59 protein-coding genes, 1 tRNA gene and 1 pseudogene (2 of these 61 running past the window's edge) are annotated in these 57,671 nt (G+C 44.0%); 40 read left to right on the plus strand and 21 right to left on the minus strand.

Features of this window, described 5'->3' with window-relative positions; genetic code table 11:
- The 4 genes from cysE to EL341_RS16205 all read right to left on the minus strand — a co-directional run.
- On the minus strand, nt 1-452 hold the 5' portion of the coding sequence (cysE, locus tag EL341_RS16190; RefSeq protein WP_047782264.1) for a serine O-acetyltransferase. Its footprint begins 367 nt before the window's first position; only the first 452 of its 819 coding nucleotides appear in the window; it begins with the start codon at nt 450-452; the stop codon falls past the left edge of the window.
- A gap of 58 nt (nt 453-510) precedes the next feature.
- Nucleotides 511-1,524 carry an NAD(P)H-dependent glycerol-3-phosphate dehydrogenase gene (gene gpsA, locus EL341_RS16195; RefSeq protein ID WP_074824121.1) on the minus strand — a complete coding sequence of 338 codons (1,014 nt, stop codon included), beginning with the start codon at nt 1,522-1,524 and terminating at the stop codon, nt 511-513.
- Entirely contained in the window at nt 1,524-2,000 is a 477-nt protein-coding gene (secB, locus tag EL341_RS16200; protein ID WP_047782266.1) for a protein-export chaperone SecB, read from the minus strand. Before secB ends, gpsA begins: the two co-directional genes overlap by 1 nt.
- 109 nt (nt 2,001-2,109) lie before the next feature.
- Nucleotides 2,110-2,541 (minus strand): rhodanese-like domain-containing protein, encoded by a 432-nt coding sequence (locus EL341_RS16205; RefSeq protein ID WP_047782267.1) that lies wholly within the window; start codon nt 2,539-2,541, stop codon nt 2,110-2,112.
- A gap of 333 nt (nt 2,542-2,874) precedes the next feature.
- On the opposite strand from EL341_RS16205, the gene gpmM reads away from it, so the two are divergent.
- From gpmM to EL341_RS16255, 10 genes are all read left to right on the plus strand, one after another.
- Entirely contained in the window at nt 2,875-4,419 is a 1,545-nt protein-coding gene (gene gpmM / locus EL341_RS16210; RefSeq protein ID WP_074824120.1) for a 2,3-bisphosphoglycerate-independent phosphoglycerate mutase, read from the plus strand.
- Nucleotides 4,420-4,428: 9 nt separating this feature from the next.
- Complete coding sequence (envC, locus tag EL341_RS16215) at nt 4,429-5,760, plus strand: murein hydrolase activator EnvC (RefSeq protein ID WP_047782269.1); 1,332 nt, start codon at nt 4,429-4,431, stop codon at nt 5,758-5,760.
- A gap of 2 nt (nt 5,761-5,762) precedes the next feature.
- Complete coding sequence (locus tag EL341_RS16220) at nt 5,763-6,746, plus strand: divergent polysaccharide deacetylase family protein (RefSeq protein WP_373876099.1); 984 nt, start codon at nt 5,763-5,765, stop codon at nt 6,744-6,746.
- Nucleotides 6,747-6,839: 93 nt separating this feature from the next.
- Nucleotides 6,840-7,604, plus strand: a complete 765-nt coding sequence (locus EL341_RS16225) for a glycosyltransferase family 2 protein (RefSeq protein WP_074824117.1) — start codon at nt 6,840-6,842, stop codon at nt 7,602-7,604.
- Nucleotides 7,605-7,736: 132 nt separating this feature from the next.
- Complete coding sequence (gene rfaD / locus EL341_RS16230) at nt 7,737-8,672, plus strand: ADP-glyceromanno-heptose 6-epimerase (protein ID WP_074824144.1); 936 nt, start codon at nt 7,737-7,739, stop codon at nt 8,670-8,672.
- 108 nt (nt 8,673-8,780) lie between these two features.
- A complete protein-coding gene (gene rfaF, locus EL341_RS16235) occupies nt 8,781-9,830 on the plus strand; it encodes an ADP-heptose--LPS heptosyltransferase RfaF (protein WP_074824116.1) in 1,050 nt (349 codons plus the stop codon).
- Nucleotides 9,830-10,792, plus strand: coding sequence for a lipopolysaccharide heptosyltransferase RfaC (gene rfaC, locus EL341_RS16240; RefSeq protein ID WP_074824113.1), 963 nt, complete (start codon nt 9,830-9,832; stop codon nt 10,790-10,792). The genes rfaF and rfaC overlap by 1 nt, the downstream gene beginning before the upstream one ends.
- Nucleotides 10,792-11,967, plus strand: a complete 1,176-nt coding sequence (locus tag EL341_RS16245) for a glycosyltransferase (protein WP_126468167.1) — start codon at nt 10,792-10,794, stop codon at nt 11,965-11,967. The genes rfaC and EL341_RS16245 overlap by 1 nt, the downstream gene beginning before the upstream one ends.
- A 115-nt stretch (nt 11,968-12,082) precedes the next feature.
- Entirely contained in the window at nt 12,083-13,249 is a 1,167-nt protein-coding gene (locus EL341_RS16250; protein ID WP_074824108.1) for a glycosyltransferase, read from the plus strand.
- Nucleotides 13,250-13,299: 50 nt separating this feature from the next.
- The gene (locus EL341_RS16255; RefSeq protein WP_164720473.1) at nt 13,300-14,520 is read left to right on the plus strand and encodes an O-antigen ligase family protein; all 1,221 of its coding nucleotides are present in this window, start codon (nt 13,300-13,302) and stop codon (nt 14,518-14,520) included.
- 61 nt (nt 14,521-14,581) lie between these two features.
- Here EL341_RS16255 and EL341_RS16260 read toward each other — a convergent pair whose 3' ends face one another.
- A complete protein-coding gene (locus EL341_RS16260; protein WP_074824140.1) occupies nt 14,582-15,538 on the minus strand; it encodes a polysaccharide deacetylase family protein in 957 nt (318 codons plus the stop codon).
- Between the two features lie 199 nt (nt 15,539-15,737).
- On the opposite strand from EL341_RS16260, the gene EL341_RS16265 reads away from it, so the two are divergent.
- Genes EL341_RS16265 through coaD form a run of 5 tightly spaced genes read left to right on the plus strand, consistent with a single transcriptional unit; the run spans nt 15,738 to nt 20,578 of the window.
- Nucleotides 15,738-16,868, plus strand: coding sequence for a glycosyltransferase family 4 protein (locus EL341_RS16265; RefSeq protein WP_047782276.1), 1,131 nt, complete (start codon nt 15,738-15,740; stop codon nt 16,866-16,868).
- A complete protein-coding gene (locus EL341_RS16270; protein ID WP_074824104.1) occupies nt 16,869-17,966 on the plus strand; it encodes a glycosyltransferase in 1,098 nt (365 codons plus the stop codon).
- Between the two features lie 54 nt (nt 17,967-18,020).
- Nucleotides 18,021-19,298: a lipid IV(A) 3-deoxy-D-manno-octulosonic acid transferase gene (gene waaA / locus EL341_RS16275; protein ID WP_074824103.1), complete on the plus strand. Its 1,278-nt coding sequence runs from the start codon at nt 18,021-18,023 to the stop codon at nt 19,296-19,298.
- 3 nt (nt 19,299-19,301) lie between these two features.
- On the plus strand, nt 19,302-20,078 hold the full coding sequence (locus tag EL341_RS16280; RefSeq protein ID WP_074824100.1) for a glycosyltransferase family 2 protein: 777 nt from the start codon (nt 19,302-19,304) through the stop codon (nt 20,076-20,078).
- Nucleotides 20,075-20,578 (plus strand): pantetheine-phosphate adenylyltransferase, encoded by a 504-nt coding sequence (gene coaD / locus EL341_RS16285; protein WP_047782280.1) that lies wholly within the window; start codon nt 20,075-20,077, stop codon nt 20,576-20,578. Before EL341_RS16280 ends, coaD begins: the two co-directional genes overlap by 4 nt.
- Nucleotide 20,579: 1 nt before the next feature.
- Here coaD and mutM read toward each other — a convergent pair whose 3' ends face one another.
- From mutM to radC, 4 genes are all read right to left on the minus strand, one after another.
- Nucleotides 20,580-21,389, minus strand: coding sequence for a bifunctional DNA-formamidopyrimidine glycosylase/DNA-(apurinic or apyrimidinic site) lyase (gene mutM / locus EL341_RS16290; RefSeq protein ID WP_074824097.1), 810 nt, complete (start codon nt 21,387-21,389; stop codon nt 20,580-20,582).
- A gap of 164 nt (nt 21,390-21,553) precedes the next feature.
- Entirely contained in the window at nt 21,554-21,721 is a 168-nt protein-coding gene (gene rpmG / locus EL341_RS16295) for a 50S ribosomal protein L33 (protein WP_029093261.1), read from the minus strand.
- 11 nt (nt 21,722-21,732) lie between these two features.
- On the minus strand, nt 21,733-21,969 hold the full coding sequence (gene rpmB, locus EL341_RS16300) for a 50S ribosomal protein L28 (RefSeq protein WP_029093262.1): 237 nt from the start codon (nt 21,967-21,969) through the stop codon (nt 21,733-21,735).
- Nucleotides 21,970-22,210: 241 nt separating this feature from the next.
- Complete coding sequence (gene radC, locus EL341_RS16305) at nt 22,211-22,894, minus strand: RadC family protein (protein ID WP_074824096.1); 684 nt, start codon at nt 22,892-22,894, stop codon at nt 22,211-22,213.
- A 416-nt stretch (nt 22,895-23,310) separates the two neighbouring features.
- Between radC and coaBC the strand changes: the two genes are divergently transcribed.
- The 3 genes from coaBC (at nt 23,311) to slmA (ending at nt 25,655) form a co-directional block, all read left to right on the plus strand.
- Nucleotides 23,311-24,519: a bifunctional phosphopantothenoylcysteine decarboxylase/phosphopantothenate--cysteine ligase CoaBC gene (gene coaBC / locus EL341_RS16310; protein ID WP_074824093.1), complete on the plus strand. Its 1,209-nt coding sequence runs from the start codon at nt 23,311-23,313 to the stop codon at nt 24,517-24,519.
- A complete protein-coding gene (gene dut, locus EL341_RS16315; protein ID WP_047782284.1) occupies nt 24,503-24,961 on the plus strand; it encodes a dUTP diphosphatase in 459 nt (152 codons plus the stop codon). The genes coaBC and dut overlap by 17 nt, the downstream gene beginning before the upstream one ends.
- A 100-nt stretch (nt 24,962-25,061) precedes the next feature.
- Nucleotides 25,062-25,655: a nucleoid occlusion factor SlmA gene (gene slmA, locus EL341_RS16320; protein WP_047782285.1), complete on the plus strand. Its 594-nt coding sequence runs from the start codon at nt 25,062-25,064 to the stop codon at nt 25,653-25,655.
- 108 nt (nt 25,656-25,763) lie between these two features.
- Here the strand turns inward: slmA and EL341_RS16325 are convergent, their stop codons facing one another.
- From EL341_RS16325 to EL341_RS16340, 5 genes are all read right to left on the minus strand, one after another.
- Nucleotides 25,764-27,383 carry a fumarate hydratase gene (locus EL341_RS16325; RefSeq protein WP_047782286.1) on the minus strand — a complete coding sequence of 540 codons (1,620 nt, stop codon included), beginning with the start codon at nt 27,381-27,383 and terminating at the stop codon, nt 25,764-25,766.
- Nucleotides 27,384-27,672: 289 nt separating this feature from the next.
- Complete coding sequence (locus tag EL341_RS16330; RefSeq protein ID WP_074824090.1) at nt 27,673-29,013, minus strand: anaerobic C4-dicarboxylate transporter; 1,341 nt, start codon at nt 29,011-29,013, stop codon at nt 27,673-27,675.
- Between the two features lie 601 nt (nt 29,014-29,614).
- Nucleotides 29,615-29,746, minus strand: a complete 132-nt coding sequence (locus EL341_RS17735; protein ID WP_258554920.1) for a hypothetical protein — start codon at nt 29,744-29,746, stop codon at nt 29,615-29,617.
- Between the two features lie 128 nt (nt 29,747-29,874).
- Entirely contained in the window at nt 29,875-30,366 is a 492-nt protein-coding gene (locus tag EL341_RS16335) for a GNAT family N-acetyltransferase (RefSeq protein ID WP_074824087.1), read from the minus strand.
- A gap of 45 nt (nt 30,367-30,411) precedes the next feature.
- Nucleotides 30,412-31,245 carry an MBL fold metallo-hydrolase gene (locus EL341_RS16340; RefSeq protein WP_047782289.1) on the minus strand — a complete coding sequence of 278 codons (834 nt, stop codon included), beginning with the start codon at nt 31,243-31,245 and terminating at the stop codon, nt 30,412-30,414.
- 302 nt (nt 31,246-31,547) lie between these two features.
- On the opposite strand from EL341_RS16340, the gene EL341_RS16345 reads away from it, so the two are divergent.
- The 4 genes from EL341_RS16345 to EL341_RS16360 all read left to right on the plus strand — a co-directional run bounded on the left by EL341_RS16345 (nt 31,548) and on the right by EL341_RS16360 (nt 34,460).
- Nucleotides 31,548-32,222: an SMI1/KNR4 family protein gene (locus tag EL341_RS16345; RefSeq protein ID WP_126468168.1), complete on the plus strand. Its 675-nt coding sequence runs from the start codon at nt 31,548-31,550 to the stop codon at nt 32,220-32,222.
- 47 nt (nt 32,223-32,269) lie between these two features.
- Nucleotides 32,270-32,689: a hypothetical protein gene (locus EL341_RS16350; protein ID WP_074824082.1), complete on the plus strand. Its 420-nt coding sequence runs from the start codon at nt 32,270-32,272 to the stop codon at nt 32,687-32,689.
- Nucleotides 32,690-33,193: 504 nt separating this feature from the next.
- Nucleotides 33,194-34,228, plus strand: coding sequence for a YeeE/YedE family protein (locus EL341_RS16355; RefSeq protein ID WP_074824079.1), 1,035 nt, complete (start codon nt 33,194-33,196; stop codon nt 34,226-34,228).
- Nucleotides 34,229-34,232: 4 nt separating this feature from the next.
- Complete coding sequence (locus tag EL341_RS16360) at nt 34,233-34,460, plus strand: sulfurtransferase TusA family protein (protein ID WP_047782292.1); 228 nt, start codon at nt 34,233-34,235, stop codon at nt 34,458-34,460.
- Between the two features lie 185 nt (nt 34,461-34,645).
- Here the strand turns inward: EL341_RS16360 and EL341_RS16365 are convergent, their stop codons facing one another.
- The 4 genes from EL341_RS16365 to EL341_RS17630 all read right to left on the minus strand — a co-directional run bounded on the left by EL341_RS16365 (nt 34,646) and on the right by EL341_RS17630 (nt 38,474).
- Nucleotides 34,646-36,040, minus strand: coding sequence for a c-type cytochrome (locus EL341_RS16365; RefSeq protein ID WP_126468169.1), 1,395 nt, complete (start codon nt 36,038-36,040; stop codon nt 34,646-34,648).
- 2 nt (nt 36,041-36,042) lie between these two features.
- The gene (locus EL341_RS16370) at nt 36,043-37,632 is read right to left on the minus strand and encodes a GMC family oxidoreductase (protein ID WP_126468170.1); all 1,590 of its coding nucleotides are present in this window, start codon (nt 37,630-37,632) and stop codon (nt 36,043-36,045) included.
- Between the two features lie 26 nt (nt 37,633-37,658).
- A complete protein-coding gene (locus tag EL341_RS16375; protein WP_232036576.1) occupies nt 37,659-38,156 on the minus strand; it encodes a sorbitol dehydrogenase family protein in 498 nt (165 codons plus the stop codon).
- Nucleotides 38,157-38,379: 223 nt separating this feature from the next.
- Nucleotides 38,380-38,474 (minus strand) — tRNA-Sec (locus EL341_RS17630).
- Between the two features lie 273 nt (nt 38,475-38,747).
- Between EL341_RS17630 and EL341_RS17675 the strand changes: the two are divergent.
- From EL341_RS17675 to ykgO, 3 genes and pseudogenes are all read left to right on the plus strand, one after another.
- Nucleotides 38,748-39,071, plus strand: a pseudogene (locus tag EL341_RS17675) (PsiF family protein); the annotation flags it as partial.
- A complete protein-coding gene (locus tag EL341_RS17680) occupies nt 39,057-39,380 on the plus strand; it encodes a PsiF family protein (RefSeq protein ID WP_047782820.1) in 324 nt (107 codons plus the stop codon). The pseudogene EL341_RS17675 and the gene EL341_RS17680, both read left to right, overlap by 15 nt.
- Before the next feature lie 174 nt (nt 39,381-39,554).
- Nucleotides 39,555-39,698 carry a type B 50S ribosomal protein L36 gene (gene ykgO, locus EL341_RS16385; RefSeq protein ID WP_047782296.1) on the plus strand — a complete coding sequence of 48 codons (144 nt, stop codon included), beginning with the start codon at nt 39,555-39,557 and terminating at the stop codon, nt 39,696-39,698.
- Between the two features lie 248 nt (nt 39,699-39,946).
- On the opposite strand, the gene selB is transcribed toward ykgO, so the two are convergent.
- Complete coding sequence (selB, locus tag EL341_RS16390; RefSeq protein ID WP_074824070.1) at nt 39,947-41,827, minus strand: selenocysteine-specific translation elongation factor; 1,881 nt, start codon at nt 41,825-41,827, stop codon at nt 39,947-39,949.
- Nucleotides 41,824-43,215 carry an L-seryl-tRNA(Sec) selenium transferase gene (selA, locus tag EL341_RS16395; protein WP_074824067.1) on the minus strand — a complete coding sequence of 464 codons (1,392 nt, stop codon included), beginning with the start codon at nt 43,213-43,215 and terminating at the stop codon, nt 41,824-41,826. The genes selB and selA overlap by 4 nt, the downstream gene beginning before the upstream one ends.
- An 882-nt stretch (nt 43,216-44,097) precedes the next feature.
- Between selA and EL341_RS16400 the strand changes: the two genes are divergently transcribed.
- The 14 genes from EL341_RS16400 to EL341_RS16465 all read left to right on the plus strand — a co-directional run bounded on the left by EL341_RS16400 (nt 44,098) and on the right by EL341_RS16465 (nt 57,326).
- Nucleotides 44,098-44,616, plus strand: a complete 519-nt coding sequence (locus EL341_RS16400) for a fimbrial protein (RefSeq protein ID WP_074824064.1) — start codon at nt 44,098-44,100, stop codon at nt 44,614-44,616.
- Nucleotides 44,617-44,679: 63 nt separating this feature from the next.
- Nucleotides 44,680-47,055, plus strand: a complete 2,376-nt coding sequence (pefC, locus tag EL341_RS16405) for a PefC/AfrB family outer membrane usher protein (protein WP_074824061.1) — start codon at nt 44,680-44,682, stop codon at nt 47,053-47,055.
- Nucleotides 47,048-47,719, plus strand: coding sequence for a fimbrial chaperone (locus EL341_RS16410; protein WP_074824057.1), 672 nt, complete (start codon nt 47,048-47,050; stop codon nt 47,717-47,719). Before pefC (EL341_RS16405) ends, EL341_RS16410 begins: the two co-directional genes overlap by 8 nt.
- 10 nt (nt 47,720-47,729) lie before the next feature.
- Entirely contained in the window at nt 47,730-48,743 is a 1,014-nt protein-coding gene (locus EL341_RS16415) for a fimbrial protein (RefSeq protein WP_074824054.1), read from the plus strand.
- Nucleotides 48,744-48,755: 12 nt separating this feature from the next.
- Nucleotides 48,756-49,289, plus strand: a complete 534-nt coding sequence (locus EL341_RS16420) for a spore coat protein U domain-containing protein (protein ID WP_074824052.1) — start codon at nt 48,756-48,758, stop codon at nt 49,287-49,289.
- A gap of 13 nt (nt 49,290-49,302) precedes the next feature.
- Nucleotides 49,303-49,851 (plus strand): type 1 fimbrial protein, encoded by a 549-nt coding sequence (locus tag EL341_RS16425; RefSeq protein ID WP_114987225.1) that lies wholly within the window; start codon nt 49,303-49,305, stop codon nt 49,849-49,851.
- 14 nt (nt 49,852-49,865) lie between these two features.
- Complete coding sequence (locus tag EL341_RS16430) at nt 49,866-50,399, plus strand: fimbrial protein (RefSeq protein WP_074824139.1); 534 nt, start codon at nt 49,866-49,868, stop codon at nt 50,397-50,399.
- A gap of 602 nt (nt 50,400-51,001) precedes the next feature.
- Nucleotides 51,002-51,520 (plus strand): fimbrial protein, encoded by a 519-nt coding sequence (locus EL341_RS16435; protein ID WP_074824045.1) that lies wholly within the window; start codon nt 51,002-51,004, stop codon nt 51,518-51,520.
- 73 nt (nt 51,521-51,593) lie between these two features.
- Nucleotides 51,594-53,981 (plus strand): PefC/AfrB family outer membrane usher protein, encoded by a 2,388-nt coding sequence (pefC, locus tag EL341_RS16440; protein WP_074824041.1) that lies wholly within the window; start codon nt 51,594-51,596, stop codon nt 53,979-53,981.
- Nucleotides 53,974-54,645: a fimbrial chaperone gene (locus tag EL341_RS16445; RefSeq protein ID WP_074824033.1), complete on the plus strand. Its 672-nt coding sequence runs from the start codon at nt 53,974-53,976 to the stop codon at nt 54,643-54,645. Before pefC (EL341_RS16440) ends, EL341_RS16445 begins: the two co-directional genes overlap by 8 nt.
- A 9-nt stretch (nt 54,646-54,654) precedes the next feature.
- Complete coding sequence (locus tag EL341_RS16450) at nt 54,655-55,653, plus strand: fimbrial protein (RefSeq protein ID WP_074824027.1); 999 nt, start codon at nt 54,655-54,657, stop codon at nt 55,651-55,653.
- Between the two features lie 17 nt (nt 55,654-55,670).
- A complete protein-coding gene (locus EL341_RS16455) occupies nt 55,671-56,204 on the plus strand; it encodes a spore coat protein U domain-containing protein (RefSeq protein ID WP_074824023.1) in 534 nt (177 codons plus the stop codon).
- A gap of 13 nt (nt 56,205-56,217) precedes the next feature.
- Nucleotides 56,218-56,766 (plus strand): type 1 fimbrial protein, encoded by a 549-nt coding sequence (locus EL341_RS16460; protein ID WP_074824020.1) that lies wholly within the window; start codon nt 56,218-56,220, stop codon nt 56,764-56,766.
- 14 nt (nt 56,767-56,780) lie between these two features.
- Nucleotides 56,781-57,326: a fimbrial protein gene (locus EL341_RS16465; protein WP_074824136.1), complete on the plus strand. Its 546-nt coding sequence runs from the start codon at nt 56,781-56,783 to the stop codon at nt 57,324-57,326.
- Here EL341_RS16465 and EL341_RS17635 read toward each other — a convergent pair.
- A complete protein-coding gene (locus EL341_RS17635; protein ID WP_164720474.1) occupies nt 57,317-57,466 on the minus strand; it encodes a hypothetical protein in 150 nt (49 codons plus the stop codon). The genes EL341_RS16465 and EL341_RS17635 overlap by 10 nt on opposite strands.
- A gap of 107 nt (nt 57,467-57,573) precedes the next feature.
- Between EL341_RS17635 and EL341_RS16470 the strand changes: the two genes are divergently transcribed.
- Nucleotides 57,574-57,671 carry the 5' end (the start) of an ABC transporter substrate-binding protein gene (locus EL341_RS16470; RefSeq protein ID WP_373994792.1) on the plus strand. Its footprint extends 976 nt past the window's final position, so only the first 98 of its 1,074 coding nucleotides appear in the window; its start codon is at nt 57,574-57,576; its stop codon lies off the right edge, out of view.

Here is a 57,671-nt window from a genome sequence, read left to right on the forward strand (position 1 = left end):
TAGCCAATGCGCGCAGCAGGGTGGATATCAACACCGAATACTACCGAAACCTGATTTTGCAGATAGAGTGCCAAAGCCTTGCGATTTTGCTGCCAGAGCCAGTGCCCAATACGGTAGGCCTGTAGCGCATGGAAGCCTTTAAGGTAGAGAAGAGGAGTTGAATACTTATCAACGGCGGGGTCCCGCTGACGAACCGCCAGAATATCCCGTGCGGCTGATTCAATAATATTATTATCAGACTGAATCGCTGCCTCAATAATTTCTCGAACAGAAATCGCTGGCATCGTTGCGCTAGCCAGCTTATTGGCCAAGATATAGCTTAAGGCGTTGCCCAGAAACTCATGATTCAAAAGCGTTGAATGGAAAAAACTGGCAAGGATGGGTTCGCAATCAACTAACTTACGCGCCTCAGTTTTAATTTCATTCCAAACTTGCATTGACTCTGATGACATTTCCCGGCTCCTGATTACACCTCAAATACAAACCAATTAATTGAGCAGTGATGGCCTACTAAACTGTAATTTTCTCTTCCTTACTGGTCCGACTGAGCAGCGCAATCGCAGCCTCCCGAGCATCCTTACCACCGTACAACACCTGATAAATTTGTTCAGTAATCGGCATCTCAACACCGCAGCGTTGAGCCAGTATCCAGACTTCTTTCGTATTACGGTAGCCTTCAACCACCTGACCTATCAGAGATTGCGCTTCCTCAACACTTTTTCCTTCACCCAACATGATACCAAAGCGACGATTTCGTGATTGGTTGTCGGTACAGGTCAACACTAAGTCCCCTAATCCAGCCATTCCCATAAATGTCGCGGCTTCAGCGCCTAATGCGGCACCCAGACGACTCATCTCTGCCAGACCTCGGGTAATCAGGGCAGTTCGGGCATTAGCGCCGAAACCAATACCGTCAGACATACCAGCACCAATAGCAATGACGTTTTTAACCGCACCACCCAATTGGACACCAATAAAATCAGGATTACTGTAAACCCGAAAGCTCTTACCACAGTGCAGCAATTTTTGGAGATCGGCAGTAAATGTTGGATCTGATGACGCTACCGCAATCGCCGTAGGTAGCCCTGCCGCCAGCTCTTTAGCAAAAGTCGGCCCAGAAATAACAGCGAGTGGAATATCATTACCTAAAGCTTCTCTGGCCACGTCAGCCAATAACCGCCCGGTTTCTGCTTCTAATCCTTTGGTTGCCCAAACGATACGCGCGTTAGCCTGTAAAAAGGGCTTAATCTGACGAAGTACATCACCAAACACATGACTGGGAACCACAACCAGAATATCGCGGCTGGCGCTGATCGCCCGCTGTAGATCGGTTTCTAGCTGTAAATTATCCGGGAAGGAAACATCCGGAAGAAAGGCCTGATTTTTTCTGTCTTGCTGTAACAGGGCAATATGTTGCGGATCGTGCCCCCACAACACAACAGAGTGGCCATTACGAGCTAACGTAATGGCTAACGCGGTGCCGTATGAACCGGCACCGATCACAGTCATATCGACCTGACTCATTAAGCATCCTGACGTGGTGCTACAGCACCTTGTTCAGCTTCAGCCTGTTGTTGCAGATAGTTCATAAACAAGGCATCAAAGTTAACCGGAGCCAAGTTTAATTGAGGAAACGTTCCACGAGAAACCAAGCTAGTTACGCACTCACGAGCATAAGGGAATAAAATATTCGGGCAGTATGCACCCAGGCAATGCGCCATTTGAGACTCATCAAGACCAGTAACGTTAAAAATACCGGCCTGTTGTACTTCACACAAAAATGCGGTGTCTTCACCCAGCATAGACGTTACGGTAACGCGAAGAACAACCTCATAGACGCCATCAGCCAGTTGGCTGGAAGCCGTATCTAAATCCAGCTTAACTTCTGGTTCCCATTCTTTCTGGAAAATAACTGGCGCGCCCGGCGCTTCAAATGAAACGTCTTTGGTATAAATACGTTGGATCTGAAAAGCCATTTCTGAGTTGCTTTGTTCTGACATATGAAAATTACCTTTAAGTTAAATGTCCTTTGTAATGCTGTAATAACGCAAAAATCGGGAATCATGATAAAAACAGGAAAACGCCAACAGGCGGCCATCCCACGGATAATTACTTACCGCGAACCAACGGCAGATTCTCACCGCTCCAACCTGACAAACCGTTTTTCAACGTGTAAACCTGAGCAAAACCTTCCTTGATTAGCACTTCCGCCGGCTCTTTTGAGCTGGTGCCGTTAGCGCAGAGTACGACAACCGGACGATCTTTATGTTTATCTAAAACGGCAAGCGTGCCATTTTTGATGTCTGTTGGCGTTAAGTTGATCGCCCCAACAATGTGCCCTTTACGGAATTCATCAATGGTGCGGGTATCAACAACAACAGCATCCTCAGAGTTAATCAGTCGGGTTAAATCCGAATTACTGATGTCTTTAATTTTAGATGTCGCTGCTTTCAATGTAGTAAAAATCACGGCGATCAATAGGCCAACCCAGGCAAAACTAAGTACCGGATGGTTACTGACAAATTGCATTGCTTGTTCCATGGAGGATAACAACTCCCGCTGTTTGGGATTAATAATTAAGGTTAAGGAGTATACCTGCGCCCAGTGTCAATTACAGCCCAAATACTGACAACAGTGCAGAAAATACGGCATGTCTCTAAAATTTTATCAAGAGTTTGGGTTTGTATATATTGAAAAATAGCAAAAACATGTATCAATGTCTGATTTTTACGCTTATTTTTTCTGATTGTAGTAAAATCGGGCACAGCAATGATACCTATAGCACCTATCGTTACCTCTAATTTTGCAATGTGGTATAAAAACGGCGTCAGGTATAAATACAGCAGATTTCAATGTTATTTACGAGGTTATTGAATGTCGAGCACAAAAAAACCCATGGTTCTGGTCATCCTTGATGGTTATGGTTATCGAGAAGAACAACAGGATAACGCCATTATCAACGCCCAAAAGCCGGTTATGGACAATCTCTGGAAAAATTATCCGCATACCTTAATTGCCGCTTCCGGCTTGGATGTTGGTTTACCTGATGGTCAAATGGGTAACTCTGAAGTAGGCCACGTTAACCTTGGAGCAGGACGTATTGTCTATCAGGATTTAACTCGTCTGGATAAAGAAATTAAAGACGGTGACTTCTTCACAAATACAGTGTTAACCGCTGCCGTTGATAAGGCTGTGGCTACTGGTAAAGCAGTTCATATTATGGGCCTGATGTCACCAGGTGGCGTTCACAGTCACGAAGACCATATTCTTGCGATGATTGACCTGGCAAATAAACGCGGAGCCAAAGCAATTTATCTTCATGCGTTTTTAGATGGTCGTGACACCCCGCCCCGTAGTGCGGAATCAACACTGAAACGATTCACTGATAAGTTTGCCCAGTTAGGTACTGGTCGTATCGCCTCCATCATTGGCCGTTACTATGCCATGGATCGCGACAATCGCTGGGATCGTGTACAGCTTGCTTACGACTTACTTACCGATGCTAAAGGTGAATTCACCACAGCAGATGCCGTATCTGGATTACAGAACGCCTACGCTCGCGATGAAAATGATGAATTCGTTAAGCCAACCGTGATTCAAAAAGCGGGTGAGCCTTCTGCTGCAATGCAAGATGGTGATGCATTAATTTTCATGAACTTCCGCGCCGATCGGGCCCGTCAGATTACTCGTACGTTTATTAACCCTGATTTTGACGGATTTAAACGTAATCGTGTGATTAAATTCAGCGAGTTCGTGATGTTGACCGAATATGCCGCCGATATTAAAGCTGTCTGTGCTTATCCACCAGAGTCACTTAGCAATACTTTTGGCGAATGGTTGATGAAACATGACAAAACTCAATTGCGTATTTCCGAAACCGAAAAATATGCACACGTCACTTTCTTCTATAATGGTGGTGTAGAAGATCCGTTTACTGGCGAAGAACGTATTCTGATCAATTCACCTAAAGTAGCAACTTACGATCTCCAGCCTGAAATGAGTTCAGCTGAACTGACTGAAAAACTGGTTACGGCTATCGAAAGCGGTAAGTATGACGCCATCATCTGTAACTATCCAAATGGTGATATGGTTGGTCATACTGGCGTATATGAAGCAGCGATTAAAGCCGTTGAAACGCTGGATGCCTGCGTAGGCAAAGTGGTTGAGGCAGTAGAAAAAGTCGGCGGTCAATTACTGGTAACTGCTGACCATGGTAATGCAGAACAAATGCGCGATCCGGCAACGGGTCAGGCCCATACAGCCCATACCAGTTTACCAGTGCCGTTAATTTACGTCGGTAAACAAGCTCAGGTCGTTGAAGGTGGTAAGTTATCTGACTTGGCACCTACCATGCTAAGCCTGATGGGAATGGAAATTCCAAAAGAGATGACTGGTAAGCCACTATTCATCGTGGAATAATCCCCTTCTATGAAGGGAAAAAAGTTTTTTCACTATCCACAAGCCATTAGGGGGTCGATCGTGCGGATACCAAAGCAGTACTCTGCGCAAACTATATCGACCCATCGTTTTGGCCTGTCTCTGATTTGTGCTGGCATACTCTGTGCCAGCACTTTTCTCTATTCTTATCCAGCCCATTCAGATGATAACAAACAGCAACTCAACACCGTGCTGCAAGATATTGCTGAAAAAGAAAAAAATGTTAAGCAACAACAGAAGCAACGGGAAACATTGCAAGCTCAGCTACAAGAGCAAGAAAAAACCATTGCACAATCTAGCCTGGCACTGCGTCAAACACAGGGCGCCTTAACCACAATCAGTGGTGAGATAGGTTCCATTAACGGCAATATTAAGCGGCTACAGAAACAGCAAAATACGCAACAGGATTATTTAGCTCAACAGCTAGAAGCCGCATTTCGATTAGGTAAGAGCTCTGAGTTACAGTTAATTTTACAGGGAGAAGAAAGTCAGCGTAGCGAAAGAATTCTCGCCTACTATGGCTATCTCAATGAGTCCCGTCAAAAAACGATTAATCAGTTACAAGAAACCCAAACAGATCTTGCCCTTGAGAAAAATAAGCTACAGCAAAAACAAACTGAACAAAAAAACCTGTTGGGCCAACAAAAAAATTCTCAGGAAAAATTAGAGTCGGCTCGTCAAGCGCGCAAAAAAACGCTCGGAGAGTTGGATATCTCCATTCAGGCCGATCAGCAAAAATTGGCTGAACTCAAGAAAAACGAAACCCGACTGAGAGATCAAATCGCCAAAGCTGAGCGTGAGGCCAAAGCCAGAGCGGCACGCGAGCAGCGTGAAGCCGAAAAATTGTTAGCTAAACAGCAACAAGCTAAGAAATCAGGCTCAGTATATAAACCTACCGAAGAAGAACGCTCCCTGATGGCACGTACCGGTGGGCTTGGTCGCCCAGCAGGACAAGCAATATGGCCAGTCAGAGGCGCCATCAGTCACCGCTTCGGTGAAGCTCTTCAAGGTGAACTACGCTGGAAAGGTATGGTTATTAACGCAACAGAGGGCAGCGAAGTGCATGCCATTGCCGATGGTCGCGTTCTCCTAGCCGACTGGCTACAAGGTTATGGTCTGGTTGTCGTCGTTGAGCATGGTAAAAGCGATATGAGCCTGTATGGCTATAATCAAAGCGCACTGGTCAGCGTTGGCAGTCAGGTAAAAGCAGGCCAGCCAATCGCGTTAGTTGGCACCAGTGGAGGTCAGGGTGAGCCATCCCTGTACTTTGAAATTCGCCGTCAAGGTCAAGCAGTTAATCCACAACCATGGCTTGGAAAATAGTAGTGACCTATTTAAAACGCTTATCCATTATTCTATGCGGTCTGACTTGCTTTAGCGCCAGCGTTACTGCGGCGCCAGCTCGGCTAGCCATCGTTATTGATGACTTTGGTTATCGTAAGCATAATGAAGAGCAGGTCCTGCAAATGCCAGCGGCTATTTCGGTTGCTGTCTTACCCAACGCCCCACTTTCCCGAGAAATGGCTCTGAAAGCCTATCAGCAGGGACATGAAATATTGATCCATATGCCGATGGCTCCACTCAGCAAACAACCCTTGGAGCGTGACACGCTGCAACCGACAATGGGTCAGGAAGAGATCCGTCGCATTATCGCTCAAGCCATACATAACGTTCCTCATGCCAAAGGCATGAATAATCATATGGGTAGCGCCATGACATCAGATCTGGCAGCGATGCAATTGGTTATGAAAACCCTTAGCCATTATCAACTCTACTTTTTAGATAGTATGACCATTGGCAGCAGTAAATCAACTCAAGCAGCAGCAGGTACTTCAGTTCAAGTAGTAAAACGAAAGGTTTTTCTGGATGACGATCAAAACGAAGCGGCCGTACGCAAGCAATTTAATCTTGCGGTAAAAATGGCACAAAAAAATGGTTCAGCGATTGCCATTGGCCACCCTCATCCCAGTACGATTCATGTTCTACAACAAATGCTCCCCCAACTACCTCCGGATGTTGTTTTAGTGCCAGTGAGTGCATTGTTACCTGACGCACCACATGTGTCCTACCCACCACGCAATCCACTTGAACCGGATACAGAAAAAAAATCGACCGCGTTCCATATTAATCTAGCCTCTCGCTGCCCTTCCCTCGAATCCATGAATAAAATAAACCCTCAAGCAGCCTATAAAACCTTAAAATATACCTTGGGCTCATCTCCTGCTATCTGGTCAGGCTATTCATATCTGACTTACTGCAGCATTTCATCACAAACAGCGTCGACCCCGGTCAATGCCAAACAGCCGTAATGAGATAGATATAACGCAATAAGTCATGGTTAATTGAACAAAAATAGTGGCTACGTTACTATTTATCACTTCGAGTCCAATGGTGGTCAGGTTATGTTTCCTTTATCAGTATGTGTACTAACATTTAATTCAGCGCGGTTATTAAAAGATGTTCTCACACCGCTAGCAGAAATTGCCGATGAATTGATTATTGTAGATTCAGGAAGCAGTGATGAAACCCTTGAAATATGTCAGGAATTTGGCATTAAACCGGTATATCGCGCCTACACCACCCACGGCGAGCAAATGAACTATGCGATCTCACAGGTAAGCAACCAGTGGGTTCTCTGCATGGACAGTGATGAAATACTCGACCCAAAAACGGTAGAAGAGATCAAAAAAATCAAATCCGGAGCCATGCCGGACCCCCATATGGCTTTTCGTATTTCTCGCCACTGGTTTGTACTCGGACAAGAAGTGCATAATATCTATCCGGTAACTTCACCTGACTACCCCGTCAGATTATTTAACCGGGAATGTGTTGGCTTCAATAACCAACCGGTTGATGATGCCGCGGAAGGCTACAGCAATACGGCAGTGATTGCGGGTTTTGTTAAACACGATACCTTCTTTTCTATTCACGAAGTGTTTAACAAACTCAATGGTTACACTACCCGACTGGTTAAATACAAGCACGTGAAGCCCTCTCTGGCTCGCGGCATGTTCAGCGCATTCGGTTCTTTCTGGAAGTGGTATATCTTTAAAAATGGCTGGAAAGATGGAAAAGTGGGTGTTGTTACAGGAACCTATGCCGTTGCTTACAGCTTTATGAAATACCTAAAAGCCTGGTACCAGAACGACGCCAGCCCCAAAAAATAATTCTCCGATGTTTCCGGACAATTAACCAGATTCAGCCTTGTGGTAATCTAATGGCAAGGTACAACTATCACATTGACGATGTTACCTTTGGCGGCATCAGATAAATATTCATATTGGAAAAATGGTGAACCCATGATTATTGTAACTGGCGGCGCAGGACTTATCGGCAGCAACATTATTAGAGCATTAAACAAAACCGGATATCAGGATATTTTAGTTGTTGATAACCTAAAAGATGGAACAAAATTCGCCAATCTGGTGGATTTAGAAATTGCTGATTATATTGATAAAGAAGACTTTATCGCCCATATTCTGGCTGGTGACGATCTGGGTGATATTGACGCAGTATTCCATCAGGGTGCCTGCTCTGCCACTACCGAGTGGGATGGAAAATATATGATGGACAATAACTATCAGTACTCAAAAGATGTCCTACATTATTGTCTGGATCGTCAAATCCCATTCCTCTATGCCTCATCTGCCGCGACCTACGGTGGCCGCAGCGATAACTTTATTGAAGAACGTCAGTTTGAACAGCCACTAAACGTTTATGGCTACTCAAAATTCCTGTTTGATCAATATGTTCGCCAGATATTGCCACAGGCTGAATCTCAAATTTGCGGATTCCGTTATTTTAACGTGTATGGCCCAGGTGAAAATCATAAGGGCAGTATGGCCAGCGTCGCTTTCCATCTCAATAACCAAATCAACAAAGGTGAAAATCCAAAGCTGTTCTCTGGCAGTGAAGGATTTAAACGAGACTTTATCTACGTTGGCGATGTCGCCGATATGAACCTGTGGTTCTGGAAGCATGGCACCTCCGGAATTTTTAACTGTGGAACAGGCCGTGCAGAATCCTTCCAGGCCGTTGCTGATGCGGTATTAGCCTTCCATAAAACGGGACATGTAGAATATATTCCATTCCCCGAACACCTGAAGGGTCGTTATCAATCCTATACTCAGGCAGACCTGACTAAGTTAAAAGCCACTGGCTACGATTTGCCATTCAAAACGGTTGCTGAAGGAGTTGCAGAATATATGGCTTGGTTAAACAAAGATCGAGCATAGCGCTCAGTCCAAGTCTGAACGCCTTGAAAGCCCTGGGTAAAAAACCCGGGCTTTTATTTTAACCACATGAAGAAGGTATTACGGCCGAACAACCGGAGCAAAACGAGCATGAAAACGTTAATTATCGGACCATCTTGGGTTGGTGATATGATGATGTCACAAAGCCTTTATCGTACATTAAAGGCGGAAAATCCGGCGGTAGAAATAGACGTTATGGCTCCGGCTTGGTGTCGCCCTCTGTTAGCCAGAATGCCCGAAGTCAATCAAGCACTACCCATGCCTTTGGGCCATGGCAGTCTGGCTATTGGCCAACGTTACCAGTTGGGAAAACAACTGCGGGCTGAAAAATACCAACATGGCATTGTATTACCTAATTCGTTTAAATCAGCTTTGGTACCTTTCTTTGCCAATATACCAAAACGTACCGGCTGGCGCGGGGAAATGCGCTACGGTTTACTGAATGATTTACGCGTTTTAGATAAGTCAGCATTTCCGTTGATGGTTCAACGCTATGTGGCTCTGGCCTATGATAAGCAAAAAATCCAGAGTGCACTGGATATCCCACAGCCGATCCTTTGGCCTCAATTAAGCGTGACACAAAGCGAGATTACTGAAACAACCCACCGTTTTAACTTAAACTCAGACCGCTTAACGATTGGATTCTGTCCCGGTGCTGAATTTGGCCCAGCCAAACGCTGGCCGCACTACCACTATGCCGAGTTAGCCAAGAATCTGATTGAACAAGGATATCAAATTGCCCTGTTTGGCTCAGCCAAAGATCGTCAGGCCGGGGATGACATCACCCACACTCTGCCAACAGAAATGCAGGCATATTGTCATAACTTAGCGGGTAGTACTGAGCTGGAACAAGCTGTCATTCTTATTGCCAGCTGCGCCGCCGTTATCAGCAATGACTCAGGTCTGATGCATATTGCCGCAGCATTGAATAAACCCTTAATCGCTTTATATGGTCCCAGCAGCCCTGACTTTACACCACCGCTGTCTAACGATGCCAAAGTCATTCGTTTGATCACTGGTTACCATAAAGTCCGTAAAGGCGACGCTCAGCAAGGTTATCACCAAAGCTTAATCGATATTCAACCTGAGCGTGTTTTGAATGAACTCAATCTTCTGTTGGCCAGTAAAGGAATCAAATAATGCGGGTATTGATTGTTAAAACATCCTCAATGGGGGATGTATTACATACGCTACCTTCCCTGACCGATGCCCAAAAATGCTTTCCGGATATTCAGTTTGACTGGGTAGTCGAAGAAGGTTTCTCACAAATACCCGGCTGGCATAGCGCCGTCGATCGGGTCATACCCGTAGCGATCCGCCGCTGGAGAAAATCTTGGTTCCATACCGAGACTCGTAAAGAGAGAGCCGCTTTTATTGCCCAATTGCAGGAGCGCCATTACGATGCCGTGATCGATGCACAAGGTCTAATCAAAAGTGCTTTCCTGATTACCCGTAAAGCAAATGGCATCAAACATGGTCAGGATCGCCACTGCGCCAGAGAGCCCCTAGCCAGCTGGTTCTATGATGTAAAACATAGCATCCCCAAAAACCAACATGCTGTGGAACGCACCAGAGAATTATTTGCACTTAGCCTTGGCTATCCTAAACCTGAGCAAAAAGGCGATTATGCAATTGCCCGCCATTTTCTTAACACGCATTCTAAAGATAACGCCTCATATGTGGTTTTTTTACATGCCACAACCCGTGATGAAAAACATTGGCCAGAGCAACACTGGCGTGAGCTAATCTCACAATTGGCAAATACTGGCTTAACAATCAAACTCCCCTGGGGCGCTCCTCATGAACACGAAAGAGCAATTCGTTTAGCTAAAGGCTTTCAACATGTTGAGGTTTTGCCTAAACTATCCCTCAATGATGTGGCAAAAGTCCTCGCCGAAGCAAAAGCTGTCGTCTCGGTAGATACCGGATTAAGCCATCTCACTGCAGCCTTAGATCGTCCAAATATCACGCTATATGGTCCGACTGATCCAGGACTCATTGGTGGATATGGCGAGAATCAGGTTCAGATATGCGCTAATGACAAAAATTTATTGTCCGTACAAGCTTCATCAGTCAAGGATGAACTAGAAAGGTTTATATAATGAAGACGCTACACGTAATTAACTTAGGCAAGCTTGGCGGCGTTGAGCGTCTGTTCCTCGAGTATATCAACAGCGAAGAGGCAAAGAATGATGAGATTCTTTGTATCGGACATCATATTGGCGAAGAAATTTTTACCCAACTAAAAAATAGAAATATCAACTTTGCCAACCGCGTTTGCTCCGGTTTTACTGGACCAAAACTGAAGTACCCATCGTTTATCAGAAAATATATCCTGAAAAAAAAGATAGAACAGGCTAACGCTGATTTAGTTATTGTCTGGGATCTGGTTCCTAGCCTACCAGGCAAGCCATCAAAAGGTAAAATCATCTACTACGATCACGGCTGCTCATGGCGCTACAAACATAATGAAAAAACCCTACGTTTTTTCGCCATGCTAGACGGTTGTTTATCAGCATCTCATGCATCCAAACGCGTCCTACAATTAAGATTTAACCTGCCTTGCCCAATCGAAGTGGTTGTAGACCGGATCATAACACCGAAGAATATTGATAAATCACCAAAAGCCATTGGCGATTGCATCAAAATTGGTACAGCCTCACGACTGGTTGGTCTCAAAGGCGTCAGCGTTGCAATACTAATGATCGATGAACTGGTTAAACGCGGCCATAACGTTAAGTTTTATATTGCAGGAAAGGGACCCAGCAGAAGTGCGCTGGAAGAACTGGTAGCCAAACTAGGCTTAGAAAATTATATTGAGTTTCAGGGATTTCGTCAGGATTTATCCGAATTTTTTAACGATATTAATATTTATATGAGTACCCCAATTACCGAGCCATTTGGACTATCCTGTATGGAGGCTCTTTATTATGGCGTTCCGGTTATTTTCCCCATGATTGACGGCCAACCCGAAGTGATAAAAGACCAATATTGTGGAATTGGCATTGTTCCCAATATTAATCCTTTACAACATTTAAATGAAACCGGAATTAACGTCGATTTCCCCCATAAAATTTACGACCCAATAAATGACTGTTTAGCTGATGCTTTGGTTTTATCCCATATTGAATGCGCTAACGCAGTTGAAAAAATCGTAAATCATGATTACCAAAACTATCGGGAAAATGCCTTGGAATACGTTAGTAAAACCTTTCAGTATGAAAGGTTTAAGACTGAATTAAATACGGCCTTATCAACTATTCTGAACAGGAAATAAATATGAACCTATCATTTTTCCCAAGCAGCATAGTACTAACCGCTATAGTCCATAGTACTAACATGAGATACTCGGCTATAGATAACTCTTTCATTACCAATTCGTCGGATCTGAAATGAAACGCTTACATATCATCAATTTAGATGGATTAGCTGGTACCGAACGAATGTTAATTCAGTTTATTAACAGTAATATGCATGATGGGGATGAGGACAAAATACTCAATATAAATAATGAGATTAGTCATCAACTTACAGGACATTTACCCAAGGAAAAAATTATTTTTCCTTATCGGGTGTTTCAAAATAACACGCTGAAGCATCTATCCTTTATTCGTAAATATCTGTTAAGACGCGCTATAGAAAAAGAGAATCCAGACTTGATTATTATCTGGGATCTTATTCCAAACTGGGACAAAAAACCGTCCTGCGGTAAGATCATTTATTACGATCATGGTAACTCATGGTATTTTACTAAAAATGCTAAAACCTTAAACTTTTTTTCTATGGTTGATGGTTGTATTTCTGCATCCTTTGCATCCCAAAGAATGCTGCAGCTTAAATTTAATTTGAAGTGCCCGATTGAAACAGTTTCAAATAATATTCCTCATCCCCATAAAATAAAAATACCCAAAGATATCTCTGCCAAACAGATTACATTAGGCACTGCATCGCGGCTGGAGCCGATTAAGGCCGTTGGCGTCTCGATCCTCACCACTATGGAGCTTAATAATCGAGGAATCGATACCAAGCTTTATATCGCCGGACACGGTTCACAAGAAGAAAGCCTAAAAAAACTGGTAAAAAAACTAAATCTGGTAGATAAAGTGATATTTTTAGGGTTCCAAAAAGATCTCTCCGACTTCTATCAAAATATAGATTTCTATATTAGCAGTCCAATTACTGAGGCGTTTGGTTTATCCTGTATGGAAGCCCTTTATAACGGTATTCCAGTGATATTTCCGATGATTGATGGTCAGCCTGAAGTAATCAAACATGAATATTCAGGCCTTGGTTATATGCCAACAATGACCCTTGATGAGTACAGTGAGTTAACCGGTCTGAAAGTTAACTACACTCATCAAGGATACAGTCCTTTAGAAGATAAGCTGGTTGAGCTAAAAGTACCTTCCTATATTGATTATGCTGATGGTATAGAAAAAATCATCAATAAGGAAAAGTACTCAACATATAGCTATAATGCACAGCAATATATTCAGAATGAATGTGACTATAAAAAATTTAATATTACCTTGAAAGAAAAGTTATTATCTTTCTTATAAAAACCATCAGATTAAAAATAATGAGAACTAGTGTAAATATGAAAATAAATATGAGTATGGAAAAAATTAATAATTACTTATTAAATCTATGTTTTTTCCTTATTATGTTGTCAATATCAATTACACTAATTGATGTAAAGATAGCCAGAGTATCATTTTTCGTTGCTTGCTATATTAGCGTGTTTGGCGTGTTGATTGATAAAAAAAACTATAAAAAATTCGTCAAAATACTCCCTATCCCATTGTTAATTCTTGGATTAAGTAAAATAATTTGGTTCTACTATTTCTATAATAATGCCCCAGATATAAATTTAAATACCAATTATATACAAGCAGGTAAAAGAATTATTTTCTGCTCCATTATTATCGCATATTTATTAGCAAACTTAAGAAACACAAATCTCAATAAGAAAATAATTGTTTTTTCTGTAATTCTTTCATTTATTTTTAGTACCATTTTCGCTATTTATCAAATAAAAATAGGCCTTCCTAGAGTAGAATTAAATACCCAAGCAACAGGGGCGGCTTATATGTATTCATGTATAACATTACTACTAATTAGCTATTGTTTGATATCAGCAAAAAAAACCATATCATATATTATTTTATCTATTATATTCCTTATTTCATTTTTTATTATAATCCAGACAGGTACTCGCACAGCTATAATCTTCCATCCCATATTGTTTCTTATATTAGTTTTTTATGCCAGTGGTCGAAAAGTAAGATTGATATTATCTCTATCTTCCATAATGATAACTATAGCTGTCGGTCTATTTTTTAAAACTGAAATAATAGAGAAAATTAATACTACAAATAATGAAATAGCAATATATGAAAATAGTAGAGGAAATGAAGGTTCATCTTTAGGTGCCCGTTTCTCTATGTGGAATGCGGGGATGTATTCTTTTTACCAAAGTCCTATGGGTGCCTCACTAGAACAACGTTATAGCCAAATGAAGTCATATACAGAAAAAGAAAACAAAGATAGAGCCGCTCTAATATTTGCTAATATACATCTTCATAATGAAATCGTTGACACTCTATCATTACAAGGAATATTAGGAGCAATTATTGTTATCTTCTTTTATATTTCAATGTTAGTAAAATCGTTCAGGGAAAAGAATCCAATGCTACTTTCAGTTATATTATGTTTAATAGCATATGGATTAACTGAAGTTATCTTTGTCAGTCGGGAAATGTCTATTCTGTTTAGCCTAATGATACTTTCAGCCCTCCTTCTGAATAGAAAAGAAAAAATAGAAGAGTAATTATATTATTTTCTACTGAAGAGCCTTATTTACATTAAAAAATAAGGCTCTTCAACAAACACTACTCCAAATTAGTCCGATAAAACTCCCCCATCGTCATCCCTTGAGTACGTTGGCTTAGCCACTCAAATAACTCTTCAAGATCGCGATAAAGTTGTTCAATAGACGCATCATCTTTAAACGTTGGACTTCCACCCGGCATAAACTCTGAAGAATGAAGCATAAACTCAACATAATTTTTGCCTTCATCAAGACATTGCTGAGCAACAAACTTCATCTCTTCCACATTATTACCTTTCGGACGTAACCAACGAGTAGACGGTGGGCGTTTTTTACCCCGTAATCTATCGTAGAACTGTTTAAATGAATTATGTAGCGAGCCATATTTCAATCGGGTACTCATTGGTATCTGTAGCAAACTGGAAGTACCCACTTTCGAGATATCATTAAGATCCATAAAATAAGCCGCATCAGGAAAATGACTATAGTTCGTTCCGCCTTTCCCTTTCGGATCGCCTTTAACACCGCTCCAGTCAACATAAGGTGTAACAGAACAGTCAACCAAATAGCCAAACTCATGTAGCAACTGGGCATATTGTTCATTAAACGCCCAGCGCCCAGCCCGATGGCTCACCATCTTTACGCCAAAAGTGCTTTCCAATAAGTCTGTCATAACGATTATTTTTTCCCGCATCATATCAACCGGGTACTCAATCAGATAAGGCTTATAGCGATCGTCATCATCAGTCAGTGGATGAAGTGGAGGGCTATTCCATGCGTGCAAATGCATGCCAACTTCGCCCTGATTATCTGCAATCACCTCTTTGGCAAAAGAGACATAGCCAGGCGACATGGCCATCTCATAGTTAGTCAGGTAAGTAGGCTTAAAACCATATTTCTCACACAGTCGCTGAAATCGCCCAAGAAAATTAGCATTCTGTGTAGAGATCTCTTTGGTATTTACCCAAAGGTTATCACCCTCGGTGTCAATGGAAATAAGGAAAGCCGGCTTCTGCACCATAAAACGCTCATCTTCTCGCTAATATAATAAACTGCCTCATGCTACTCATACTCGCCCACAGGTGCAAATTAAGTCTGTAGCAATTGATTGGCTTAAGGTGCAGTTTATCGCCGTTACTACACCTAAAACCGCCTCATTATGGTTATAATGGAGTTAATTGCTGGCCGCAGGCTACTTTCTCAAGGAATACCCGGTTATGAATCCAATTCGTCTTGCTATTGTTCGGCAAAAATACCGCCCGGATGGCGGTGCTGAACGCTTTATCTCCCGCGCACTGGAAGCATTGAAAGGTCACAACCTTTCACTAAACGTGATTACCCGTGAATGGCAGGGAGAGCAAGATCCTGATTGGCATATTTTCCCCTGCAACCCTACAAAATGGGGGCGCATCAGCCGAGAAAAAGGCTTTGCCCATGCAGCAAGGCAAATCTGGCAGCAAGAAAAATTTGATTTGGTACAAAGTCATGAACGCATTCCCGGCTGCGATATTTACCGCGCAGGGGACGGTGTCCATCGTCGTTGGCTATTACAGCGAGCGCGTATTCTGCCAGTCTGGCGTCAAAAGTTGCTGTTTAACGACAGATATCACCGTTATGTGATGAACGCTGAACGAGAGATGTATGGTGCTCCGGAACTGCGAGCCGTTATCTGTAATGCTGAAATGATAAAACGGGAAATCATGGAAGATTTTGGCGTTCCTGAATCTAAAATCAATGTGATTTATAATGCCATTGATAGCCAACGGTTTATGCCGGGCAATGAACAAATCCGTCAACAAATCAGAGCCCAGCTTAATATCGCCCATGATGCATCCTGCCTTATTTATGTTGGATCAGGTTTTGAACGTAAAGGATTAGCGTCAGCTATCAAAGCCTTAGCGCCAACTTCTCGCCACTTAATGGTGATCGGCAAAGACAAAGACGAAAAACGTTATAAAAATCTGGCTATGGGTTTAGGTTGTCAAAACCGCGTTCATTTTCTCGGTGTACAAAACAATGTACTGCCCTATTATCAGGCAGCTGATGGCTTACTCTTACCAACGCTCTATGACCCCTTCCCCAATGTCATTCTTGAAGCGATGGCCTGCGGTTTGCCAGTGATTACCAGCCATACCTGCGGCGGCGCTGAATTTATTGAGCAGGGAATAAGTGGCTTTGTTTGTGATGCGTTGAATACCAACGCATTGACCGTAGCAATTAATGAGTTACCTCAGCAGGCCTTAGGTTCTTCGATGGGACAGGTTGCCAGAGAAAGAGTCAAACCTCAGGATGCCACTCGACTTTCCCAACAGTTAGTCACTCTTTATCAACGTCTGATGAGTATTTAAATGAGAATTCTATTTGTAATTGACGGATTACCAGGAGGCGGGGCAGAGAAGGTTGTTTTGACACTGGCTGAGGGTATGACGTCATTAGGCCATCGTGTTAGCCTTTTTTCCTTGCGGGACGTTTGTGATTACCCGATTCCCAAAGGCGTTGATTATCAAATTTTACCGGATAACACTCGGGTTTTCTGGCGGAAAATAACTGAAATTCAACGTCGGGCAAAGCAACTCGATCGCGAAATTGTTCGCGCTCAACAAGACGGTGGGGCATTTGATCTGGTGATTTCCAATCTGCATAAAACAGATCGCATCGTCAGCCAGTGCCGCAGTCTTCAATGGTCAAAAGTCTGGTTCAGTATTCACGGTATCTTTTCTGCTTCCTATCTTGGCAATAAGCAAGGCTTCAGCCGCTGGCTTAAACGACAAAAAATTGCACATGTTTACCAGAATAAAAATATTGTCGGTGTATCACAGGCTGCCGTTGATGATTTAATTCAACACTTTAATATCAGTGCGCGAAAAACCACTCAAATCAGCAATCCCTTTGATATTGAAGCCATTCTTAAACTTGCCGCCGAACCTTGTGAATTACCGTTCAGTGATTACCTTATCCACGTTGGTCGTCTGCATCCGAATAAACGCCATGACCGATTACTGAAGGCCTACGCTAAAACCGGGTTAAACTATCCATTAGTGCTGGTAGGTAAAGGCAGTGAAGCCTATACCGAAAAGCTAAAATCTCTGGCGGAAGAATTAGGTATTGCGGAAAAGGTAAAGTTTATCGGATTCTGCTCAAACCCTTATCCCTATATCAAACATGCTAAAACCCTTATTTTGAGCTCCGATAGCGAAGGTTTTGGTAATGTCTTGGTTGAAGCTCTGATTTGTGGCACGCCGGTTGTCAGTACTAACTGTCCGGGAGGGCCATCCACCATACTTACGGGTAATCTAGCTATTGGGCTTGCCGAGATGAACGAAGATTCTCTGGCCGAAAAGATCGTTTTGGTGACAAATAATCCACCAATAATAGAAGAAAAACCACTGCTGGACTATGGTATTATTCCGACGAGTCAAAAGTACCTCGCGCTCGCGAACAATTAATCTGTTTAGAATATTACCGGATGTAGCGTGACATCCGGTCATTGTGGACACTATATGCTGCGGTTGATTTATTCATTCCTACTTTATTTACTACAACCTCTGATCTGGTTACGTCTGTTTTTACGAGGTCGTAAAGCACCGGCATACAGAAAACGCTGGGCTGAGAGATATGGTTTTTGCCGTGGAAAAGTCGAGCCGCATGGCATTATGCTGCACTCTGTTTCAGTGGGAGAAACGCTCACCGCGATACCGCTGGTTAGAGCTCTGCGGTATCGCTACCCCACACTCCCCATCACCGTTACAACGATGACCCCAACCGGTTCTGAGCGCGTATTATCCGCATTTGGTGATGATGTACACCACGTCTACCTACCCTACGATCTACCTGGGTCCGTTAACCGATTTCTGAATCAAGTCCAGCCTAAGCTGGTTATCATCATGGAAACCGAACTCTGGCCAAACCTTATCCATCAACTGAATAAGCGTCATGTTCCTCTGGTTATCGCCAATGCCCGACTGTCCGAACGCTCGGCCAACGGTTACAGTAAACTTGGCAATACCATACGCACTATGCTGCAAAAAATTACCCTTATCGCAGCACAAAATCAGGAAGATGGAGAACGATTTATTCAGTTGGGGCTCAAGCGCTCCCACTTAACCATAACCGGCAGCCTGAAATTTGATATTTCCGTTACCCCTGAGCTCTCGGCTCGGGCCCTAAGCCTTCGACGCCAATGGGCACCGCACCGTCCAGTCTGGATCGCCGCCAGTACTCACGACGGAGAGGAAAGTATTATCCTCGAAACACATGCAAAACTACTTCAGCATTTTCCCGATCTGCTGTTAATTCTGGTACCTCGTCATCCTGAACGATTCCCAACGGCTCAACAGCTGACCACTCAGGCGGGAATGAGCTACATCACCCGTAGCAGTGGAGAAGTCCCAACACAACATACTCAAGTTGTCATTGGCAATACTATGGGAGAACTGATGTTGCTGTATGGCATTGCCGATCTGGCTTTCGTTGGTGGAAGTCTGGTAGAACGCGGCGGGCATAACCCACTGGAACCAGCAGCCCATGCAATACCCGTTCTGATGGGGCCTCATACATTTAACTTCAAAGATATTTGTAGCAAGCTGGAACAGGCTGATGGATTAATCACCGTCGATAATGCAAGCTCGCTGGCTGAAAAAATTGAAAGTTTATTGGCAGATGAAGCGTATCGTAGCTACCGTGGTCAACAGGCGGTTAATGTTCTGCTACACAATCAGGGTGCACTGGAGAAGCTATTGACGCTACTCGAACCTTATTTACCTGCCCGGAGCCATTAACTCGTGGATAGAAAACGCCTTTCTGTAGTGATCATTGCTAAAAATGAAGCCGACCTTATCGGCGATTGCCTGCAATCCGTTCAATGGGCAGATGAAATCATTCTGCTTGATGGTGGAAGCCACGATCGCACCATACAAATTGCGCAGAAATACAATGCCAACGTTTTTACTCATACCGAATGGCAGGGATACGGTAAGCAGCGTCAAATAGCCCAAAGCTATGCCAGCGGCGACTACATCTTTATGATAGATGCCGATGAACGTATTACCCCAGAATTACGTACCGCGATTGAACAAGTTATCCATAGTGAAATACAGCCAAATCAAGTATATAGCTGTGCTCGCCGTAATTACTTTCTTGGGCGCTTTATGCGGTACAGTGGCTGGTATCCTGATCGGGTTATCCGACTATATCAAAATAGCCTTTATCGCTATAACGATAATCTGGTTCATGAATCCGTTGACTATGGTAATGCCCAAGTCACTAAACTCGATGGCGATCTACTGCATTTAACCTGCCGCGATTACTTTGTTTTCCAAAGGAAACAATTCAACTATGCGGAAAGCTGGGCTCGTCAGAGTTTCCAACGGGGCAAGAAATCATCAATGATATCCGCCATTAATCATGGTTTGGGTGCATTTTTGAAAACCTGGCTAATACGCCGAGGATTTCTGGACGGTAAACACGGTTTTCTTTTAGCCTGCATCAATGCCCAATACACCTTTAATAAATACGCTGCACTCTGGGCGATTAGCCAACAGGAGAAAGGGAATAAATGACCATTCGCAGAGCTGACTTCACCAAGGCAATTTATCCTGGAACCTTTGATCCTATGACCAATGGACACTTGGATATTATTACCCGCAGTGTGCACATGTTTGACCATTTAGTTATCGCTATCGCCCGCAGCCCAAGTAAGAATACGCTGTTTTCATTAGAAGAACGGGTTGAACTGGCCAAAACCGTTACCGCTCATTTACCCAGCGTGGAAGTTGTTGGGTTTAGCGAACTAATGGCTCACTTTGCCCAGCAGCAAAAAGCCAATGTTCTTATTCGTGGATTACGCGCTATTTCAGATTTTGAATATGAGCTTCAACTCGCCAGTATGAACCGGCACCTGATGGCCGATTTAGAAAGCATCTTTCTGATGCCCTCTGAGAAATGGTCATTCGTTTCATCATCATTGGTGAAAGAAGTCGCTCGCCACGGCGGTGACGTTAGCTCATTCTTACCGCCGGTGGTGGCTGAAGCGCTGAGTAAAAAGCTTAATCAAGCCTGATTTAATGTTGGCAGTAGCGGCAAAAAAAAGTCGTTCTCTGTGCATGTTTGGTGCTTTCAATTAATGTGCCACATACTCGGCAAGGTTCACCGCTACGGCCATAAACCTGGAGTTCCTGGGCAAAATAACCGGGTTTTCCATCAGCCTGCAGAAAATCTTTTAGTGTCGTACCACCCTGCTCGATCGAGCGCTGTAATACTCGCTTAATGGTTGCTACCAGTAACTCAGCTTCACTCTCGGTTAATGATCCAGCCAAGCGATGTGGTAGTATCCTTGCCTCAAACAGCGACTCGCTGGCATAGATATTACCTACCCCCACCACGAGCTTATTATCCATTAGCCAAGGCTTGATCAAGGTCTTTTTATTACGCGATTTATTAAATAGATAAGCTCCATCGAAATCATCACCCAATGGTTCAGGGCCCAAATTCTTCAGCACGCTGCTGAGAGACAGGTCGTATTCCCATAACCAAGAACCAAATCGACGTGGATCGGTATAACGTAAAACCTTACCGTTGGATAAGAGAAAATCCACATGATCATGCTTTTCTGGTTCGCTAAATTTCGGCAAAATCCTGACGCTGCCCGACATTCCCAAGTGACCAATAATCCAGCCGCTGGATAGTTCAATTAATAAATATTTAGCCCGACGCTGAACGCTTAAGACGGATGCATTTTCTAACTCAATAATTTGTCGGGAAACCGGCCAGCGCAGCTTAGGCTGACGAACGATAGTTCTGACAATATTATGACCGACCATATAAGGCTCAATACCTCGGCGACTCGTCTCTATTTCCGGCAATTCTGGCATCGGTCACATCCTTTTTTAGACAAAATAGCAAAAGTTAATCATACACATAAGATTCTGCCGCATAAAGATGATGATTTTCTCCACTGGCAATCAATAAACGACAGGCAATAAAAAACCCGACCAAAGTCGGGTTTTGATATAGCGTAAATACAATGAAATTAAAATTATTTAATTTTAGCTTCTTTGTATAAAACGTGTTGACGGACAACTGGATCGAATTTCTTCAGTTCCAATTTTTCCGGCTTAGTACGCTTGTTCTTCGTGGTGGTATAGTAGTGACCTGTACCAGCTGAAGAAACCAGCTTGATCTTCTCGCGAATACCTTTAGCCATGGTTCAGTTCCTTAAAACTTCTCACCGCGGGCACGAAGATCGGCTAACACCGCATCGATACCCTTCTTATCAATTACACGCATACCTTTAGCAGATACACGTAAAGTTACAAAACGCTTTTCACTCTCAATCCAAAAACGATGGGAGTGTAAGTTAGGCAGAAAACGACGTTTAGTCGCATTCATTGCGTGAGAGCGGTTGTTACCACTCACAGGGCGCTTGCCGGTAACTTGGCAGACTCGTGACATGTCAAAATTCTCCAAAAATCAAATCAGCTCGAGCTTCGTTAGGATGTTGGCTGCCTCGTCAGGCTTTAGAGCCAATCTCAGCAAATTCAGCCGAGATGAGACGTTGAGTCAGGTCGGAACCTGCTGAGATAGGCTCGTATACCACATCCGTGATCCTCAAAGGTGGCGTAGTATACGCCCTTAGCCGGTAGGGCTCAAGTACTGAACCGACAAAGATCCCCTAAGATCGAAAAAAAATATACTAAATCCACCCACGCTCGGCAAATGAAACCGACTCCCCGCGGCCAATCACAATATGATCGAGCAGCCTGATATCCAGTAACGAACAGGCTTCACGCACTTTTTCGGTCACGTGACGATCGGCAAGGCTAGGTTCCGCAACCCCAGAAGGATGATTATGCGCTAATATCACCGCGGCCGAATTTGACTTCAGCGCCTCACGCACAATTTCTCTGGGGTGGACTTCTACGCTGTTAAACGTACCGGTGAACATTTCTTTATGATAAATCACACGATTCTGATTATCCAGAAACATCACCACAAAAACTTCCCGATCGCGCTGAGCCAGTAATCCTTGTAAATATTCACGCGTTAACAAAGGATTACTGATTGAACACTCCTGAGCTAATTGATGACCTAAAAAGCGACGAGAAAGCTCAACAGCAGCCTGCAACTGAGCATATTTAGCTAATCCAAGGCCTCGGGTATTGCAAAAGCTCACATAGTCCGCAGACATCAGGCCATAAAGAGAACCAAACTCTTTAATAAGCTGGCCAGCAAAATCTAAGACGTGAACACCGGGTAGCCCAGTTCGTAAAAAAATGGCCAATAGCTCACTATCAGAAAGGGTTATCGCCCCATTTTTTAACAGTTTCTCTCTTGGAGCACCGTTGTCCCCCCATAATATTTTCATTTCTTTTGTCATTGTTTCCTCCGCTGGAGTGAACCCTGACAGCACCAGAGCGAATATTCGAGGTTAAAAATGTCTTAATCAAAAACACTGCGCAAAAATAATTGGTTAAATAGGCTCTTTCATCAATTTATTGCAACGCACTACGCATAACATGATTCTATCTGGCAAAATTTAGGGAGAAATATCGTTCAATGACCTAAAATCAGCCGGGCAATTTATGATTTTTTGCTGTAGCATCTTACAATCACTGTATATATAATCAGTAAATCAATACTGTTTTATGTTCATATTTCAGAAACGTACTCTCTGTAACCTGTTATATCCCTTTTCAACAGAGGGACCGCCTTTGTCAGAGTTATGATAAAATCGGCGACGTGCTTTCAATCATCAGGGTAATGCATCTCTGTTAATCCTATAGGGCAGTAATCATGACGATGTTAAACGGTAAAAAAATTGTTCTGGGTATCAGCGGTGGCATTGCTGCCTATAAATGCCCGGAAATTGTACGCCGCCTGCGAGATCAGGGGGCAGACGTTCGCGTTGTCATGACTCATGCGGCACAAGCCTTTATTACCCCACTGACATTACAGGCAGTTTCCGGTTATCCGGTTTCAGATGATTTACTCGATCCCGCAGCTGAAGCATCTATGGGACACATCGAATTAGGTAAGTGGGCAGATATCGTAATCATGGCGCCAGCCACCGCCGATCTGCTGGCTCGTATTGCTGCAGGTATGGCCAATGACTTGCTCAGTACCATTTGTCTTGCCACTAGCGCACCGGTGGTCGCAATTCCTGCGATGAATCAACAAATGTACAAAGCCGCCGCAACACAGCATAATCTAAAAACGCTGGCCTCCCGTGGCGTGCATATATGGGGCCCTGATAGCGGTTCTCAAGCCTGTGGCGATATCGGCCCGGGTAGAATGCTCGACCCACTCTGTATCGTTCAACACTGCGTTGATTTTTTCTCACCGCATCAGGACCTACAGGGAATCAACATATTGCTGACCGCTGGCCCAACCAAAGAAGCGCTTGATCCAGTACGTTTTATCAGTAATCACAGCTCAGGCAAAATGGGATACGCCATCGCAAAAGCCGCGGCTGAACGTGGGGCGACCGTGACGTTAATCAGTGGCCCGGTTGATTTAGACACACCGTTTAATGTAACTCGGGTTGATGTTATCAGCGCTCTGGAAATGCGTGATGCCGTTATGCAACGAGCCGCCTCACAACATATTTTCATTGCCTGTGCTGCCGTTGCTGATTATCGCGCCGAACATATTGCTGCTGAAAAAATCAAAAAACAGGGTGATGATATCCTGCTGAAAATGGTAAAAAACCCCGACATTGTTGCCGAAGTGGCAGCCATGACTGAAAACCGACCTTTTGTTGTAGGATTTGCAGCGGAAACACAGAATGTGGAAGAATATGCGCGGCTAAAACTAGCCCGTAAAAATCTTGACCTTATCTGTGCTAATGATGTCTCGTTGTCAGGCCAAGGCTTTAACAGCGATATCAACGCATTACACCTCTACTGGTCAAACGGCGAGATAAGTCTGCCCTTGAGCAACAAATCCTTGCTTGGTCAAAAACTAATGGACGAAATTGCCAAACGCTATGATGAAAAAAATTGACGTAAAAATTCTGGATGCTCGCATCGGCAGCACATTCCCTCTGCCAGCTTATGCCACTGTCGGCTCCGCCGGCTTGGATCTGCGCGCATGCCTGGATACAGCATTAACATTAAACCCGGGTGAAACCCAATTACTGCCAACCGGCCTGGCCATTCATATTGCCGATCCATCTCTGGCAGCTATCATTCTTCCACGCTCAGGCCTTGGCCATAAGCATGGCATTGTGCTGGGTAATCTGGTTGGCCTGATTGACTCTGATTATCAGGGGCAACTGATGGTATCCGTTTGGAACCGGGGACAAACCGCGTTTGTCATCGAGCCAGGTGAACGTATTGCTCAACTGGTTCTTGTTCCTGTGGTACAGGCTGAATTTAATATCGTTGAAGATTTTGAAAGTAGTGAGCGTGGCGAAGGTGGCTTTGGTCACTCTGGCCGTCAGTAACGTTCCGTCTGCATGTAATAATAAAATAGTATCAGTCAGTATTGTTCTGGCTATCTTGGGAGTGGAGCAAATTTCACTCCTTATTAGGATGTCACAAGACATGGTAGAAAAAGTAACCAAGAAAAATCGCAGGGAAGACATACTGCAAGCGTTAGCCCAGATGCTTGAATCAAGCGACGGTAGCCAACGTATTACCACGGCTAAACTAGCTGCCACCGTCGGTGTTTCGGAGGCGGCGCTGTATCGCCATTTTCCTAGTAAAATGCGTATGTTTGATAGTTTGATTGAGTTTATCGAAGACAGTCTGAACAGTCGTATTAACTTAATCCTACAAGATGAAAAGGATACCTATAACCGTATTCGTTTAATCATCCTCTTAGTGCTGGGCTTTGCAGAGAAGAATCCAGGATTGACCCGCATCATGACCGGACACGCATTGATGTTTGAGCAAGACCGGCTTCAAGGGCGGATAAACCAACTATTTGAAAGAATAGAAACCCAACTGCGTCAGGTATTACGGGAGCGCAAGCTGCGAGAAGGTCAATCATTCGCCTATGATGAAGGGTTAATTGCCAGTCAGCTCTTAGCGTTTTGTGAAGGAATGATGTCACGCTTTGTTCGTTCGGAGTTCCGTTATCGCCCAACGGAAGAGTTCGACCTGCGCTGGCCAATGCTGGCCCTACAGCTGCAATAAGGCCAATCCTTAGCCAGTGACAATAAAGCCCGTTGGATATTCAATCCACGGGCTTTAGTTTTATTAAACGGACGCAGCCGTCAAACTTCAGGAAAAACAGGCTTCGTACTATTTAAATTTCTGGAAGAAGTCATTACCTTTATCGTCCACCAGAATAAAGGCTGGGAAATCTTCAACCTCAATTTTCCAGATAGCTTCCATATCCAACTCAGGGTAAGCGATACATTCCAAGCGCTTAATGCTGTTTTGAGCCAGAATAGCCGCCGGACCGCCAATACTCCCCAAATAGAAACCACCATGCTTTTTACAGGCATCCGTTACCTGTTGACTGCGGTTACCTTTAGATAACATCACTAAACTACCGCCACGGGACTGGAAAGCATCAACATATGAATCCATACGACCCGCGGTTGTTGGCCCTAATGAGCCTGAAGCATAACCCTCAGGCTTCTTCGCTGGCCCCGCATAGTAAATCGGATGGTCTTTAATGTATTGCGGCAAATCTTCGCCTTTGTCCAACATCGCCTGCAGTCTGGCGTGAGCAATATCACGGGCAACGATAATCGTACCACTCAGCGAAACGCGGGTAGAAACCGGATATTGGGACAAATCGGCCAAAATCTCCGACATTGGACGGTTCAGGTTAATCTTAACGCCTTCCCCTTCCCCAGCCTGTCTTAATTCATCAGGAATATATTTACCCGGATTATCTTCCAGCTTTTCAATCCAGATACCCTCTTTATTGATTTTCGCCTTGATATTGCGGTCAGCAGAGCAAGAAACCCCCATCCCTACCGGACAGGAAGCACCGTGACGAGGCAAACGAATAACTCGAATATCATGGGCAAAATATTTACCGCCAAACTGGGCACCAATACCTAAGTTATGTGCTGCTTTTAGCAGCTTAGCTTCTAACTCCAGATCGCGGAATGCCTGACCGCCTTCATTACCAGTGGTTGGCAACTCATCGTAATACTTGGCCGAAGCCAGCTTAACCACCTTCAGGTTAGTTTCCGCTGAGGTTCCACCAATAACAAAAGCAACATGATATGGAGGACATGCCGCCGTTCCCAAACTCTTCATTTTTTCAATCAGGTATTTTTCCAGCTTCTCTGGCGTTAGCAGCGCTTTGGTTTCCTGATACAACATGGTTTTATTGGCTGAACCACCGCCTTTAACAATACACAGGAATTTATATTCAGAGCCCTGAGTACCATAAATATCGATCTGAGCCGGCAGGTTACAACCGGTATTCACTTCATCGTACATATTCAGTGGCGCGTTCTGTGAATAGCGCAGGTTATTTTCAACATAAGTATTGAACACACCGCGCGACAGGGCTTCCTCATCGTCGCCGCCAGTCCAGATATTCTGGCCTTTTTTACCCATAATAATCGCGGTACCGGTATCCTGACAGAAAGGTAAAATACCTTTGGCGGAAATCTCGGCATTACGCAGGAAAGTCAGGGCAACATATTTATCATTTTCGCTGGCTTCGGGGTCATCAAGAATTTGGGCGACCTGAGCCTGATGGTCAGGGCGTAGAAGAAAAGAGGTATCGTGCAGGGCATGTTGAGCTAATAACGTTAGTGCTTCAGGCTCAACTTTAACAATCTCGTTTCCTTCAAATTCACTGACGGAAACGTGGTCTTTGGTCAGCAAGTAATATTCTGTTTTGTCTTCTCCCAGTGGAAAAGACGCCTGATATTTAAATTCGATCGTTGACATGTGCTTCCAGCCTTTTATAAGTTTTTAAAAAAATCATCACGAGAATATCGTGGCTGATGCTTGAGCGACGCCGACACCATAAAGTAAGGAAACTTTGAATACAATAGTTTATAGCCGGATTCTGACTATTAAATAGAATGATTTTTATTTATCTGATTTAGCTTAAGTTTTATTTAATTTCATTATGGCTTTAATGAACAAAAAGGACATCAGCATCTCAAGAATAAATCCCCTGAGAAGAGTTTTGATAACGTGCGCGATATCATCATGGCGCACGTTTATCTGACAGTTATAAGAAACCGTATGCCGCCGCAAATATCCAGCCAAATACGCAGGAAACGCCAACCCCAATTAATCCCGGCAGAATAAAGCTGTGGTTAATCACAAAACGGCCAATGCTGGTTGTACCTGAACGGTCAAACTGGATAGCCGCCAGATCGCTCGGATAAGTTGGCAGAATATAGTAGCCATAACACGCAGGTGCGGATGCCACGATATAGGCAGGATCAACCCCAATGGCCAAAGCAACCGGAACAATCGCCGCCAACGCAGCAGCCTGAGAGTTAACAAACTTCGACACCAGCAGTAGCACAATGGCATAAGCCCACGGGAACTCTTTAACCAAGTCACCCAATACCGCTTTAATTTCGGTCATATGGGCACCGAACATCGTTTCCGCCATCCATGCGATGCCATATACCGCAACAATCGCGATCATCCCGGAACGAAACACCTCGTTCTTGGAAATCGAAGCGGGATTGGTCTTAGTAATGATAATAATCAGTGCGCCCGATAACAGCATAAACATCTGAATCACTAACACCATCGACAGAGGCTTGCCGCCGAACTCAGGGCGTAAGTTAGAGAATGCTCCCAACAATGCAACAACGGCGATAGAAGCCAGGAAGATCCACATTGCTACCCAGTTGTTCATCGGCAGCTTTTTATCTAACAACGTTGCCGTATCACCGTACACATAGTGTTTATTTTCCGGTACTGAGATAAATTTCTGGAAATCTTCATCTTTATCCAGGTCTTTACCCCGAAACCAACTGAAAATACCAATGGCTAATACACCTATCAGCGTTGAAGGGATAGTGATGGCCAGTAAATCCAAAAACTCAAGATGCTTACCGTTAAAGGTAAAGTTGCCCAACATCGCCACCAGCGAAACCACTGCCACGGAAACTGGACTGGCAATAATCCCCATTTGGGCCCCTACCGAACTAGCCGCCATAGGTCGTTCAGGGCGAATATTATTTTTAATCGCCACGTCATAAATAATCGGCAAAATGGTATATACCACGTGACCGGTACCGCAGAGAATGGTTAGCGTACAGGTTACGAATGGCGCAACAATAGAAACATACTTGGGATTCTTACGCAGTAGCTTTTCAGCGATCTGCAACATCACATCTAAGCCGCCTGAAGCCTGCAAAGTCGCGGAGGCAGCAACAACGGCAATAATAACCAACATGACATCAACAGGTGGTTTACCCGGCTGAAGATGAAAGACAAACACCAGAATAACTAATCCGATACCGCCTAATAAACCAAGTGCAATACCGCCTTTACGCGCCCCATAAAAAAGGCAGATCAATATGATGATAAGTTGTATAGCAAAATCCATGTATACCCCCGAACATACGAATGAATATTCAAATAAAAATTAAATAGTTATTTAAAATTGAATGATTTTATTATTTTTAAATATCAGTGACTTTCCTCACGTTATTAATAAATAATTTCTGTTATGCATATTAACTATATGAAATCAAAAAACTAAACGACCATCTCAAAATGTAGCCATCTATTTATTCTTAGATCTAATTCATTGGGAAATTTGACTATATCGGTATTATTTTCTCTATTTCTTGATACAGATATAATTTTTATCAATTAATATTCCAATAATGGGAAACATAAATAAATGAAGATAAGAAAGAGGAATAACCGCTTAGTTATGAAGGCTAACACGGTTAATATTATGTAAACATTAATCAATGTAAAATATAAAAAATATCAACTTTATTAACCAATAAATAACAATATTGATTAAGCAGTATTTTTATACTCAAGTAATAATGAATTGAAATAAAGTGGAAGAGTAAATATTGCAGAAGTTCAGCAGAATTATGCCAGCGGCGGGATAATAGATATATTATTTACCATCTCAGGTATATCGAGATCAAGATAACCACCCTAAGGTGGCTATCTACAAACAGATAAAATCAGATTTTACAGCCTTCACAGTCGCCTTCATCCTGAACAGCATCAGGAATTTCGCTGGCTTTTTGCTGGGCTTTCTTCTCAGCCTGTTCTAACTCGGCATCAATATCAAAATCAAAAATATCATCACTCATACATTACTCTCCCCATCATCGAACAATGATTATAGCGCACTCTTCAGCAGCAAAAAACACCCTTTGATGTCCACCAGTGCGCCACACAAACATTTGGAGAGTGCCATTCGAAAGCTGATGATTCCCCATTAAATATCCATGACCATCTCGTGCCACGACATGCCACCGTGATCGGATTCAGACTGTTTAACGTAAACAAAACCAAATTTTTCATACAGCCCAATATGACGCTGTTTGCACATTAGATGAATGGTTTTCTTACCCAATTCCTGCATATGCTGAATAAATGCCTTCATTAAAACGGCAGAATAGCCCTTTCCCTGAAAATCCGGATCAACAACTACTGACATAATCACCACATTCGGTGCGTCAGAGTCGTGACCAATTAGCTCTTTAAACTCTTCATCAGACATAACAACATCATAAGCACAGCCGCTGTTGATAAAACCGGTAATGCCTTCTACCGTTTCCAACAGCAAAAATCCTTCAGGATAGACTTCAATGCGCTTGGCAATTTTCGCTTCGGTCGCGGCTTCATCACCTTCATAGGCAGTTGTTTCAATCTCATAGCATCGAGCAACATCTTGCGGCAATGCCGTTCTTATTTTTATCGATTCCACAATGACATCGTCCTTTCGTTTATTACCAACTTTTTCAAACCGACTTTAGGCAAACTCTAATACTTTTCCTACGCCGACCTCGTTCACATTGGTGCTCTGAGCCAGTGCGATTTTGGCGTTAAGATCGGTACAGTGGCAAGGATACAAACTCTCTGGCTGTATACGTCCTAAATGTTCAGCGGTACGAGCCATCAAGGTGTTACTGGCGTTCTGTAAATGGAAACCGCCTATCACCGCTGACACACGTTTATCGCCGGTTACGCTAATTGCATAGTCCACAATGTTACAGATACCAGAATGGGAGCATCCGGAAATCACCACCAGACCATCCGGGCCGGTATACACCAAGGCACTATCATCCAGTACATAGTCACTCACCAAATTGCCACAGCAATCTTTGGTCTGGCCAACCGGACGCTGTGCCTCAAAGTCGTTGGTACGTTTTATTTCACCCAGAAACAGCAAGTTATCGGTAATGTAGTAAGGTTCCTTAGTTTCGACCTTATCCAGATAATTGCTATAGCAGTCCTGCGGATAGTTTGCGCCAATAATTTTATCGCCGTAGAACTTCGGCGCAAAAGCATCAGGATGGGCAACGAGTTGAATGCGCTTATCCGTTGGCCGATCGGTACGATCGAAATATTGCATTAAATGACCCAATCCCCAGGTATGATCGTTATGCCCATGGGACAAAATAATAGTATCCACCTGCTTTAAGTCGATGCCTAAAATATCGGCATTTTGCATAAACACATTAGAGTAACCGGTATCTAACAAAACCTGCCGGCCATCAATATCAATGTGGTAGCACACACCCGGCTCACCAATCAAATAGCGATCGATCAGGGTATTATTATCCAGCAAGACTGTTAACTTCATAGCATTCCTTATTGGTTACTCGCTTACCCACCGATAGAAAGCGACATCCGTCTTATCAAACAGCGTTATTGAAGCAATATAAAAACTATGCCCACTAATCACAAGCAATATCAGGTGATTAAAGCAACAAAAAACCCCACAGCTCAGGTATCTCCTAGTGAATATCGCCAACGCTTTCGATAATTTAGCGCCCCATTGCTGATTGTTTTTCCTGTTGTGATGTGCCCCGCTGATTTCATCGCTGATTTCCTGTTATAACATCAAAAGTTACCTTCAACTCAAACTGAACGAGTGAGCACATCATGGGAAAACTATTCGATCAACTTAACGCTATTTTACCCACTAAACTCTGGATCCCAGATGAACTGGCTATGCTCTATGAATGGATTGAACAGCAAGGCCACTATCAAGATCTCGATGATAAACAGCGTATTGGCTTTCTGTATCCGCAAGACAAACTGGAACAAAGCTGGACCGATGAAGAACGGCACGGCGGTACCATCATTCAATTCTCCGCAACCGCAAATGATGGACTAAAATATTGGTTTGGCAGAAAAGAAAACGATCCACAGATTTCCGAGCGCCTGTTCGTCTTTGCCAGAACTGGAGCCGAAGGTTCCGAAGCAGCATTATGGCTGGATGATGAAGACCAACTTAAAATTGTGCATATGGGTTCCGGCTCAGGCTCAATACTCAGCTGTGTTTTAGCGGACAACATGGTCGATTTTCTGCGCCTGATGGCCATTGGCTACGACGAACTTTGCTGGAATGAGGAATATCCTTATCCACCCAACAGTCCGGAATCCGCCAGCGGCATACACATATACCCCAATAAGGCTTATCAACAATGGGTAACAAGCACATTTGACGTTACGATCCCGAATACGGCTCTGGAAATAGTAAAATATCCGGCTGAAATCGGTGACACCAATAGCGAAGACCCATTCTGCCGTTGGGCGGAAAAACAGTGCATTTAAATACAGTCGTCATGACATTGCCACACTCAACATTAACGGGAGTCACAATGCCAAGCCTGAAAGTAGGGCTGCTTGCCCTCTCAACCTGTTTCATCAGCTTTAGTAGCGCTGCTGCAAATACGATGACGCTATCCGGTGAATATAGCTTTTACACTGACGAAATGAGTATGGAGATGATCGGTAAAAATATTTGCATGTCACCGGATGCTCAGACAGGTAAGCAGATTCCGCGTAGCAAAAATGATGAACGCCAGCTTTGGTTCTGCTTCAGTGACTATGAACAAGCGCGTAAGGCATTGGATATTCCCAACCAAGCACCAGAAAAAGGATGTGGGTACAGCGGCAAGCTCACAGTGGAAGTCTCAGACTATCACGTCAACCAACAGCAAAATGATGATTTTGACGTGGCTAAACTGATCAAAATTATCAATTACCAAAAACCAGACGTCATTGAGTGCATGCCATAAGCCATGCTCGTTCTCAAGCGATGAAGAATACAGTAGCCCGTAACGGAGAGATGCCGTAAAAATAAACAATCAAATGGGTTGTGAAAGATCTACCAATGATTATGCTATTCCTCATCAGGGAATCTGGTTCTGTCAGTAAATAGCATAACAAGGATGTGTAGCGATGAATGATAAATTAGTCTTTATGACTATCGGTGTAGCGTTATTGATGTTCTTTTGGCTTATCTGTGAGTTTGAAGGGAGTCTGATTGGCCTCACCCACTAATTTATATCAATGAAATAACGCGAGCAATGGAGAAACCAGCCTACCGCTGTCTGTAGCTGAATACTGATGATCTTCCGGCGGTGGTTGATTTGGAAAGATTTGCCCACTGTTTAAATATGATATTTTTATCCCATTTTGTAGAATGTCATTAACTCCCTTCTCTTAAAAAGCAGTACACTTCCGCCCGTATTTTTACCATTTATCTATAGTAATACCTATAACGACAGGAGTTTCCCCCTATGACAGGTCTGTTTTTGGGCTTTCTTCTCGGTTTTATCATGCAGCGTGGCCGTTTCTGCATGGCCGGTGGGCTACGCGATCTCTACCTATTCCGCGATAGTCGAATGACGATTGCCATTCTGATTATTATTACTCTGCAAAGCATAGGGCTGTTCGCTTTCATCGCGCTAGATTGGGCAAAATTACCTTCCGGCGATTTTCACTGGCTGGCAACATTGGTTGGTGGCGTCACGTTTGGCATAGGAATGGGTTTGGCCGGTTCATGCTCTACCGGCGCTTATTATCGTGCTGCTGAAGGCTTAGCGGGAAGTATGATTGCAGTGGTAGGCTTTGTCGTTTCCAGCTGGTATATCCGCCAGCCAAGCGGTAAGCAGCTATTTGCTCCTATTAATGCCCCATCGTTACCTGATGCTTCGCTGACCCAAACCTTGAACATTTCTCCCTGGGTTGCCGTCCTATTCTTAACCTTCATCACGGTCTTTTTAGTTTATCGCCATTTAAAAAGAAAGCCGTATTCCATTCCACAGCCGGAACCGCGTAAACAAGGTCTCGCACATTGGTTATTTGAAGCGAGGTGGCACCCTTTTATTACCGCGATTTTTATTGCCGTTATTGCTTTATTAGCCTGGCCATCAAGTTTGATGTCTGGCCGAGTTGGCGGATTAGGGATCAGCGGGCCCAGTGCACAACTCTTCTCATTGCTAACGGAAGGTAAAACCGGATTCTTTGGCTGGGCAGGATATTTATTAATGGGGATTTTTGTCGGAGCTTTAGTGGCTGCATGGGGCAGTCAGGAGTTAAGACTACGTTCTCCAGGATGGCCAACGCTGGCAAAAAGTCTGGCGGGTGGGTTGTTTATGGGAATCGGTAGCGGACTGGCTGGTGGCTGTATGTTAGGTAATACCGTAGTAAATACCGCTTGGTTTTCCTGGCAAGGTTGGCTGTTTATTCCCTGCATTCTTTTAGGAAGTTGGTTGGTGAGTTATTTCACCATTATTATTCCTAATCAATTAGTTAAACAACAAAAGGCATAAAAAAATGAAAACATTAACATTAGATACCACTGGAAAACTTTGCCCTTTTCCTTTAATTGAAGCGAAAAAACACATTGCTGAACTCAATAGCGGCGATACGCTGGTTATTGAGTATGACTGCGCTCAAGCAACAGAAAACTTACCCCGCTGGGCGGTTGAAGATGGTCATCAAGTCACCAGCTTTAAACAAACTGGCGATGCTCAATGGCAAATTAGTATCCAGAAAGGGTAAAAATTTACCGGAATAAACCAGATATCAGCATGACTTATATCTGATGCTAATACTAAAAACTGATTGGATTTAATAAGCTGTATCGTGTTTATTACCGATACAGCTTTTTTTGAGTACACGGTAAATTGAGTACTTGCCCTTTTTTCAGCATAAAACATTGAGGCGAGACTTTCCCACGATAAGGCTTATCGTTTCCTCAACCGCATTAAGCCAAACAGGATCAGCAGCACTATCACAGCACCGGCCCCCATTAGCCAATTCAGATAGAGCACGATAAACGGTAACTCACCGCCGTTGCGTAACATCTGTACGTTTTCTGCCGTTAGCCTATCGTCAATATTGGCAAACTGATTACGTACATAGTTGCTGAGTGAAGCAATCTGCTCATTATTCATCTGTTGACCAAAAGCCGGCATACTGACTTCACCGTCACTGCCTTTGCGCTGAATGCCCATTACAATGGTCATGACCAGATTCTGTGGGCCTGGGCCGGAAACAGCGCTATTGTGGGTTAATGATGGATAAAAATTATCGGCAGTCCCTTGTCCCTGCCGACCATGACAGCTGGCACAGGCGCTTTCATACAGCGTAGCTCCGTCGGTTTGTGAAATATCCACCAGCGAAGCCTGATTACCTTGACCAATAATAACGTTGTTAATATCGGTTGCTAACGACCGCGGCGATTTAGTGGCTACTGGGGTAGAAACGGCAGGTACCTGTTTAATCCATGCGGCCATGGCGTTCAGATCTTCATCCGTCATAAAGCGAAAACTTTTCTCAACCGCTTCGGCCATCGGACCTGCCGCCTGAGCTTTATTCGCCAGATGACCAGTTTGCAAATAGGTCACCAAATCGCGCTGACTCCAGCCAGCAATACCGCTGCTATCCGAGGTAATATTTGGCGCATACCAACCACCGAGGGGGCTACCCGACAAGTACAGGCTACTCTTCTCTGCCATCATCATATTGCGCGGCGTATGGCACGTACTGCAATGCCCCAGTACCTCAACTAAATACTGCCCCCGGTATAATTGCTCAGAAATACCTGCCTGTTTTTCAAGCTGTTTTTCGTTTCGATACAGCAGGTTCCAGCCCAGCATGACCTGTCTAATATTGAAAGGAAACCCCAGATCAGTAACCGCCGTTGGCGCTATATCTGCCGGTTTTACGCCCTGCATAAAGTACGCGTAAAGTGCATGGATATCCTGATCACTGATGCCATAATAGGCCGTATAAGGCATTGCTGGATAAAGGTTTCTACCGTCTTGCGCCACACCTCTACGCACCGCATCAGCAAACTGTATCTCGGTATAGTTACCAATACCAAACTGTCGGGATGGGGTAATATTGCTGGCAATAATGTTCCCCATCGGCGACGCAATAGCATAGCCTCCGGCAAACGGCACTCCGTTTTCAACCGCTTGACGATGGCAAGCTGCGCAGTCGGCAGCAATAGCAATATATTTACCCCGTTCAATCAACGCGTTATTAGCTTCAGATTCTACCGCCAGCAACGGGAAAGAGACAAAAAGCCCTATCAGCACCGTGACAACGGTTAAACGTTTGCAATCAATCTTCATATTCAAATCTCACGAATGATGATTTCAGCCGCACGAATGCTCAATGCAACACCGGTCAACGTTGGATTAACCACGCCAGAAGCGGGAATGACACCGGTGGTCGCCAGAAATAAATTGCTATGATCCCAACAACGACATTCATGATTCACGACCGAATCTTTCGGGCTAGTCCCCATAATGACGGTTCCCATAATGTGATCACGATTCTGCCAGCCGGTGTTATCTTCAATCACCGTACCGCCCATCAAGCTGACGAATTGTTGGTAATCAGCATCAACCACCGACTTAGCGGCCTTAACGTAATCATCCACTTCATAGTGGACGGTCAGCATTGGAATACCCAATGCGTCTTTACGCGTCGTGCTCGGGCGTACGGTATTCGTCGCCTGAGGTAGAATTTCAAACACCGACGATATATCAACCCAACGCGATGCCTGATGGCGGATCTGCTTGTCTAACTCGGCGCCAACAACACCCTTTGCTATCAGGCGGCTGGCAACAGTCATGTTGGGTACATTGTTAGAAATGGCGTGTTTAATCGCGGCACGATTTCGACGAAAATCGCCGTCCCGATTGTTAAATATTCCACCCTGCTGGACGGCTCCGCGTCCCGGCCATAGCGGTTCATCAGCGAGAAGCTGTAACCCCATTCCGGTATGATCCATCAGGTTGCGGCCAACCTGATCGGAACTGTTGGCCACATCCGACAGCAACAGCAGTTTTGGCGTTTCCAGCCCGTGGGCAGCCACAATAAAATATTTTGCCGTTAGCCGAGTCTCAAGACCTTTAGAACTACGCACATGCACAGCAACAATTTTGTCGTCAGTGCCCTTTTCTAATTTCCAGGCAGTAGAGTCTGTCATCAGCATCGCACCGGCATCTTCCGCATGCTGGGCATGCACATCGCCACTGTACATCGAACCAATTGGGCACACCGGCATACAGTTATTATTACCGCTACAGGCAGGCCGACTGTCATAAGCCCGGGTAGCACGCCCGTTCGGTTCATGGATAAAGTGATAGCCCACCGGACTCAGACGGCTTTTTAAGCGCTGAAATAGATAAGTTTCCCCCTCCGGCTCCATCGGGTAAGGTTTGGAACGAGGAGGAAAAGCACCGCCTCCCTGTCCACTCTGATCGTCAGTATCACTACCGCAGACGCCTAATGCCTCCTCCGCTTTCTGGTAATACGGCTCAAGTTCACTGTATTCCATCGGCCAGTCTCGCCCCACGCCATACAGCGACTTCAGCTTCATATCATTCGGTAAAGAGCGCCAACAGGCGGCAGCCCAGTGCCAAGTGGTGCCACCCACCAATTTCAGCATACCGGGGCGGAAATCAAACGGACCGGTATTTTCAATGTACTGCTCATCATAAGAATGACGAGCCCAAGGTTCATTGGGGTATGGCGAGTTATAGTTACTTTTTTTCGATGAATTTCTGAAGTTTTCAACAATTTTCCAGCGAGGGATCTTTTCTCCGGCTTCGAGAATAATCACCGATTTACCCTTGTTGGCAAGGACGGTTGCGGCATTACTGCCGAGCGCACCTGAACCGATGACAATCACATCGGCGTCATATTGGTTGTTCATGGCATTGCTCACATCTTAAACGGGTGTTAATCGTTTTTTATGGTCACCGGTGGTTGTACCCAGTAGTTGGTACGTCCGCGAGAGTAGGTTGGGATGACGGTAGCATCAAGAGTTGGCGCGTAGGCTAATGCGTCGGTATAAGTAACAAATCGAGTACTATCGGACGCTCGTAAGGGCACTGGCGTACCGGTATAGCCAAGATACCAAGCTGAAAGAATCTTTTTAGCCGTGTCACCAAAGGAACCGTTCATTAGCGGATGACCGTAAAGTTGGTCAGCTGAAGTGATATTTTCGTGCGTCATCGCCGTTGAAAGCTGCCGCATATTTTGTAGAAATTGAGCATCCTCGGTGACCAGACCGTGCAACGCACGTTGTGCCACGACCGGGCTGAGGTGTTTTCTGCTGGTTAATAACAGAGAGAGCTTAAAGAAAATAGCGCTATCACTGCTTTCGTTAGGCTCTGAGGCCCAAGATAGTGCGGATCTGAGTACGGCGAATCCGGTCAGGGCCGCACCAGATATCAAAAGATTCCTTCTGGATAACATGATGAGTGCCTGTTTAAGAAAGTAGATCGACTATCACACTTAACGATAAGATTGTAAATAAAATGTTATAAATGTGACTTAGGCATAGCATTTTATGCTTTCTTTTTAATAGACTGCAAAATACCTCACCATAACCAAATGGGCTGTGAAGCGGGATATATAAGGAATTAATAGACTTTAAAACAACCAGGAAGAACCAAATTGGCGGAAAGTCACAGGAGTCGAACCTGCCAGGGACCGCTGGCGGCCCCATCTGGATTTGAAGTCCAGCCGCCCCACCGGGGACGATGACCTTCCATTCTGAAGGGTACAGATAAAGAAACGCGGTGATTATACCGTTAAATGAAGGGGATGGTACCGTTAATTTTTATCACCCGTCGGCGGTTTTACCAGCATTCATTTTATGCCAATCAAAGACATAATATCTGAACCAAAAGCCAAACTAACGCAGAAAACCAAAGGCGTCCCACCCTTTACCTTCACAGCAGCATATTATTCTTGCCACCACGGCAACTTTATTCCCATTGGACTATGCTTATTACTACCCCTATTTATTTAAGGAAATCGTCCATGCGTATGTTTTCTGTCTTACCTGTGTTGCTGAGCCTGTGCTTTATTTCTGGCGCTATGGCCGCAGATACCTCGGCCAAAGAACCATCAGCAGCCCAGCTTGCCCAGCGTGAAAAAATGACTAACTGTAATAAAGCCGCAGCGGATAAGAGCCTTAAAGGCGATGAACGCAAAACCTTTATGAGCACCTGCCTGAAAGCTGGATCAACTATCGATGAAAAGAAAGTGACTCCACAACAGCAAAAAATGGCCGACTGTAATAAAGAAGCCGGCACGAAGAACCTGAAAGGCGACGACCGTAAAACCTTTATGAGCACCTGCCTGACCAGTAAACCCGCCACGACTGAAAAAGCGGCAGCGGCTGCAACCACAGGTGCTGCTGTAGCTACAGCTACACCTCAGCAGCAAAAAATGGCTGACTGTAATAAAGAAGCCGGCACTAAGAACCTGAAAGGCGAAGACCGTAAAACCTTTATGAGTACCTGCCTGACCGGTAAACCCGCCGCAAATGAAAAAGCGGTGACACCGCAGCAACAAAAAATGGCCGAATGTAATAAAGAAGCAGGCGACAAAGCCCTGAAAGGTAATGATCGTAAAACCTTTATGGATACCTGTCTGAAAAAAGCAGCCTGATTTAACCACGCTAAATATTCGAATAAAGGGTACCTAAAAGGTGCCCTTTGTTTTGACTGAAATAAAGATCCGCGTGCTTCACCCAATTCCCGACAATCCCTATGGTTGCACCCTTTAGGAAATACATGCATACTTATAATTGTTATATTATAACATATCATTTTAAGGACTATTATGCAGGTATTAAGCTCGCTCCGTTCCGCCAAACAGCGTCATCCTGACTGTAAAATTGTTCGCCGCCGTGGAAGAATCTATGTGATTTGTAAATCCAACCCGCGCTTTAAAGCCGTGCAGGGAGGAAAAAGCAAAAAAGGCTAAATAATTAACTTTCCTGCTAAGTAAGCACTTTCCTTGTGAGTGCTTACTAACTTATTTAGGTGGCTGGTATCTTCCGTTAACTGATTTCAGCCATATTCTATCTTGCCCATCATTCCGCTAATGCCTTGAATCAGCATAGAAACAGATTATCAATCATCTTTTATGTTAGTAATCACTAACTTTTTATCCCCACGTGACAGGAAAAATCGTCACTAAAACAGCTAACCGGGTGTTTCATCTGGAACAGGTTAATCCATAAAGAGTCCCTGATCCCTCAACAAATGCTCATTACCCCGCCGACGGGTAAACCCGCTGCGGTCAAAAAACTCCAGCACCTGAATAGCCAGCTTACGCCCAACGCCTAATCTATCGCGGAAGTCTGCGGCACAAGTGCTTCCCTGAGTGGCGTGCATGGTGCGAATCAAATCAGCAAACTGACGAATACGGCTGCTTAAATAGTAGCGATCGCGAACTACCGCAGTAACATGCCCCAATTGAGCCGCTTTACGCAGTACAGCTCTAACCTGCTGCTCATCCAACGCCAGCTCTTCGGCCAAATCTCGTACCCAGAATGGCTCATCACCAAACTTCGGCTCTAACTGTTGCCAAGCAACCTGCTCATCAGCGCTAAAGGCCAAGCTAAATTCCGGCAAATGTAGCCAGCCACGGCTATTGCTCAAGCGGCCATGGGCTAATAAGTTATCAATCAGGGCAAATACCAGCGCTTCTGGCTCCGTCGGCAGCGCCATGCGGCGTAACCGCGCGCGTCCAACGCCAAGTTGGTCGAGATGCTGTTGGTGGAAGTCATGCAAAATATCAATCAACTGCTGCTGAAAATCTTCCACCTTTTCCCGCTCCAGCGCGGTATCCCCCACCACAGTACAATCAGATTGGGCCAGTAGCGATTGAATACCACCATCGGTTAGCTGACGTGCCCAACCAAATTCACTAAGGGATAAACTTCCTTCTGTCAGTCTGAGTTTAAGCACCTGAGCATCATCAGGCATTTCACTCAACTGATGCAGCTTATGCAGATATTCCGCCTGGCGTTTACCGCGGCGCGGGGGCTGTAGTCGTAATACTCTGGCTCCGCCCAGCGTCTCACGTGCACTAATATCGCGCACAATAATTCGGTCATTTTCCGCCAGTAATAAAGGTTCATCCAGCACCAGCTCAACCAAAATATCGCTACCGATACTCACCGCACCATCCTGTAGCATGGAAACCCGGCCGGTAATGTGATTAACCGAATGGTGTAGATGAACCGATTGCCAGTGGCGTAGCGGCTTATCACAATGCAGTATTGCCAGTACCCGATCGCTGTTGTCGAGAGGCTCCTGTTGCAGTAACCAATCACCGCGGCTGACTTCCTGCTTACTGATATCACCGGTAATATTCAAGGCAATACGCTCACCGGCTCCCGCTTGCTCGGCAGGTTGGTTTTGTGCATGAATGCTTCTGACCCTAACCGGACGATTAGCGCCGGTCATCCATAAAGTATCACCCACCTTTACCTGACCGCTGAATGCGGTTCCGGTCACCACTAACCCGCTGCCTTTTATGGTAAAAGCCCGGTCAACCGCCAAACGAAAACGGTGCAGTGCTGATTGGGCATCTTCAGTGCGGTTGTGGTACAGAGTAATCAAATGCTCTCGCAACTCAGGAATACCGGTACCTTCCGGTGCCGCAGTGCTAAAGATTGGACAATCGTGCCAACCTTGGGCATCCAGTTCATCGAGAATTTGCTTCCTGACGCTGGTTACGCGTTCCGGTGTTACTCTATCCGCTTTAGTCAGGGCAACGGTGATCGCTGGAATACCGATCAGGCGTAAAATCGCCAAATGTTCGCGGGTCTGCGCCATGATGCCATCATCACAAGCCACAACCAGCAGAGCATGTTGTACACCGTCGACCCCTGCCAACATATTCGCTAAAAACTTTTCATGGCCGGGGACATCAATAAATCCTAAAACTTGTTCGTCAGATAACGGCAGATAAACGTAACCCAAATCAATGGTCATACCCCGGCGTTTTTCCTCCGGTAGGCGATCGGTACTTTCCGCCCCGGTTAACGCTTGTAATAAGGTAGATTTTCCGTGATCGACGTGGCCGGCGGTAGCAATAATCATGCTAACAACCCCTCCAGCAATGCATCCTGATCTTCAAGACAGCGTAAATCCAGCCACAGCTTTCCATCCTGAATTCGACCAATTACAGGCTTGGCTAGGCCGCGCCATTTTTCCGCCAGTGCCTCTAACGTCCGGCCACGGCCATCCATTGGTGCAAACGTCAGTGCATAGCTTGGTAAACGATCAACCGGTAGCGAACCACTGCCAATTTGAGATAAACATGGCTCTATCGACACCGCAAATTGTTCACCGTATCGCTGCTGCAATGGGGTAATCAGTTGGCTTGCCATGACCTGCATTTCTGATTTATCCCGGCTAAGCAGCCGTAGCGTAGGCAGAGAAGCGGCTAATCGATCCGGCTGTTGATAAAGGCGCAATGTGGCTTCTAATGCGGCCAATGTCAGCTTGCCAGCACGCAACGCACGTTTTAGTGGGTGACGTTGAATTTTCTCAATCCAATATTTAGAACCCAGAATAATCCCCGCTTGTGGACCACCCAATAGCTTATCGCCGGAAAACGTCACCAAGTCGACCCCTGAGGCAATCAGGTTTTGTGGCATCGGTTCCGCTGGCAGTCCGTATTGTTGTAGATCGATCAGAGAACCACTACCTAAGTCGGTCGCCACCGGCACACCTAACTCCCGCCCCAACGTCACTAAAGTTTCTTCATTAACGGCAGCGGTAAAACCCTCAATATGATAATTACTGGTATGTACTTTCATCAATAAACCAGTTTGTTCACTGACCGCATCCCGATAGTCGGCTAAATGCGTTCGATTAGTCGTACCGACTTCAACCAATTGACACCCGGCCTGACGCATCACATCCGGCACGCGGAAAGCTCCGCCAATCTCAACCAGCTCACCGCGAGAAACCACCACTTCTTTGCCCGCCGCTACCGCAGCCAACATCAGCATTACCGCTGCCGCATTGTTATTAACAATACAGGCGGCTTCTGCACCGGTTAATTCACATAGCAAGTCAGAAATAACATTATCCCGGTGGCCACGCCCGGCACCGTCTAAGTCATATTCCAGCGTGACCGCGTTTCTCATCACGCTGGCCACCTGCTCGATGGCAGCTTCAGCCAGTAAGGCGCGCCCTAAATTGGTGTGTAATACCGTACCGCTGAGATTAAAGACCGGCTGTAAGCCAGAACGCTGTCTTTGTGACAGGTCATTTTTCACCGCGGTAGCCCAATCCTGACACCATGCAGGTAATCGATTGTGTTGACCAATCTCCTGTCGCGCCTGCTGCTGTAAATTGCGCAGCGACTCTGCAACCAAATGCTGGCCGTATTCACACAGTAACCCATCCATTTCAGGCAGGTTAAGTAAGCGGTCAACAGCAGGAATCTGACTGTATAAGGACTGAGTTTGGTTATTCATAGTGGCAACCGATTAAAAATCAATGACGCTAATATATCGGCTCCTTGCCATAACGTGAAGTACAAGGTGTACCAGTACACAACTAACATCAACCAATAGGGTAAAAAAACGTAATTAAGGCTCAATTTAAAGCGGCCAATATATGTTTATCCGTAATCTGACCTAAGTTATTCCCACTTAATGCAGCGACCAAAATACAGATATCGATGAGATCGCCGAGCTCATCTCTCTCGCTCACCAAACAACATCGCCAAATGATTAACGTTAACCAACTCATTTAATCAACATTTTGCTGCTCGCCGTGTTGATATCCTATTTTCAATTCTACTCCAGTGCCCAGGAAATAACGGTTATAGAAAAGGTTTAAACAACAAACAAATTAAGACCAACAGTTATTAATTCAATTGTTATTATTTCAATTAATAACAAATATAGGATGCATCGATCGATAACAACCAATTGATAGGTTAAAGTGATTAAAATGATAGTTTCGATCGATTAAAACGATTTCCAATACGTGTGTATATTATTAATAATACAAAAACGCATTTGCAAAACAGATATTTTGTTTTAAACAAAATAAGCCCCACGCCAGAAGAACAGGGAATGATTCTATGGAAAGAATGCCTGATGAGTAGATATACAGATATCTACATGTCATTTTAATTGACATTCATTAACGGCAAAACACCTTTTTAAAAAAATCCCAAAACACTCTTTAACTAACTTTATCCTATATCATTTATCCATAAGGCTTTAAGCAGCTTTAAGTGATATTGATAAGGCTATAAAGCGGCACGAAATGTAAGCAAGACCATCAGTTTTTTTAAAACTGAGCATCAATCTAACTGTTAGATTTATTTTATCATGGAGATTTATTACGTGAACAAACTATTACTAGGCGTTATTATTAGCGGTTCATTATTCAGCGGATATGCATTAGCGAATACTGGCGAAGTCCAATTCATTGGTTCTGTCACTTCCGAGACCTGTGATATTGATACCGAAATCGGTGGACTGGTTAAATCCACCATCGATCTGGGTACTATGACTACCAGCGACACAAAAGGTAAAGAAGTTGCTTTCAGTTTAGTACCTCGTTCCGAAGAATGCCTGAAGAAAACCAGTGGTACCGTGGGCTGGCAGAGTGCTGGCTTTACTAATTCTGGGCTGGCAAATATGAAAGGAACTGCAGGCGGCGTATCTATTCTGTTAACCGCTGTTAACTCCAAAACACCAAACCAAACCGTGACTTATAATAGCCAAAATGTGGAGTTTGGTGATGGCGCTAAAGCTATCGGCAATATGGAATTTAAAGCGCAAATGGTTGCGACATCTGGCCAAACACTGACTGAGGGTACAGTGATCTCAAGCGCTACTTATGCGGTTGCATATAAATAATATATTTTTCCTCTTTTGGATTAAGGGCCTTCGAGGCCCTCTTAGGGATAATGGATAATATCAATGCACTTTAAATTATTTAAAATTTCCATATTATCCTTATTTATGACGTCGTTCTGTGCTTATTCCGCATTGAATACTGACTTCTTGCGTGGAGGAATGCAATCACAGGCCATCGATATATTTGATGAAAGTGTTAAATATCCTGCCGGACATTATATTGTCGAAGTGGTATTTAATCGCCGCTCCCTTGGAAGAAAAGAATTAATTATTCAATCTAGTGATAAAGAAACGCTTTGCTTGAATACAGAATGGATGAATGAATTACATTTACCGATTAACTATAAAGAATTTGGTAATTATTTTGACCCATTACGAAATTGTTACAATATAGGTAATTATCCAGGTTCAAAGGTTATTTTTAATAATGCCAAACAAATATTAACCTTCAGTGTTCCTCAGATCGCGCTGGATGAATCAAACCAGCAGCAATCCTGGGACTATGGTATTCCGGGAGCCAAACTCAATTATTCCGGCTATGTTTCTAAAACCAGTTCAGCTCAGACCCAAGTCTATGGCGATATCGATTCCTATATTAATATGGGGCGCTGGGTGACCTATGTACGCAGCAATTATTCAAAAGACTCGAGTTTTGATACCTCAGAAGCCACGGTATCGACCGCTATTCGGCCGATCCAAGGGAATTTTGTGGCTGGTAAGACATTAACCTCCACCACAACATTACCCAATTTTATGTTTTACGGTATTGCACTACGCTCTGAGAGCAGTATGCGCCCTTGGGAAATGCGCGGCTATGCCCCGGTGATTTCAGGGGTGGTCAATTCCAACGCTAAAATTACCATCTCGCAGAACGGCTATATTCTCAGCTCTCAAGTGGTGCCAGCGGGCGCTTATCAGCTCAACAATATTTCACCGGTGAGCAACGGCGATCTTACGGTCACGGTTGAAGAAGATAACGGCACAAAATCGGTGCGTCGCTATCCGGTCGCGACCTTACCTTCTTTACTACGCGCCAATGAATTAAATTATAACTTTGTAGTGGGAAAAAGAGAGATTGACGGAAAGCGTGAAAATAGCTTGTTTCAATTGGGTGCCGTCGATTATGGCTTCAAAAGCGTTACTGCTCATTCGGCATGGATCTTACATCAAAATTATCAAAGTGCCGCATTAGGCATCAGTAAAGATCTGGGGCAATTTGGCGCCATCTCTTTTCATACCAATTACGCTATCAGCAAGTTCCAGAAACAGACGTCTACGTCATCGAACTTTAAACAGTCGGGGATTAGCCATGTTGCTCAATATGCTAATTCATTGACCGATAACACCAACCTGCAACTGTTGGCTTACCGCTATACCGGTAAAGATTATGTCGATTTTGCTGATTTTAATCCTAATGCCCTTTACTACCGAAGCAACCGTAAAGAACGGTACGAAACGATTTTATCCCAAAATTTTGACAGTAGCTTCGTCAACCTATCAACCTGGATACAAACTTATCGTAACCATGTAAAAAATGAAATGGGAGCCAGCCTCTCCTATAACACCGCCCTCAAAGGCATGGATTTATCGATTTCTGGCGACTATCAGAAGCTTAATGATTACCATAAAGATAATTACATGATCTCAATCGGATTAAATATTCCGTTTAGTATTTTTGATAAGAATAACTTTTGGACTAACTCGGTTAATTATAACCGCATGAATAAAGCTAGTTTTAACTCGGGCGTGTCCGGCAATATTAATGATCACTTAAATTACAGTGTTAACACCAATAAAGACAAAGATGACTGGAGCAATTCTGCCTATTTAGGTATCAATCAAGATCTTATCAATACTGGCTTTGCTATTTCTCAAGGGCAGCATCAAACCTCGGGCTCGATGAACGCGTCAGGTAGCATCCTTGTCACCAAAGAAACCGGATTACTCTTAAGTAGCGTCAGACGCGATACTGTTGCGATAGCCAATATCGGTAATCTTGAGAATATTAAATTCAACGATTCCCCTCCTACCAATAGCAGGGGCAACACCATTATGGGGATCTCCCCTTATATGGTGAATAACCTAAAAATCGATACCGAAGAAGTGCCGGATAATATTGAATTATTAGATACCGTCTATAGCTTCGTTCCCACTGATAAAGCCATTGTTTATCGCGAATTTAAGTATTCCACTATTCATCGTTTTATTTTGCGTTTGAAAAAGGCGAATGGGGAGTTTGTTCCAGCCGGTAGTTCAGCGAGAACCGATAAAAACGCCTATGTGGGCTTTGTCTCTAACGGCGGGGTTTTATTACTTAATCTATTAAGCAAATTAGAAAAAATCACTGTGACATCCCCTAATGGAGAGCAGTGCATTTTAAATATCAGCAACGTTAAATCAAATGAGAATAAAATGATGGAGATTAAATGCAATGAATAAAGTGATATCGATTTTTATCCTACTGGTGTCGTCATTAGTGAGCTTTAATGCATCATCTGCATTTACGCTAAACGGCACCCGGTTTATTTATGATGAAGGTAGAAAAAATATATCAATAGAGATCGCCAACAGTAGTGAAAAAACCTACGGCGGCCAAGTTTGGGTTGATAATCTGAACGATCTCGATAACGTTTTCTTCGTCCCGGCACCGAATTTATTTAAAGTCAGCGGTGGAGAGAAGCAAATCATTCGTCTGCTGTACGTGAATGATATTTTGCCAAAAGATAAAGAGTCATTATTTTGGCTAAACGTGCAAGAAATTCCGCCGGTAGCCAGTGCTGATGAAAGCAACGTGCTGGCGGTGGCGTTAAATACTCAGGTGAAGCTAATCTATCGTCCGAAAGCCTTGGCTGCCGCCCGTGAAGATGCCGAGAAAAACCTGAAGCTTCGTGGTTCAGTATTAAAAAATCCGACCCCTTATTATTTTGCTATCACGCAAATTGCCCTCAATGGCAACCCAGTAAAGTTAGATAAAAAAACAGAACAAGACATTAGCCTGCTTGCCCCGTTTAGCGAAGTGACGTTACCGCGTGCATTATCCGGCAAAGTCTCCATTGAAGCCATTGATGATTATGGCGCTCGACGCACTTTTGATATTCAGTAAGGGCACACCAATGGTAAAAAAATCGCTCTATATTATGACCTTGTTATCGCTATTGTTATCCATTGATGCATGGGGGGCGAGATGTCGTAATTTGGTGGTGAACTATAACATCCCGACATCAATAGACATTACCAATAAAAAAGCTGGCGATCAGCTTTATTCTTTTGGCGTTCCTCAGGGCCCAATGTCGTTTTCAGGACAGTGTTTACGCGCTACCAGTGGTGCAGGTAATACCACGGGTAACTTTATCTATCTGGTCGATCAGTATCGCGGAGCCTCTACCGGCCTGTGTGCACGTGGTACGGTAAATAAGACGTCTACCGATGGCTATTTAAGATTCACCTCAACAGGCAGTTGCGGTGATACCTCTTGGCTATTACTGGCGGATTATCAAACCAGCGGCAGCGGATACACTAATTTTAAGGGGCCTGGCGGTAGCACCGACTCAGGCGTCCTGTATCTGGCAAAAAAAACACCACCGGGAAGAACCATAGTTAACCCAACGTTTATGCTAAAAAGAAACTTCTACTCACGAATTGGCGAAAACCAGGCAACGTTAACGAAAGAGTCGGTGGCTTTTACCGCCCCCACCTCAATTGTCTTAATCAATAACGTGTCCTGCAGCGTGTCCGTCAATGATGTGAGTTTTGGTAATCAAACAGCAAGTGCGCTTAAATCAAACACCATCGCTGATAAAAACATCAATATTGCCTTTACCTGCAACGGCGTATTACCCGCTTACACCTTAAGCTTTTCCGGCAAAGATGGCGTTAATAATGCGGCTAACGGCATTATTAAGGTCAAAGATAATACCTCCATTGGCTATCAGTTTAAGTGGGGGAATGCCACAGTGAAGCCGGTTAACAGCGCCGTGACTATCAATAACACCGCGATTGCGCCAAATACCAAACCCACAACCAATAATTTTACCGTCCCTATTTTGGTGAAACCGGTTCTGTTATCAGCATCCCCTATTCCAGGTAATGCCAATACCGCACTCACGATTAACGTCAAACTGAATTAACAGGAATTAGTTATGTTAAAGAAATTATCATGGATAACGATTGGACTTACTTTGTCTTTGCACGCTGGCGCAACCAGCTTTACCTCGAATGTCACAGGTGGAACCGTCACCTCTAATTTAAGTATGGTGGTTAAAGCGTCTTGCAGTGCTGAGGTGAATGATATTGCATTCGGCGATCAGTCTGCCGGTGATATTAAGAAAGGTACGGTAGTTGATAAAACGATGTCACTGGATATTGCCTGCGATACCACGCTGGCAAATTATACCGTTAGCTTTACGGCGGCCGACGGCGTAAACAATGCCACCAATGGCATCATTAGTACCAAAGCAAACAGCACCGTGGGTTATCAATTAAAGTGGGGCGATGATACGGTAAAAGCGGCTAATTCAGTTGTCACCATTGATGGGGTTGCGATTTCACCGACGAAAAAACCTACAACGGAGAGCTTTTCTATTCCCATCAAAGTGAAGCCTGTCGCATTGGGTACCATTGTTTCTCCTGGCGCAGCGAATACCGCCTTGAATATTAAACTAACCTTCAATTAGTTTAGGAACCGTTATGCTCAAGCATGTTTTGCTTTCCGGACTGCTGACCTTGTCTGCCTCACCATATGGTGGGGCGGCATCACACCCATTTTCCATGGCGAGCGGTGATGTTCAGTCCCAGTTTAGTCTCAACGTTACCATCGCCACCTGCCTGCCCGCCACCGTTGATAATGTCAACTTTGGCCCCGTCAATGCGCAAACGATCTTATCCGGTGAAGTTGAGGGCTATTCAACCTTATCCCTTGATTGCTCCGGCACCGTTAAACCACAGCGTGTTTCTCTGCAATTTGAACCGGCTAACCGGCATTTAACCATGGGTTCAATGGGCTATATTGCCTCAAAAAATACCACCCTCGGCTACTTGATGACATGGGAAGACGATCAAATCGGTACCACCGGCAGCGGCATTCCAATGAATCAAGAACTTTGGCTGCAAAAGCCTGAAGCTGCACTGATGAAAATGAAGTTTAAGATTAAACCGGTGGCACTACCAATAGGCAGTCAGTCCGTTGACCTCGGCAATGCCAATACCCATGTGGTAATAAAGATTAAATATATTTGATGGCGGAACATCCCATGAATAACAACATTTACGGCTATCTCATAATTGCTTTGCTCGGGCTATATTCCCCGTTTTCAGCCGCGGATGAAGCATTACCGGATACCACGCTGAGCATTTCATTAGACGTGGTCAACATTACCTGTGACGTCAATAATGGCGAAGGGTTTAATAAAACTGTCGATTTTAAAGTAATCAATGAAAGCACATTACTGGCAGGAAAACAGCCTGCGGTTAAAACACAGTTTATTGTCGACTGCCAAAAAAGTGGAGTGATACCTAAAAATATAGACGTGACATTTAAACCAGGCAGTCAAGGTGCATTAAATAATGGTACTGGAGGGGAGTTAAAAACCAACTTATTCGGCGTGGGAATTCAATTAACTTGGCCAGACGGCACACAGGTTGATTTATCCGGAAAAAACAAGCAATTTACCGCTAATAATAATCAGTTTGATATTAGTTTTTTTGCCAAACCCTATGCTCAGGCACAAAGCGTTGAAAAAGGATCAATGAAAAGTAGCGTTATTATCAACTTACTTTATAAATAGCAACATAATAGCCATTAATTTATATAGTACCGGCTATATTCTTTAACCAGAAAGTGGCCGTAGCTGATTATCCATCACGACCATAAAAATGATTGAAATAGATTTAAAGAATTAATGAATTAATATCATATGTAATTAATATCCCTCTTATTATTCCCACCACGAACAACAATAGAATATAACGATCGATAGATATCAATCGATAGTTATTACAAATCAAAAATAAAGATTCGATCGATTAAAACGATTTCCCATGCCTGTACTTATTAATTAATAATAGAAAAACACGAAAGATATTTAGATTTAAATAAAACAACACCCACGCTAGAAAACAGGAAATTATTCTATGGAAAGAATGCCTAATAAATACCGATGGTATTATTCATAATAGCCTATATTCATTAGCAGTAGAACACCCTTTTACTATTACCCCTACACCCTTTTAATTAAGTTTAACCTATATCGCCTATCATAAGGCTTTTAGCCCTTTCAGTGATATTAGTAAGGTTATAAATCTGAACGATATGTAGCACCTGATATTAGTTTTTTAAACTAATCATCAATCTAATTTTTATATTTACTTTATTATGGAGAATTATTACATGAATAAACTATTACTTGGCATTATTATTAGCGGATCATTATTCAGTGGATATGCGTCAGCGAATACTGGCGAAGTCCAATTCATTGGTGCCGTCACTTCCGAGACCTGTGATATTGATACCGAAATCGATGGACTGGTTAAATCCACTATCAACTTAAAAAGCATGAAACCAACCGACAAAAAGGGTGAAGAAGTTGAATTCAGCTTAGTGCCTCGTACTGAAGAATGCCTGAAAAAAACCAGTGGTACTGTGGGTTGGCAGAGTGCTGGCTTTACTAACTCCGGGTTGGCGAATATGAAAGGAACGGCAGGTGGCGTATCTATTCTGTTAACTGCTGTTAACTCTAAAACACCAAATCAAACCGTGACTTACAATAACCAAAATATAGAGTTTGGTGATGGCACTAACGCTATCGGCAATATGGAATTTAAAGCACAAATGGTCGCCACCTCTGGCCAAACCGTTACTGAAGGTACGGTTATCTCGACAGCAACTTATGCGGTTGCATACAAGTAATATATTTCTCTTAATATTTTTACTCTTTTGGATTAAGGGCCTTCGTGGCCCTCTTAGGGATATGGATACAGATATGGATAATATCAATTACTTTAAATTATTTAGGGCTTCCATATTATCCTTATTAGTAACGTCATTCTGTGCTCATTCAGAGCTAAATACCGACTTCTTACGTGGGGAAATCCCTACACAAGCCATCGACATATTTGATGACAATGTAAAATATCCCGCCGGTCATTATATTATCGAAGTAGTATTTAACCGTCATGCTCTTGGCAGAAAAGAACTCATTATTTCATCCAGTGATAAAGAAACCCTTTGTCTGAATAAAGATTGGATGACTGAATTGCATTTACCGGTTGACTATAAATCATTCGGTGATTATTTCGACCCTATTCGCAACTGTTATAATATTGGTGCCTATCCCGGCGCAAAGGTTATCTTTAATCACGCTAAACAAACATTAACTTTCAGTGTCCCTCAAATAGCGTTGGATGAATCCAACCAGCAGCAATCCTGGGACTACGGTATTCCGGGGGCTAAACTCAATTATTCCGGCTATGTCTCCAAAACCAACTCAGCTCAAGCTCAGGTGTATGGCGATATCGATTCCTATATCAATATGGGGCGCTGGGTAACCTATGTGCGCAGCAGCTATTCAAGAGACTCGGGTTTTGAAACTTCAGAAGCGACGGTATCGACCGCCATCAGACCGCTTCAGGGGAACTTTGTCGCGGGTAAGGCATTAACCTCTACCACAACCCTGCCCAATTTTATGTTTTATGGTATGGCGCTACGTTCTGAAAGCAGCATGCGCCCTTGGGAAATGCGCGGCTATGCCCCGATCATTTCAGGGGTGGTCAATTCCAACGCCAAAATTACCATCTCGCAAAACGGCTATATTCTCAGCTCGCAGGTGGTACCGGCGGGTGCCTATCAGCTCAACAATATTGCACCGGTTAGTAACGGCGATCTGACCGTCACGGTTGAAGAAGATAATGGGGCAAAATCCGTACGTCGCTATCCGGTCGCCACGCTCTCTTCTTTACTGCGCGCCAATGAATTTAATTATAATCTGGTGGTAGGGAAAAAAGAGATTGACGGAAAGCGTGACAATCACTTATTCCAACTGGGTGCAGTGGATTATGGATTTAAAAACGTTACCGTTCATTCAGCCTGGATTTTACATCAAAATTACCAAAGTGCCGCCTTAGGCCTAAGTAAAGATCTGGGGAAATACGGCGCCATCTCCCTGTATACGCATGCCGCTATCAGCAAGTTTCAGAAACAGACCCCCACATCAAAGAATTTTAAGCAGACCGGTTTTAGTCACGTTGCTCAATACGCTAATTCATTGACTGATAATACCAACCTGCAACTGTTAGCTTATCGCTATACCGGTAAAGATTATGTCGATTTCGCCGATTATAATCCTAACGCGCTTTATTATCGGAGCAACCGTAAAGAACGGTACGAAACAACATTATCTCAAAACTTTGACAATAGCTTCGTCAGCCTGTCCGGCTGGATACAAACTTATCGTAACAGCGTCAGAAATGAAATGGGCGCCAGCCTCTCCTATAACACCGCCTTCAAAGGGGTGGATTTATCGATTTCTGGCGACTATCAGAAGCTCAATGATTATCAACGTGATAATTATATGGTGTCGATCGGATTAAATATCCCGTTTAGTATTTTTGATAAGAACCAGTTTTGGACTAACTCGGTTAATTATAGCCGCACCAATAAAGCCAGCTTTAACTCGGGCGTGTCCGGCAATATTAATGACCAATTAAACTACAGCGTTAACACCAATAAAGATAAAGATGACTGGAGCAATTCTGCCTATTTAGGGATCGACCAGCACCTTATCAATACCGGTTTTGCTATTTCGAAAAGTAAGCATCAGACCTCAGGCTCATTGAATGCGTCAGGTAGCCTGATCGCCACCAAACAAACCGGATTATTATTCAGTAGCGTCAGACGCGATACCGTTGCAATAGCGAATATCGACAATCTGGAAAATATCAAATTTAATGATTCGCCACCCACCAATAGCAGGGGCAACACCATTATGGGTGTCGCACCTTATATGGTGAATAACCTAAAAATCGATACCGAAGAGGTGCCGGATAATATTGAATTACTGGATACCGTCTATAGCTTCGTGCCTACCGATAAATCCATTGTTTATCGCGACTTTAAATATTCAGCCATTCACCGTTTTATTTTACGTCTGAAAAAGGCCAATGGAGAATTTGTTCCTGCCGGTAGTTCGGCCAGAACCGCTAACAATGCTTATGTCGGCTTTGTCTCTAACGGTGGCGTGTTACTACTTAATTTAGTGGATAAATTGGAAAAAATCACCGTGACATCCCCTGATGGAGAGCTATGTACTTTAAATATCGACAATATTAAATCAAATGAGAATAAAATTATGGAGATTAGATGTAATGAATAAGGCGATATCGATTTTTATCCTACTGGCCTCATCATTGGTGAGCTTTAATGCATTTTCTGCATTTACCCTCAATGGCACCCGGTTTATTTATGATGAAGGCAGAAAGAATATCTCTATTGAAATTACCAACAATAGTGACAAAACCTACGGAGGCCAAGTTTGGGTTGAAAATCCGAGCGATCTCAATAACGTTTTCTTCGTCCCGGCACCAAATTTATTTAAAGTCAGCGGTGGAGAGAAACAACTTATTCGCCTGCTGTACGTCAATGATATTTTGCCAAAAGACAAAGAATCCGTATTTTGGTTAAACGTACAAGAAATTCCACCGGTAGCCAGTGCTGATGAAAGTAACGTGTTAGCGGTGGCGCTCAATACGCAGGTAAAACTGATCTATCGTCCGAAAGCCTTGGCTGCCGCCCGTGAAGAGGCCGAGAAAAACCTGACTTATCGTGGCTCAGTATTAAAAAACCCGACGCCTTATTATTTTGCTATCACGCAAATCGCCATCAATGGCACCCCGTTAAAGTTAGATAAAAATACAGAACAACAGATCAGTTTGCTGGCCCCATTTAGCGAAGTGAAATTACCGCGAGCGTTATCCGGCAAGGTCTCGATTGAAGCTATTGATGATTACGGTGGCCGACGTACTTTTGATATTCAGTGAGGAATATTGATGAAAAAATCACTTTATATTATTAGCTTATTATCGCTCTTGTTATCCGTTGATGCATGGGGAGCCAGATGTCGTAATTTGGTGGTGAAATATAACATTCCGGCATCAATAGACGTTACCAATAAAGCGGTCGGCGCTCAGCTTTATTCCTTTGGTGCGCCTACCAATATTATTTCGTTTTCAGGGCAATGCTTGCGTGGGGCAAATACCAACGGTCAATTTATCTATCTGGTTGATCAATATGGTGCAACATCGGGCGGCACATGTCCACGCGGTAAAGTAGATAAGACGTCTACTGATGGCTATCTAAAATTCACCTCAACAGGCAGCTGTGGCAATACCTCCTGGTTATTACTGGCAGACTATAAAACCAGCGGTAGTGGATACACTAATTTTGCAGGTCCGGGCGGTAGCACTGACTCCGGGGTTATGTATCTGGCCAAAAAACCACCGCCGGGAAAAACCACGGTTAACCCGACGTTTATGCTAAAAAGAAATTTTTACTCACGAATTGGTGAAAGCCGACCAACGTTAATGAAAGAGTCGGTGTCATTTACCGCACCCACCTCAATTGTCTTAATCAATAAGGTGTCCTGTGGCGTATCCGTCAATGATGTGAGTTTTGGTAATCAAACGGCAACGGCGCTTAAAACAAACACTATCGCGGATAAAACCATCAATATTGCCTTTACCTGCAATAACCGCTTGCCGACCTATACCTTAAGCTTTGCCGGCAAGGACGGTGTTAATAATGCCGCTAACGGCATTATTAAGGTCAAAGATAACGCTTCAATTGGCTATCAGTTTAAGTGGGGTAATGGGGTGGTGAAACCCACTAATAGTGCAGTTACCATCAATGGTGCTGCGATCACGCCGAATACCAAACCCACCGCCAATAATTTTACCGTACCTATTTTGGTAAAGCCGGTGTTGTTATCAACCTCACCGACTCCAGGCAGTGCCAATACCGCACTCACCATTAACGTCAAACTCAATTAAATTAAAAGGAATTACTTATGTTAAAGAAATTATCATTGATAACGATTGGACTATCTTTGTCTTTTCACGCTGGCGCCACCAGCTTTACGTCGAATGTCACGGGTGGAACCGTCACCTCTAATTTAACTATGATGGTGAAAGCCTCCTGTAGTGCTACGGTGGGTAATGTAGCATTCGGCGATCAGGCAGCAGGCGCGATTAAAGCTGGGACGGTGGCAGATAAAAACATGTCACTGGATATTGCCTGTGATACCACGATGGCAAACTATACCGTTAGCTTTACGGCGGCCGACGGTATAAGCGATGCAGCTAAAGGCATCATTAAGACCAAAGCGAACAGCACCGTGGGTTATCAATTAAAGTGGGGCGACGATACCGTGAAAGCAAAAGACTCGGTGGTCACCGTTGGCGGAGCAGCGATTGCACCGGCGAAGAAACCTACTGCGGCCAGCTTTTCCATTCCAATTAAAGTCAAGCCCGTCGCATTAGGTACCGTTGTTTCACCCGGCGCCGCGAATACCTCAGTAAATATTAAACTAACCTTCAATTAGTTTAGGAGCCGCTATGCTCAAGCATGTTTTGCTTTATGGGCTGCTGATCTTTTCTGCCTCATCGTACGGTGAGGCAACATCACCGACCTTTTCAGTAACCGGTGGTGATGTTCAGTCCCAATTTAGTCTCAACGTTACCATCGCCACTTGCCTGCCCGCCACCGTTGATAATGTGACCTTTGGCTCAGTCGATGCCAAAACGATATTATCCGGAGAGGTTGAAGGGGAGTCGACCTTATCCCTTGACTGTTCAGGCACCATTAAACCACAGCGTGTTTCTCTCAAGTTTGAACCGGCCAACCCGCATTTAACCATGGGCTCAACGGGATATATTGCCTCAAAAAATACCTCCCTCGGCTATTTGATGACATGGGCTGATAATAAAGTTGGCACCATTGGCAGCGGCATTCCAATGAACCAAGAATTGTGGGTGGATAAACCTGAAGCGACGCTGATGAAAATGAAGTTTAAGATTAAACCGGTGGCATTACCGATAGGCAGTCAGTCCGTTACCCTCGGCAATGCCAACACCCATGTGATAATAAAAATCAAGTACATATGATGGCGGAACAGGCTATGAATAAGAACATTTACGGCTATCTGATTATCGCTTGGTTCGGCTGGTATTCTCCGTTTGTGGCTGCGGATACGGATGCATATGAAACATTACCGGATACCAAACTGAGTATTTCATTAGAGGTGGTTAACATTACCTGTGACATCAATGACGGCGAAGGGTTGGATAAAATTGTCGATTTTAAAGTGATCAATGAAAAGACATTACTGGCAGGAAAACAGCCGGCGGTTAAAGCGCAATTTATTGTGGATTGCCGAAAAAGCGGCGTGATGCCTAAAAATATAGACGTTAAACTTAAACCCGGTAGCCAAGGCGCATTAAATAATGGTACCGGAGGCGAGTTGCAAACCAACTTATCCGGCGTAGGCATTAATTTATCATGGCCAGACGGCACACCGGTTGATTTATCTGGAAAAAACAAGCGGTTTACCGCTAATAACAATCAGTTTGATATTAGTTTCTACGCTAAACCCTATGCTCAAGGACAAAGCGTTGAAAAAGGCATCATGAAAAGCAGCGTTATCATCGATATGCTTTATAAGTAGTCCGCTTTCGTTATCTCCGCCTTCAACATCCTTCTATCGGAAAATGGTCGGCTATCTAAGTCGACCAATCCTATCTGGCGATCCCGGTCAAATAACAAATAAGCAACAATATCTTGAGTTTCATCACAATTGCTCAACATTTATCCATCCTCTCCCTTGTCATTCGATACGTTCCACCCATACTTATTTATCTATAACCTGATAAAAAAATGGGAAGACCTGCATGTCAAAAAAATTAAACTTACTCATGGTCAGTATGCTAGCCCTACCTATCGGTTCTGCATTTTCTGCCTCTACCACCGCACCGGCAAACTACCCTGCCGATTACCAAAAAGTGATTGATGC

Source organism: Pragia fontium, assembly GCF_900638655.1.
Classification (GTDB): domain Bacteria; phylum Pseudomonadota; class Gammaproteobacteria; order Enterobacterales; family Enterobacteriaceae; genus Pragia; species Pragia fontium.

Bases quoted from the DNA above. Each gene is read 5' to 3' on its own strand.
- ykgO (WP_047782296.1), top strand. From the start codon at position 39,555: ATGCAGGTATTAAGCTCGCTCCGTTCCGCCAAACAGCGTCATCCTGAC.
- EL341_RS16420 (WP_074824052.1), top strand. From the start codon at position 48,756: ATGTTAAAGAAATTATCATGGATAACGATTGGACTTACTTTGTCTTTG.
- EL341_RS16370 (WP_126468170.1), bottom strand. From the start codon at position 37,632: ATGAACAACCAATATGACGCCGATGTGATTGTCATCGGTTCAGGTGCG.
- rfaC (WP_074824113.1), top strand. From the start codon at position 9,830: ATGCGGGTATTGATTGTTAAAACATCCTCAATGGGGGATGTATTACAT.
- EL341_RS16345 (WP_126468168.1), top strand. From the start codon at position 31,548: ATGGGAAAACTATTCGATCAACTTAACGCTATTTTACCCACTAAACTC.
- EL341_RS16355 (WP_074824079.1), top strand. From the start codon at position 33,194: ATGACAGGTCTGTTTTTGGGCTTTCTTCTCGGTTTTATCATGCAGCGT.
- EL341_RS16265 (WP_047782276.1), top strand. From the start codon at position 15,738: ATGAATCCAATTCGTCTTGCTATTGTTCGGCAAAAATACCGCCCGGAT.
- EL341_RS16360 (WP_047782292.1), top strand. From the start codon at position 34,233: ATGAAAACATTAACATTAGATACCACTGGAAAACTTTGCCCTTTTCCT.
- EL341_RS16255 (WP_164720473.1), top strand. From the start codon at position 13,300: ATGAGTATGGAAAAAATTAATAATTACTTATTAAATCTATGTTTTTTC.
- EL341_RS17635 (WP_164720474.1), bottom strand. From the start codon at position 57,466: ATGTTGAGCAATTGTGATGAAACTCAAGATATTGTTGCTTATTTGTTA.
- EL341_RS16410 (WP_074824057.1), top strand. From the start codon at position 47,048: ATGAATAAAGTGATATCGATTTTTATCCTACTGGTGTCGTCATTAGTG.
- rfaF (WP_074824116.1), top strand. From the start codon at position 8,781: ATGAAAACGTTAATTATCGGACCATCTTGGGTTGGTGATATGATGATG.
- EL341_RS16245 (WP_126468167.1), top strand. From the start codon at position 10,792: ATGAAGACGCTACACGTAATTAACTTAGGCAAGCTTGGCGGCGTTGAG.
- gpsA (WP_074824121.1), bottom strand. From the start codon at position 1,524: ATGAGTCAGGTCGATATGACTGTGATCGGTGCCGGTTCATACGGCACC.
- EL341_RS16340 (WP_047782289.1), bottom strand. From the start codon at position 31,245: ATGAAGTTAACAGTCTTGCTGGATAATAATACCCTGATCGATCGCTAT.
- EL341_RS16270 (WP_074824104.1), top strand. From the start codon at position 16,869: ATGAGAATTCTATTTGTAATTGACGGATTACCAGGAGGCGGGGCAGAG.
- EL341_RS16330 (WP_074824090.1), bottom strand. From the start codon at position 29,013: ATGGATTTTGCTATACAACTTATCATCATATTGATCTGCCTTTTTTAT.
- rpmG (WP_029093261.1), bottom strand. From the start codon at position 21,721: ATGGCTAAAGGTATTCGCGAGAAGATCAAGCTGGTTTCTTCAGCTGGT.
- EL341_RS16365 (WP_126468169.1), bottom strand. From the start codon at position 36,040: ATGAAGATTGATTGCAAACGTTTAACCGTTGTCACGGTGCTGATAGGG.
- pefC (WP_074824041.1), top strand. From the start codon at position 51,594: ATGGATAATATCAATTACTTTAAATTATTTAGGGCTTCCATATTATCC.
- coaBC (WP_074824093.1), top strand. From the start codon at position 23,311: ATGACGATGTTAAACGGTAAAAAAATTGTTCTGGGTATCAGCGGTGGC.
- EL341_RS16450 (WP_074824027.1), top strand. From the start codon at position 54,655: ATGAAAAAATCACTTTATATTATTAGCTTATTATCGCTCTTGTTATCC.
- slmA (WP_047782285.1), top strand. From the start codon at position 25,062: ATGGTAGAAAAAGTAACCAAGAAAAATCGCAGGGAAGACATACTGCAA.
- envC (WP_047782269.1), top strand. From the start codon at position 4,429: ATGAAGGGAAAAAAGTTTTTTCACTATCCACAAGCCATTAGGGGGTCG.
- EL341_RS17680 (WP_047782820.1), top strand. From the start codon at position 39,057: ATGAGCACCTGCCTGACCAGTAAACCCGCCACGACTGAAAAAGCGGCA.
- EL341_RS16325 (WP_047782286.1), bottom strand. From the start codon at position 27,383: ATGTCAACGATCGAATTTAAATATCAGGCGTCTTTTCCACTGGGAGAA.
- EL341_RS16225 (WP_074824117.1), top strand. From the start codon at position 6,840: ATGTTTCCTTTATCAGTATGTGTACTAACATTTAATTCAGCGCGGTTA.
- EL341_RS16350 (WP_074824082.1), top strand. From the start codon at position 32,270: ATGCCAAGCCTGAAAGTAGGGCTGCTTGCCCTCTCAACCTGTTTCATC.
- mutM (WP_074824097.1), bottom strand. From the start codon at position 21,389: ATGCCAGAATTGCCGGAAATAGAGACGAGTCGCCGAGGTATTGAGCCT.
- EL341_RS16425 (WP_114987225.1), top strand. From the start codon at position 49,303: ATGCTCAAGCATGTTTTGCTTTCCGGACTGCTGACCTTGTCTGCCTCA.
- gpmM (WP_074824120.1), top strand. From the start codon at position 2,875: ATGTCGAGCACAAAAAAACCCATGGTTCTGGTCATCCTTGATGGTTAT.
- coaD (WP_047782280.1), top strand. From the start codon at position 20,075: ATGACCATTCGCAGAGCTGACTTCACCAAGGCAATTTATCCTGGAACC.
- EL341_RS17735 (WP_258554920.1), bottom strand. From the start codon at position 29,746: ATGAGTGATGATATTTTTGATTTTGATATTGATGCCGAGTTAGAACAG.
- EL341_RS16455 (WP_074824023.1), top strand. From the start codon at position 55,671: ATGTTAAAGAAATTATCATTGATAACGATTGGACTATCTTTGTCTTTT.
- rpmB (WP_029093262.1), bottom strand. From the start codon at position 21,969: ATGTCACGAGTCTGCCAAGTTACCGGCAAGCGCCCTGTGAGTGGTAAC.
- secB (WP_047782266.1), bottom strand. From the start codon at position 2,000: ATGTCAGAACAAAGCAACTCAGAAATGGCTTTTCAGATCCAACGTATT.
- EL341_RS16465 (WP_074824136.1), top strand. From the start codon at position 56,781: ATGAATAAGAACATTTACGGCTATCTGATTATCGCTTGGTTCGGCTGG.
- EL341_RS16250 (WP_074824108.1), top strand. From the start codon at position 12,083: ATGAAACGCTTACATATCATCAATTTAGATGGATTAGCTGGTACCGAA.
- dut (WP_047782284.1), top strand. From the start codon at position 24,503: ATGATGAAAAAAATTGACGTAAAAATTCTGGATGCTCGCATCGGCAGC.
- EL341_RS16430 (WP_074824139.1), top strand. From the start codon at position 49,866: ATGAATAACAACATTTACGGCTATCTCATAATTGCTTTGCTCGGGCTA.
- radC (WP_074824096.1), bottom strand. From the start codon at position 22,894: ATGACAAAAGAAATGAAAATATTATGGGGGGACAACGGTGCTCCAAGA.
- EL341_RS16205 (WP_047782267.1), bottom strand. From the start codon at position 2,541: ATGGAACAAGCAATGCAATTTGTCAGTAACCATCCGGTACTTAGTTTT.
- EL341_RS16460 (WP_074824020.1), top strand. From the start codon at position 56,218: ATGCTCAAGCATGTTTTGCTTTATGGGCTGCTGATCTTTTCTGCCTCA.
- selA (WP_074824067.1), bottom strand. From the start codon at position 43,215: ATGAATAACCAAACTCAGTCCTTATACAGTCAGATTCCTGCTGTTGAC.
- EL341_RS16445 (WP_074824033.1), top strand. From the start codon at position 53,974: ATGAATAAGGCGATATCGATTTTTATCCTACTGGCCTCATCATTGGTG.
- selB (WP_074824070.1), bottom strand. From the start codon at position 41,827: ATGATTATTGCTACCGCCGGCCACGTCGATCACGGAAAATCTACCTTA.
- waaA (WP_074824103.1), top strand. From the start codon at position 18,021: ATGCTGCGGTTGATTTATTCATTCCTACTTTATTTACTACAACCTCTG.
- rfaD (WP_074824144.1), top strand. From the start codon at position 7,737: ATGATTATTGTAACTGGCGGCGCAGGACTTATCGGCAGCAACATTATT.
- pefC (WP_074824061.1), top strand. From the start codon at position 44,680: ATGCACTTTAAATTATTTAAAATTTCCATATTATCCTTATTTATGACG.
- EL341_RS16415 (WP_074824054.1), top strand. From the start codon at position 47,730: ATGGTAAAAAAATCGCTCTATATTATGACCTTGTTATCGCTATTGTTA.
- EL341_RS16435 (WP_074824045.1), top strand. From the start codon at position 51,002: ATGAATAAACTATTACTTGGCATTATTATTAGCGGATCATTATTCAGT.